General features: G+C 30.2%; 40 protein-coding genes and 1 pseudogene (2 of these 41 running past the window's edge). 34 read left to right on the top strand and 7 right to left on the bottom strand.

The window, feature by feature from the left end; translation table 11 throughout:
• The 4 genes in view from F3K33_RS23810 to F3K33_RS23795 are tightly spaced (at most 57 nt apart) and all read left to right on the top strand, a layout consistent with a single transcriptional unit that may run on beyond the window.
• A protein-coding gene (locus tag F3K33_RS23810) for a cache domain-containing sensor histidine kinase (protein WP_023975925.1) crosses the window boundary here: on the top strand, positions 1-1674 show its 3' portion. The gene continues 96 nt to the left of window position 1, outside the view; 1674 of the gene's 1770 nt are visible here — the last part of the coding sequence; its start codon lies beyond the left edge, outside the window; the stop codon is at positions 1672-1674.
• The gene (locus F3K33_RS23805) at positions 1674-3269 is read left to right on the top strand and encodes a response regulator transcription factor (protein WP_023975924.1); all 1596 of its coding nucleotides are present in this window, start codon (positions 1674-1676) and stop codon (positions 3267-3269) included. Before F3K33_RS23810 ends, F3K33_RS23805 begins: the two co-directional genes overlap by 1 nt.
• Complete coding sequence (locus F3K33_RS23800) at positions 3232-4557, top strand: glycoside hydrolase family 30 protein (protein ID WP_023975923.1); 1326 nt, start codon at positions 3232-3234, stop codon at positions 4555-4557. Before F3K33_RS23805 ends, F3K33_RS23800 begins: the two co-directional genes overlap by 38 nt.
• Positions 4558-4614: 57 nt before the next feature.
• Positions 4615-6744, top strand: a complete 2130-nt coding sequence (locus tag F3K33_RS23795; RefSeq protein ID WP_039770767.1) for a glycoside hydrolase family 3 C-terminal domain-containing protein — start codon at positions 4615-4617, stop codon at positions 6742-6744.
• Between the two features lie 73 nt (positions 6745-6817).
• Here the strand turns inward: F3K33_RS23795 and F3K33_RS23790 are convergent, their stop codons facing one another.
• Genes F3K33_RS23790 through F3K33_RS23780 form a run of 3 tightly spaced genes read right to left on the bottom strand, consistent with a single transcriptional unit; the run spans position 6818 to position 9551 of the window.
• Complete coding sequence (locus F3K33_RS23790; RefSeq protein ID WP_039770765.1) at positions 6818-7603, bottom strand: SGNH/GDSL hydrolase family protein; 786 nt, start codon at positions 7601-7603, stop codon at positions 6818-6820.
• 15 nt (positions 7604-7618) lie between these two features.
• Entirely contained in the window at positions 7619-8623 is a 1005-nt protein-coding gene (locus tag F3K33_RS23785) for an ABC transporter permease (protein WP_039770763.1), read from the bottom strand.
• Between the two features lie 13 nt (positions 8624-8636).
• The gene (locus F3K33_RS23780) at positions 8637-9551 is read right to left on the bottom strand and encodes an ABC transporter ATP-binding protein (RefSeq protein ID WP_023975919.1); all 915 of its coding nucleotides are present in this window, start codon (positions 9549-9551) and stop codon (positions 8637-8639) included.
• 476 nt (positions 9552-10027) lie between these two features.
• On the opposite strand from F3K33_RS23780, the gene F3K33_RS23775 reads away from it, so the two are divergent.
• The 9 genes and pseudogenes from F3K33_RS23775 (at position 10028) to F3K33_RS23740 (ending at position 22595) form a co-directional block, all read left to right on the top strand.
• Positions 10028-11389, top strand: a complete 1362-nt coding sequence (locus F3K33_RS23775) for a 6-phospho-beta-glucosidase (RefSeq protein WP_023975918.1) — start codon at positions 10028-10030, stop codon at positions 11387-11389.
• A 90-nt stretch (positions 11390-11479) separates the two neighbouring features.
• Positions 11480-12940 (top strand): glycoside hydrolase family 1 protein, encoded by a 1461-nt coding sequence (locus tag F3K33_RS23770; RefSeq protein ID WP_039770761.1) that lies wholly within the window; start codon positions 11480-11482, stop codon positions 12938-12940.
• Between the two features lie 893 nt (positions 12941-13833).
• Positions 13834-14739, top strand: a complete 906-nt coding sequence (locus F3K33_RS23765; RefSeq protein ID WP_023975915.1) for a metal ABC transporter solute-binding protein, Zn/Mn family — start codon at positions 13834-13836, stop codon at positions 14737-14739.
• 322 nt (positions 14740-15061) lie between these two features.
• Positions 15062-16108, top strand: a complete 1047-nt coding sequence (locus tag F3K33_RS23760) for a GTP-binding protein (RefSeq protein WP_039770758.1) — start codon at positions 15062-15064, stop codon at positions 16106-16108.
• A gap of 488 nt (positions 16109-16596) precedes the next feature.
• Positions 16597-18423 (top strand): LTA synthase family protein, encoded by a 1827-nt coding sequence (locus tag F3K33_RS23755; RefSeq protein WP_023975913.1) that lies wholly within the window; start codon positions 16597-16599, stop codon positions 18421-18423.
• A gap of 140 nt (positions 18424-18563) precedes the next feature.
• Positions 18564-19349, top strand: a pseudogene (locus F3K33_RS27175) (transglycosylase SLT domain-containing protein); the annotation flags it as partial.
• Positions 19341-19886, top strand: a complete 546-nt coding sequence (locus tag F3K33_RS27170) for a lytic transglycosylase domain-containing protein (protein WP_420808880.1) — start codon at positions 19341-19343, stop codon at positions 19884-19886. The pseudogene F3K33_RS27175 and the gene F3K33_RS27170, both read left to right, overlap by 9 nt.
• A gap of 66 nt (positions 19887-19952) precedes the next feature.
• Entirely contained in the window at positions 19953-21479 is a 1527-nt protein-coding gene (locus F3K33_RS23745; protein ID WP_023975911.1) for a GH25 family lysozyme, read from the top strand.
• Between the two features lie 174 nt (positions 21480-21653).
• Positions 21654-22595 carry a polysaccharide deacetylase family protein gene (locus F3K33_RS23740; RefSeq protein ID WP_023975910.1) on the top strand — a complete coding sequence of 314 codons (942 nt, stop codon included), beginning with the start codon at positions 21654-21656 and terminating at the stop codon, positions 22593-22595.
• Between the two features lie 201 nt (positions 22596-22796).
• Here F3K33_RS23740 and F3K33_RS23735 read toward each other — a convergent pair whose 3' ends face one another.
• The 3 genes from F3K33_RS23735 to F3K33_RS23725 all read right to left on the bottom strand — a co-directional run bounded on the left by F3K33_RS23735 (position 22797) and on the right by F3K33_RS23725 (position 26510).
• Positions 22797-23585 carry a TIGR03943 family putative permease subunit gene (locus F3K33_RS23735; protein ID WP_023975909.1) on the bottom strand — a complete coding sequence of 263 codons (789 nt, stop codon included), beginning with the start codon at positions 23583-23585 and terminating at the stop codon, positions 22797-22799.
• Between the two features lie 77 nt (positions 23586-23662).
• Positions 23663-25267 (bottom strand): permease, encoded by a 1605-nt coding sequence (locus tag F3K33_RS23730; RefSeq protein ID WP_039770752.1) that lies wholly within the window; start codon positions 25265-25267, stop codon positions 23663-23665.
• Positions 25268-25634: 367 nt separating this feature from the next.
• Positions 25635-26510 (bottom strand): AraC family transcriptional regulator, encoded by an 876-nt coding sequence (locus F3K33_RS23725; RefSeq protein ID WP_039770749.1) that lies wholly within the window; start codon positions 26508-26510, stop codon positions 25635-25637.
• Between the two features lie 338 nt (positions 26511-26848).
• Here F3K33_RS23725 and F3K33_RS23720 point away from each other — a divergent pair, with 338 nt between their 5' ends.
• From F3K33_RS23720 to F3K33_RS23630, 19 genes are all read left to right on the top strand, one after another.
• Positions 26849-27523, top strand: coding sequence for a GntR family transcriptional regulator (locus tag F3K33_RS23720; protein WP_023975906.1), 675 nt, complete (start codon positions 26849-26851; stop codon positions 27521-27523).
• A 177-nt stretch (positions 27524-27700) separates the two neighbouring features.
• On the top strand, positions 27701-28762 hold the full coding sequence (gene uxuA, locus F3K33_RS23715) for a mannonate dehydratase (RefSeq protein WP_023975905.1): 1062 nt from the start codon (positions 27701-27703) through the stop codon (positions 28760-28762).
• A gap of 122 nt (positions 28763-28884) precedes the next feature.
• Entirely contained in the window at positions 28885-30498 is a 1614-nt protein-coding gene (locus F3K33_RS23710) for a mannitol dehydrogenase family protein (protein WP_039770747.1), read from the top strand.
• Positions 30499-30867: 369 nt separating this feature from the next.
• A complete protein-coding gene (gene uxaC / locus F3K33_RS23705) occupies positions 30868-32271 on the top strand; it encodes a glucuronate isomerase (protein ID WP_039770745.1) in 1404 nt (467 codons plus the stop codon).
• Positions 32272-32320: 49 nt separating this feature from the next.
• The gene (locus F3K33_RS23700; protein WP_012060810.1) at positions 32321-33850 is read left to right on the top strand and encodes an MFS transporter; all 1530 of its coding nucleotides are present in this window, start codon (positions 32321-32323) and stop codon (positions 33848-33850) included.
• 182 nt (positions 33851-34032) lie between these two features.
• Positions 34033-36543 (top strand): glycoside hydrolase family 31 protein, encoded by a 2511-nt coding sequence (locus tag F3K33_RS23695; protein WP_023975902.1) that lies wholly within the window; start codon positions 34033-34035, stop codon positions 36541-36543.
• A gap of 329 nt (positions 36544-36872) precedes the next feature.
• Positions 36873-37814, top strand: coding sequence for an alpha/beta fold hydrolase (locus F3K33_RS23690; protein ID WP_023975901.1), 942 nt, complete (start codon positions 36873-36875; stop codon positions 37812-37814).
• Positions 37815-37911: 97 nt separating this feature from the next.
• Positions 37912-40401 (top strand): glycoside hydrolase family 31 protein, encoded by a 2490-nt coding sequence (locus F3K33_RS23685; protein ID WP_039770743.1) that lies wholly within the window; start codon positions 37912-37914, stop codon positions 40399-40401.
• A gap of 324 nt (positions 40402-40725) precedes the next feature.
• Positions 40726-41601, top strand: coding sequence for a Cof-type HAD-IIB family hydrolase (locus tag F3K33_RS23680; protein WP_023975899.1), 876 nt, complete (start codon positions 40726-40728; stop codon positions 41599-41601).
• Positions 41602-42027: 426 nt separating this feature from the next.
• Positions 42028-43314, top strand: a complete 1287-nt coding sequence (locus tag F3K33_RS23675; RefSeq protein WP_039772928.1) for an MFS transporter — start codon at positions 42028-42030, stop codon at positions 43312-43314.
• Positions 43315-43695: 381 nt separating this feature from the next.
• Complete coding sequence (locus tag F3K33_RS23670; protein ID WP_023975897.1) at positions 43696-44745, top strand: LacI family DNA-binding transcriptional regulator; 1050 nt, start codon at positions 43696-43698, stop codon at positions 44743-44745.
• Positions 44746-44757: 12 nt separating this feature from the next.
• Positions 44758-45498, top strand: coding sequence for a sugar phosphate isomerase/epimerase family protein (locus F3K33_RS23665; protein ID WP_023975896.1), 741 nt, complete (start codon positions 44758-44760; stop codon positions 45496-45498).
• 25 nt (positions 45499-45523) lie between these two features.
• Entirely contained in the window at positions 45524-46489 is a 966-nt protein-coding gene (locus tag F3K33_RS23660; protein WP_023975895.1) for a sugar kinase, read from the top strand.
• Between the two features lie 18 nt (positions 46490-46507).
• Positions 46508-47131, top strand: a complete 624-nt coding sequence (locus tag F3K33_RS23655) for an orotidine 5'-phosphate decarboxylase / HUMPS family protein (protein WP_039772930.1) — start codon at positions 46508-46510, stop codon at positions 47129-47131.
• Complete coding sequence (gene hxlB / locus F3K33_RS23650) at positions 47128-47670, top strand: 6-phospho-3-hexuloisomerase (RefSeq protein WP_023975893.1); 543 nt, start codon at positions 47128-47130, stop codon at positions 47668-47670. The genes F3K33_RS23655 and hxlB overlap by 4 nt, the downstream gene beginning before the upstream one ends.
• A gap of 39 nt (positions 47671-47709) precedes the next feature.
• Positions 47710-48357, top strand: a complete 648-nt coding sequence (gene fsa / locus F3K33_RS23645) for a fructose-6-phosphate aldolase (RefSeq protein WP_023975892.1) — start codon at positions 47710-47712, stop codon at positions 48355-48357.
• Between the two features lie 444 nt (positions 48358-48801).
• Complete coding sequence (gene tkt, locus F3K33_RS23640) at positions 48802-50793, top strand: transketolase (protein WP_154862471.1); 1992 nt, start codon at positions 48802-48804, stop codon at positions 50791-50793.
• Positions 50794-51127: 334 nt separating this feature from the next.
• On the top strand, positions 51128-52540 hold the full coding sequence (locus tag F3K33_RS23635; RefSeq protein WP_039769865.1) for a glycoside hydrolase family 1 protein: 1413 nt from the start codon (positions 51128-51130) through the stop codon (positions 52538-52540).
• Between the two features lie 337 nt (positions 52541-52877).
• Positions 52878-53627, top strand: a complete 750-nt coding sequence (locus tag F3K33_RS23630; RefSeq protein WP_039769867.1) for a MurR/RpiR family transcriptional regulator — start codon at positions 52878-52880, stop codon at positions 53625-53627.
• A 56-nt stretch (positions 53628-53683) separates the two neighbouring features.
• Here the strand turns inward: F3K33_RS23630 and F3K33_RS23625 are convergent, their stop codons facing one another.
• A complete protein-coding gene (locus F3K33_RS23625; RefSeq protein ID WP_039769869.1) occupies positions 53684-56371 on the bottom strand; it encodes a sigma-54-dependent transcriptional regulator in 2688 nt (895 codons plus the stop codon).
• 565 nt (positions 56372-56936) lie between these two features.
• Here F3K33_RS23625 and F3K33_RS23620 point away from each other — a divergent pair.
• Both F3K33_RS23620 and F3K33_RS23615 read left to right on the top strand, forming a co-directional pair.
• Positions 56937-57257: a PTS lactose/cellobiose transporter subunit IIA gene (locus F3K33_RS23620; RefSeq protein WP_039769871.1), complete on the top strand. Its 321-nt coding sequence runs from the start codon at positions 56937-56939 to the stop codon at positions 57255-57257.
• A gap of 152 nt (positions 57258-57409) precedes the next feature.
• On the top strand, positions 57410-57671 hold the 5' portion of the coding sequence (locus F3K33_RS23615) for a PTS sugar transporter subunit IIB (protein WP_012060794.1). The gene runs 50 nt beyond the window's last position; the window shows 262 of its 312 coding nt (coding positions 1-262); the start codon lies at positions 57410-57412; the stop codon falls past the right edge of the window.

Genomic DNA, 57671 nt, shown 5'->3' with positions numbered 1-57671 from the left:
AATAGTTTTGTAATTTTTGCTGTTTATCAATTAGCAGGAAAGCAAATTACTGAAAAATCCAGTGGATTAGTGCAAGGACAGTTTGAAACAATAACGGATATTTTAAATATAACATTAAAGAATATTATTGAGACATCAAATATGATCACAGGGGACAGTAGAGTTAAAGAATTCTTAATGAATAATAGGCTGACTTCAAAGAATTATAACAAAGATACAAGTGATGCATATTCGTCAGTAAGATATCTCTTAAATACAAACAGTTATATAGATTATATTGGATTGGTGAAATTTGATGGCCCAGAGTTAATATATGTTGGAGAGTCTTGGACAAGTAGCGATTTCAGGACTCAAACTTTAAAGGACTATCAAGATGCTGTAGGCACAAAGTTTGGTAACTGTAAGATAAGCATGAAGAAAAAAGTATTTTATCCAGATCAGTATGTACTAAATATATATCAACCGATCAATGATAAATACAATTTTAATAAATATACTGGATTTTTAGTAATAGGAATTGGAGAAAAAAGTATAAAAGAATTTTACTCTAATTTAGATAAAGGGCTAAAAGTACAAACATATTTAACAGATAAAGATGGAGTTATTATATCTAATGAGGATAAATCTCTGATTGGAACAGAAAGTCCTTATAAAAGCGTATTACAAGGAAAAAGTGGCCAACAAAAAGTTGAAGATAAGATGGTTATTTATGAGAAGCTTGATAATTGGGATTGGTATATGGTGGGGGAGATACCAACAAGATCAATGTTAAGAGATACCAATGCAGTAATAATTTTAATAATAGCTTTAGTAATAGGTGCTGGAGTATTAATTAGTATAGCTTGCTATAAACTAAGCAATAACTTATATAAGCCGATGGATGACATTGTAAGAAAGATGAGAGAGGTTTCGATGGGAAATCTGGAAGTTAGAATGGAACAAGATTATGATGGCAAAGATTTTAGGCAACTAGCAAGTGGCTTTAATATCATGATTGAAGAAATTAATATACTTATGTATAGGATAAAAAAAGAGCAATCTGAGATTAAGCAAATCGAATTAAACAGACTGCAATCTCAAATTAAACCACATTTTTTATATAACACACTAGAGTGTATACATTGGCAGGCTTTATCTGATGGAAATAAAGATGTATCAAAAATGGTAAAAGCGTTAGCTAATTATTATAGATTATGTCTAAGTAGAGGGAAAGATGTTATTCCTATTTCGCAAGAACTAGAAAATGTAGAAAATTATTTGATCATACAAAATATGAGATATAGTGGAATTGCTGAGTGTGAAATAAATGTAGATGAGAATTTCAAAAATGTACTAATACCCAAGCTTACACTTCAACCTTTAATAGAAAATTCCATTTATCATGGAATAAGGGTCAAAGATGGGTATAAAGGTAAGATATTAGTTACCGCAAGAGAAATAAATAACAAGATAGTTATATCAGTTGCTGATAATGGAGTTGGAATGAGACAAGAACAAATTGATGAAATAAATAGCTCTATATCAGTATTTGATGAAAAAACTGGATATGGTTTAAGGAATGTTCATAAGCGAATTGAAATATTATTTGGTAGTGGGTATGGATTATACTACAAGAAAAATGAACATGGTGGAACTACGGTAGATATTATATTACCTAAAGGAGAGAATAATTAATGTATAAAGCTATAGTTGTAGATGATGAGGAAATGATTAGAAAAGGAATATGTAGTGTGATTCCTTGGGAGAAACTCAAGATAGATACTGTTAAAATGGCATCCTCAGGAATTGAAGCTTTAAAAATCATGGAAGAAGAAGCATTTGATATCATGATTACAGATATATGTATGACTGAGATGAATGGATTATCTTTAGTAGAAAAGATGAATTATCTAAATCCTAGGTTAAAAATTATTGTTTTAACAGGATATGATAATTTTGAATATGCTCAAAAATGCTGCAAGATGCAGGTGGAGGATTATCTCCTAAAACCAGTAGATGAGATAGAACTTGAGAATGCTATCGGAAGATTAATAGAGGATTTAGAGCATGAGAAAACTTTAAGCCATGAGCAAAAGATAAATAGCAGGATACAAGGTGTAACAGAACAATTAAAGCTTGAACAGATTATGCAAAATTTACTTTATGAACGAGTGAAGACAAGTGAATTTAAAAAAGTATTGAAGGAGTATTCTTACGATAAGGAAGAGATGCTTCAAATTGCTTTGGTATGTCCAATTATAGATGATAATTTAGCTTGGAAACAACATTTTGAATTATTAAATTTATCTATTAAAAATATTTGCATTGAATTATTTGATTCTAAGAAACAAGGGATTACATTTGAGGACAAAAATAGAAATATAGTAATCGCCATATTTATAAGAGAAGAGTTAGAAGAAGTAACATTAAGAGTACAACATTTAATTGAGTATTTGAAAAATGAGTATGATATTAATCCTAAAGTAATTCTTGGAAGCGTTGTAGGCGGATTTAATAAAATCAATATTTCATATAACGACGCATGTGTTTTATTAAATAATAAGAGCACCTATGGGAAAATCATAACGAAAGAACCTAGAGAAATACGTTTGACTTTATTTAACGAGAGAGTTCAGGAATTTAAGAAGAATATGATAGATAATATAGATGACCTTGAGAAAGTAATGAGTATTTATGAGGCTTATTCAGAGGCCATAGAGTTTTATAATTTATCGACATCATTAGTTAAGAAAACATGTTTTGATATTGGAGGAGGAATATATTTTTCCTACGCAATGGAAAAAGGAGATATATCAGATAATAAGTTAAATTCTTTATTAATTTCATTAAAAAATTGTAGTAGAAGTGATGCCTTGAGAATTACACGAGATTTCATAATACAAATACTTCAGACTGATATTGGAGAAAGCCATGAAATTATAAGAAAAGCAAAACAATATATTAATGATCATTTAAATGAAGACATTTCAGTATATAGTATAGCGGAAATGCTTTATTTAACTCCAACCTATTTTTCAAAGCTATTCAAACATAGTACAGGAGAAGGCTGTAATAACTACATTATACGTAAACGAATACAGAAGGCTAAGTCCCTATTAGAAACAACCAGTATGAAAACGGGTAAAATAGCAACTTTAGTGGGATATAAGGATACAAATTATTTTTCTTTAGCTTTTAAAAAACAGACAGGAATGTCACCAACTGAATTTAGAGAAAAAGGAGGAAGTTATAATGAGGAAAGCAACTTTGATTTCAACAACAAGGACTGATAGCTTAGTAAGTAGTACTATAGATATTAGTAAAGATAAATCATACCATACATTAGAGTTAAATGGGGAGTCCTATCAAACTATTGATGGATTTGGTGGATGTTTTAATGAGTTAGGATATATAGCATTAAAAAAGATTCCAAATGATAAGAAAGAAGAGGTATTTAGAAATCTATTTGATCCAGAGGAGTGTAATTTTACTTATTGTAGATTGCCAATTGGAGCAAATGATTATGCAGAAAGCTGGTACAGTCTAAATGAAACTAAGGGCGATTATGAAATGAAGAATTTTAGCATTGAAAGAGATAAAGAATGCTTGATTCCGTACATTAAAGAAGCAGAAAAATATAGTGGAGAGCTTAATTTATTTGCTTCTCCATGGAGCCCCCCAACTTGGATGAAGTTCCCGGAAGTATACAATTTCGGAACATTAATATGGGAGGAGAAAAATCTAAAAGCATATGCTCTTTACTTTAAGAAATTCATTGAAGAATACCAAAAAGAGGGTATTAAAATTAATCAGGTACACATACAAAATGAACCTATAGCAGATCAGAAGTTTCCATCATGTGTTTGGTCAGGAAAACAATTACGTGATTTTATAAAAGAATACATCGGGCCATTATTTGAAGAGAATAAACTTGATGCTGAGATATGGCTTGGAACATTAAATTCTCCTTATGATGATTATGGAGATGAAAATTGGCAATTTGGTCAGTATAATAATTTTGCTAACACTGTACTAAGTGATAAAGATGCAAAAAGATATATAAATGGCGTTGGGTATCAGTGGGGAGGAAAGCATGCTTTGCTACAGACAAGAATTGCTTATCCAGAAATGAAATTGATACAGACAGAAAATGAATGTGGAGAAGGAAAAAATAGCTGGGAATATGCTGAATATGTATTTAATTTAATGTGGACATACTTTATAAATGGAGTAAGCGCCTATACCTATTGGAATATGGTACTTGAAGAAGAGGGAATAAGCACTTGGGGATGGAAACAAAATTCACTTATTACGGTTACAAAAGATAATGATGTTAAATATAATCCGGAGTATTATCTAATGAGACATTTTTCAAAATATATAAAACAAGGAGCGACAATGAAAGGTCTAAAAGGGGACTTTGCAGGAAATGCTTTGGCTTTTGAGAATCCAGATGGAAGTGTTGTATTAGAAGTATTAAATCCATTTGATGAATTACAAGAAGTCACATTTAGTGTTAATGGTGAAGATTATAGCTTTAATATTCAGCCTCATTCTTTTAATACATTGGTTGTTTAGTCTTATAATTAAAAAAAGTTAGAATAAATATTATGATTATTTTAGGAGATGTGTAATATGGTCGAAGAAAAAAGAATTACTCATGAATATGCGTTAGAAAAAGCAAAAGAATTAGTAGGAAAAATGACGCTAGAAGAAAAAGCAGAACAATTAACTTATAAATCATCAGCTGTAAAAAGATTAAATATACCTAGATATAATTGGTGGAATGAGGGATTGCATGGAGTAGCCAGAGCAGGTATAGCAACAGTATTTCCACAAGCTATAGGATTAGCTGCTATGTTTGATGATGAGTTATTGAATGACATTGCAAAGGTTATCTCAACAGAAGGCAGAGCAAAGTATAATGAAAGCAGTAAAAAAGATGATAGAGACATCTATAAGGGAATAACTTTTTGGTCACCAAATGTTAATATTTTTAGAGATCCTAGATGGGGCCGTGGTCATGAAACCTATGGTGAAGATCCATATTTAACATCTAGATTAGGAGTGGCCTTTGTAAAAGGACTTCAAGGAGAAGGCAAATATTTAAAGGCGGCAGCATGTGCAAAACATTTCGCTGTTCATAGTGGACCAGAAGGATTAAGGCATGAATTTGATGCAGTTGTAAGTAAAAAGGATTTATATGAGACTTACCTCCCTGCTTTTGAAGCTTGTGTCAAAGAAGGTGATGTAGAGGCAGTAATGGGGGCGTATAATCGTACAAATGGTGAGCCTTGTTGTGGAAGTAAAACTTTATTAAGAGACATATTAAGAGGAAAATGGAACTTTAAAGGTCATGTAGTATCCGATTGTTGGGCAATTGCTGATTTTCATTTGCATCATAGAGTGACAAGCACTGCAACAGAATCAGCGGCATTAGCTATGAAAAATGGATGTGATCTAAATTGTGGCAATGTGTATCTTCAATTATTGCTTGCCTATAAAGAGGGATTAGTAACAGAAGAAGATATAACAACAGCAGCAGAAAGATTAATGGCAACAAGAATAAGATTGGGAATGTTTGATGAAGAGTGTGAATATAACAAAATACCATATGAGTTAAATGATTGCAAAGAACATAATGAATTATCATTAAAAGCAGCTAGAAATTCAATGGTTTTATTAAAGAATAATGGAATATTACCATTAAATAAAGATAACTTAAAATCAATTGCTGTTATTGGCCCTAATGCTGATAGTCAGATCATGCTTAAAGGTAATTATTCAGGAACTGCATCTAGATATATAACTGTGTTGGAGGGAATACATGAAGCCGTAGGAGAAGATGTAAGAGTATATTATTCCGAAGGTTGTCATTTATTTAGAGACAGAGTTGAAGAACTAGCAGAACCTAATGACAGATTAAAAGAAGCAATATCAATAGCAGAAAGATCAGATGTCGCAATTCTATGCCTTGGACTAGATTCTACAATTGAAGGTGAGCAAGGAGACGCAGGTAATAGTGAAGGAGCTGGTGATAAAGCAAGCTTAAATTTACCAGGAAGGCAGCAAGAATTATTAGAGAAAATAATAGAAACAGGTACACCTGTTATATTAGTTATTGGTGCAGGAAGTGCATTGACATTTAATAATGCAGAGGATAAGTGTTCAGCTATATTAGATGCTTGGTATCCTGGAAGCAGAGGTGGCAGAGCGGTGGCTGACTTAATATTTGGAAAGTGTTCACCAAGTGGAAAATTACCTATTACATTTTATAGAAATACTAAGGATTTACCAGAATTTATAGATTATTCAATGAAAGATAGGACATATCGCTATATGTCTTGTGAAAGCTTATATCCATTTGGTTATGGATTAACTTATTCTACTGTAAAATTATCAGAATTGCATGTACCAGATGTAGAAAGTGATTTCGATGAGGTAGAGGTAAGCGTAAAGATAACTAACACAGGAAATTTTGATATAGAAGAAGTTGTACAATGTTATATAAAAGATCTTGAATCTAAATATGCTGTTAGGAATCATAGTCTAGCAGGATTTAAACGTGTTGGATTGAAAATAGGAGAAAGCAAAATTGTAAAAATGAAAATCAAGAAATCATCATTTGAAGTGGTAAATGATGATGGAGAAAGGATATTAGATAGCAAAAGGTTCAAATTATTTGTTGGTATATCACAACCAGATAGTAGAAGCATTCAGCTTGTTGGAATATCTCCTTTAGAAGTTGATATCAAGCTAGCATAAATTTTTATAGTATATTATGAAGCTGCTCTAGTCGGAAAATATTTATCAGACTGGGCAGCTTTATTATAGTATATTATTTATAATTTTTTAAAGATTCAATTATTCTGCCAGAAATAGCTTGATAACCGGTGCTATTTGGATGAAAATTATCAGCAGCTAGATAATCTTGTAAGTTGTATTTAAAAAGATCATATGTTGGAATAAAAATCGCATTTGAATCTAATGATAAAAGCTGCTGACTTTGATAATTCCATTCATTTAATATGTTTACCTTATCAGATGTAAGATCTTTTCCGAATGGGTTATACAAGCCAATGAAAACTACCATAGATGATTGATTATTGGCTCTTATTATATTAAAAATAGATTTTAGATTAGCTAAATAGGTATCTTGAATATCTTTTATCTTAGTAGTGGATGAGCTTATATCTGTATTTTTAAGTTTACTTATTTCATTGCCACCTATAGATATAAATATCATGTTTGATCCTTTAATGTCAGCTAAGGTCTGTGACTCTTGAACTACATTTAAAAGCCCATTAGATACATCTCCGTTTATGGCAAGATTATTTATTTTAATCTCCTTTGAAACTTTAGTTTTCCAGTATTCTGAAAAATAGCCTGAAAAGCCAAGTCCTTTTTCATCTCCAGTTCCTTTAGCAAGGGAGTCACCAAGAACTAGTATGTTGTAATAATTTTGATCTAATTCTTCACTTTTAGATTGTTCAGACTCCTTATCTGATATCTCTTTAGGAGGGCGAGAACTTATTGATAATGCTGATATAAATCCCATAACTAAGGTTATGGTAGAAACTATGGATAGCAATAAAATAAATTTCCATTTTATATTTTTAAACATTTTAAATCCCTCCTTTTAAACTAATACATCTTGTTTTAAAAATACAACAAGACTAACAATAAAGGCACCTATGGCCCAAGCTAGAAGTACTAAAGTGCTAAAACTTAACGACATTCCACTTATTGGAGTATATGATCCTGTAAGATACTGAGGTAAGTTTAGATTGATGGCAAAAAAGTACTTTATTGAAGGCCAATCATTTAGAAATAACCTAAGAAAGCCTCCTCCAACCAATGTAGCCATCATTATACCTATGGAAGTAGCTGTATTTCTTACTAAAACTGAAATCATAAATGAAATTGTACCGATAACAATTGATACAAACCATCCAAGAGAGTATACGAGGATTAAATATTGCAATTCGGTTACTTTGATTACATTTGAAACATCTAATGTTCCGGAAGCAGAGCTAAAACCTGTAGCGACAGGCTCATTAAACCCCCAATTATTAAAAAATAAACCTGAAATTAAAATTGAAAATAGAGCCATCTCTAGAATTACTATAGAAAACATGATTAGAAGTGCTATATATTTACTAAGTAATATCTTCCATCGAGGAACAGCTCTTGTTAGCAGTACTTTTATAGTTTTAGCAGAAAATTCTCCACATACGCTATCTCCAGCCAATAGAATTATTAGTAAAGGTAGTAATACAGATATAGACTGTTCCATTAGCTTAACTGAAAATTTTGCAGCACTTGGAGTAATTGGATTTATGTTGTTATCTAAATAATACTGGTTTTGATGAATTTGAATATTAATTGAGGGCTTACTTTCGTCAGGGGTATCAGGTCTATTAAGCCTATTTTTTAGGTCCTGGATTTGTTGCTTTTGTAATGACTGCCAAGGGATATCGCCACTTTGAGTAGTTGTCTTTAAATACTTATTCAAAGTGTTTTGATATTGATAATTTTGGCCATATGCAAAAAGTGAAACTAAAATTAGTATTATAGCACTAATAAGTAGAAGTTTACGCTTATATAATATTTTATTAACTTCATTTTTAACTAATACTAGCAATATATACACCTCCTTAACTAACAATAGAGTTACTTTCTGTAAGTGATAAAAACAGATCCTCCAAAGTTTTCTGATTTATACTTACGAACTTTATGGCTATTCCTTCTTCGATAAACGAAGAATTAATTTTTTCAATTTTTGATACATCAACTTTTGCTATTATATTATTGTTTATTAGTGAACTATCAGTATTCCACTTATCTTTTAATATTTTAATTCCCTTTGAATTATCACTTAGAACAAAGGAAACTTCTTTATCACTTATAAGTTCAGAGACTGAAGCGTATTTTAGTAAAGTACCACTTTTTATTATTGCAACAGTATCACACATTAATTCAACCTCAGATATCAAATGGCTAGAAACGAGAACAGCAATATTTTCTTTTTTAGCAAGATCTTTAATAATATGTCTAAACTCATTTATTCCTGAAGGATCAAGTCCATTTGTAGGCTCATCTAATATAAGAAGCTTTGGCTTATGAATAAGAGCTTGCGCAAGTCCTAACCTTTGCTTCATTCCCAAAGAATAAGTAGACACTTTCTCATTTATTCTATTCTGCATTCCTACAAGTTCAATTACTCTCGTTATATCTTCATTAGTAACGTTTTTATTCATAGAAGCAAGCATCTTCAAATTTTCTAAGCCACTTAAATAATTATACATATCGGGACCCTCTATAATACATCCAACTTTAGACATAGCCTTAACATAATCTTTAGTAATTGAATAGCCATCGATTAAAATTTTTCCACTAGTAGGGGAAGAAAGGCCGACAATCATTCTTAAAGTGGTCGACTTTCCAGCACCATTTGGCCCAAGAAAACCCAAAACTTCACCTTCATTAATTGAAAAGGTAATGCCTTTAACAATTTCTTTATTTTTTATAGATTTATGAACATTATCTAATAACAATATTTGCTTTGACATAGTACACCTTCTTTTTATAATTATTTTAAGATTGATTAAAGTATGGAGGATATAGTAATCTATTAAAAATTTGATTCAAATGAGTTTCTTTTGGAAAAGAATTCATGGTGAGAATAAATTCATTATAACTCTTATTATCTATTAATTTTATGTTTTATACTAAGTATTACTGAAATTTGTTTAGGTATAATATTCCCATTATTTTGCTTATTGATTCCTAGTAAGTAGTTAGACTAGCTATATTATGAAACAAACTGTTTTATAAAAAAACAAATAACTAAATAGTAGCATGTGTCACTAAATCCGAAAAAATAAGGTATTTTATTTTGGGGTGTGATATCTTTTAGGTAAAGGATTACTTATATGTATTTTATAAAAAAGTAGCTCTTGTATTTTATATCCAAGTAATTTTCAGATTAGGAAAATATCTTAAATTAAAAATTTGCCTGAGGCGAGATTAAGGGAGGAAATAAGTAATGAAAAAAGAAAAAATCAAAATAGTTACTATTGGTGGAGGATCAAGTTACACTCCTGAATTAATTGAAGGTTTTATAAAAAGGAAAGATGAATTGCCTATTAAAGAAATATGGCTTGTAGATATTGAAGATGGAAAAGAGAAGTTAGAAATAGTTGGAGCAATGGCTCAAAGAATGGTTAAGGCAGCAGGGCTGGATTGGAAAGTTAATTTAACTTTAGATAGGAGAGAGGCCCTTAAGGATGCGGATTTTGTGTCAACTCAATTTAGAGTAGGACTTTTAGATGCAAGAATAAAGGATGAAAGAATTCCTTTAAGCCATGGAATAATTGGACAAGAGACTAACGGTGCTGGTGGTATGTTTAAAGCATTTAGAACAATTCCAGTAATATTAGACATAATAGATGACATGAGAGAGTTATGCCCTAATGCATGGCTTGTTAACTTCACAAATCCATCAGGAATGGTGACTGAAGCAGCTATAAAATATGGCGGATGGGACAGAACTGTTGGACTATGTAATGTTCCAATCAACTGTATAGAAGATGATGCAAAGATGCTTGGAGTTCCTTCAAGTGAATTATTCTTTAAGTTTGCTGGATTAAATCATTTCCATTGGCATAGAGTATGGGATAAGGAAGGTAATGAAAAAACTGCAGAAGTAATTGAAAAATTGTACAATCCATTATTAGCAGAAGAAAAGAAAGATGCAGGAGTTGCCAACATTAAAGATATCAAGTTTAACTATGAGCAGATTAAAGACTTGGGAATATTACCTTGTCCGTATCATAGATATTACTATATTACAGATGATATGTTGATGGAAGAACTTGAAAGTTACTCAAAAGGTGAAACTAGAGCAGAGGTTGTAAAAAGGACAGAGGCAGAATTGTTTGAATTATATAAAGATCCAAAGCTTGACTATAAACCAGAACAATTGACTAAGAGAGGTGGAACTCACTACAGCGATGCTGCCTGTGAATTAATTGCTTCAATCTACAATGACAAGAGAACAACTATGGTAGTTAGCACAAAGAATAATGGCGCATTAGAGGATCTTCCATATGACTCTATAGTAGAAGTTTCAAGTACAATCACGTCTCATGGACCAGAACCGATTAATTTTGGAAAGTTTGACCCAGCGCCAAGAGGTATGGTTCAAATAATGAAGGGAATGGAAGAAACAACAATTTCAGCAGCAGTTACAGGGAACTACAACAAAGCTCTTCATGCATTTACAATAAATCCATTAGTTCCAAGTGGACAAATTGCTAAAAATTTATTAGATGAAATGTTACTTGCACATAAAAAACACTTACCACAATTTGCTGAAAGAATAGAAAAACTAGAGAAAAATAAGTAGTAAACTTTGCAAAATCAGAAGAACAAAGAATGTTTAATAATAAATTTCAAGGATTGCTAAATGATTTCTTTGAAGAAAGTGGGGATAAAAATGTTAAATAATAAATTTCAAGGATTACCAAAGGATTTTTTATGGGGGGGAGCAACCGCTGCAAACCAATTTGAAGGTGGATATAGAGAAGGTGGAAAAGGTCTTAGCACATCAGACGTTATGACAGGTGGTACGCATACTATGCCAAGAAGAATAACTCCAGAATTAGAAGAAGGAACGTATTATCCAAGTCATGAAGCTATAGATTTTTATCATCACTATAAAGAAGACATTAAATTGTTTGCTGAGATGGGGTTTAAGACCTTTAGAATGTCAATAAATTGGACTAGAATTTTTCCAAATGGTGATGAGTTAGAACCAAATGAAGAAGGACTAAAATTCTATGATGATGTTTTTGCAGAATTAACAAAACACAACATTGAGCCATTAGTTACAATATCTCACTATGAAACACCTTTTGGTTTAACTAAAAAGTATAACGGGTGGGCAAGTAGAGAAGTTATTGATTGTTATGTTAGATATTGCAACACAATATTTAACAGATATAAGGACGTTGTAAAATATTGGCTCACATTCAACGAAATAAATTGTTTAACAATGCCATTTGGTACATTTATGGGTGGCGGAATTTTATTGGATAAAGGTGGTGAACTTGAATTTAATAAAGAGATTGATGATAGTAGACAAATAAGATTTCAAGCTCTTCATCACCAATTCATTGCAAGCGCAAAAGCTGTTAAACTGGCGCACCAAATTAATAAAGATTTCAAGGTAGGATGTATGATTGCATATATGACAACATATCCTTATACATGTAATCCGGAAGATGTACTTTTAGCTCAGGAAAGAGATAATTTGAATAATTTTTTATGTTCTGATGTTCAAGTAAGAGGAGCTTATCCTGGTTTTGCAAAGAGATTTTTTAGAGAGAATAATATAGAAATAAAGATGGAAGAAAATGATGAGCAAATTCTAAAGGAAGGTTGTGTAGATTTCTATACATTTAGTTATTATATGTCAAACTGTTCAAGCACAGATCCAGAATTAGAAAGAACATCTGGAAATATACTTGGAGGTGTAAAGAATCCATATCTTAAAGCAAGTGATTGGGGATGGCAAATTGACCCTAAAGGATTAAGATGGACATTAAATAATATTTATAATAGATATCAAATTCCTTTAATGGTTGTGGAAAATGGTTTAGGTGCTGTGGATAAAGTTGAAGAAGATGGATCAATTAATGATGGATATAGAATTGACTATTTAAAGGCACATATTGAAGAGATGAAGGAAGCTGTTAATGATGGAGTTGAATTAATAGGATATACTCCTTGGGGATGTATTGATTTAGTTAGTGCATCAACTGGAGAAATGAAAAAAAGATATGGATTTATTTATGTTAATAAAGATAATGATGGAAATGGAGACTTAAGTAGATCAAGAAAAAAGAGTTTTTATTGGTATAAGAAAGTAATAGAAAGCAATGGAGAAGAACTTTAATATAAACTATATTTAAATATAGAACTTACTGAAATGAGTATAATACTTTTATTATGTTTTCTAATGAAACATTTAATAAGAGTATTATGCTCAATTTTTTATATAAAGGATATTACGGTAATTAGAAAGAAAAGTATGAAATTTATCTAATGTTGATTTGAAAGTCATACATTTTTTTATGCAAGGCAAAAGATATTTCGAAGAGATATATTAAGAAACATTTATATCGGGCTGTAAATTTGAATTATTATCTAAATTGATTGGTTAATCAAATATATAATCAATAAATTCTTATATTAACAACTAAAATTTATATAGGGTAAGAATTATATAAATTTTAGTTATATATTTTTAATAAAAATATGTTTATAGATTAGATTATGATTTTTTATATGCTTATTTTTTGACATATTCCATATACTTCTAGTTATTTTATAACTATGCTTTACATTAGTGAGAGATCCACTTTCATATCGTTTCTTGATTTTAAAGTGTTCTTCCATAATATGATTGTTTAGGTTCAGGGATTCAGATAGTATAGATATTTTATTTTTCATATGAAGGCTCCTTGTTGCAATAGATTTGCATTTATAAAAATTATATTCCTCAATGTAGAAAATTTCAAGAATTGTGAATAGTAAGATGCAAATTATTATATATAGAATTTAGTTTTAATTTACTACATAGTATCCTTAAAACTAAGATGTAATGAGATTATATGTATGAATAGCTTTGTGCTAGAAAATGTAGTGTATGGTATTAAGTTTTTAATATATAAACATTTATGAATAATAATAATTTATATTAGGTTTTAGATATTATTGACATATTTAAATGTTAAGAGTAATATTATTAAATGCAAATGCAAATCGTATGCATGTGGAGGTGCAGATATGAAAAAGAAAATTATTTCAGGAATTTTAGCTTTACTAACTGGTGTTATGCTAATAGGTTGCGGAGCTAATACAAAAACTACGACTGAAAATACGAAAGGCACAAAAGATGATAAATTAAAAATTACAGTTTCAATTTATCCATTAAAAGAGTTTACAGAAGAAATAGCTGGAGATAAGGCAGATGTTACTTGCTTAGTTCCAAATAACGTGGAACCCCATGAATATGATCCGAAGGCTCAAGACCTTGAAGGATTAACTAAAAGTGATGCGTTTATCTATAATGGACTTGGAATGGAAAGTTGGATAGATAAGGTTAATGATGTAATTAAAGATAAAAATATACCTGTTGTAGATTCGAGCACAGGTGTAGAATCTAGAAAAGAAGAGGATGCTATTGATCCTCATAGCTGGTTAAGCTTAAAAAATGCAGAAATACAATCTGAAAATATAAAAAATACTCTTGTGAAATTAGATGAGAAGAATAAGGATTATTACGAGGGAAACTACAGCAAATTCAAAGGTGAATTAGAAAGTCTATATGGTGAATACAAACCTAAATTTGAAGCATTAAATAAAAAGAACTTTATAACAGGACATGCTGCTTTTGGATACTTATGTAGAGATTTTGGGTTGACACAAAAATCAGTAGAAAATCTATTTGCTGAAGGTGAACCAACACCAAAACAATTGGAAGATTTGGTTAGCTTTTGTAAAGAAAGTAATATAAAAACTGTTTTTTCAGAATCACTTGCAAGCCCTAAGATTTCAGAAACTTTAGCAAAAGAAGTAGGTGCAAAAGTAGTACCAATATTAACATTAGAATCTAAAGAAGATGATAAGAGCTATTTGGAATCCATGAGATACAATTTAGATGAGATTTATGGATGCTTAAAAGATGAATAGAAGAATTATTTGTTAAGATTATTGAAAAATTAGCTTTTTCAATTAATTAAAATATTATCATAAAAATAGACTTAGCATTGAAATTATTAATGTTTAAAGTCTATTTTTATAACGTGGATAGTTTATTAAGACTTATGAAATTAAATTTATTTCAAGAGAGAGGTTTTCACATTAATGCAGAACTGGTACAACCTATATTGCTATGAAGACTTATAGAAGTATGTAAAGAAGTCGCTGATAAAAATAAACAAGAACAAATGAAGAAAAGTTTAGGTGACTTTGTTTATAGTAAAGAAAATAATTATATGGAGATGAGTTTTATATGACAAAAGTGGATATAATTTCAGGTTTCCTTGGAGCAGGAAAAACAACACTTATCAAGAAGCTTATAAAAGAAGAATTAAAAAAGGAGAAAGTTCTATTAATTGAAAATGAGTTTGGAGAAATAGGAATAGACGGTGGTTTTCTTAAAAATGCAGGGATTGAAATTAAGGAAATGAATTCAGGATGCATATGTTGCTCTTTAGTTGGAGATTTTAAAAGTGTGTTGAAAGATGCTTTAGAAAAATATAAACCAGATCGTATCATAATTGAACCATCTGGGGTAGGCAAGTTATCTGATGTAATAGAAGCAGTTGCAAATATAAAGGAATATGACAATATCTCATTAAATAGTTTTGCAACAGTAGTGGATTCGATTAAGTATAAAACTTATATGGATAATTTTGGAGAATTTTTCAAGAATCAAATTGAAAATGCAAGTGCCATTATTTTGAGCCGTTCACAAAAATTATCAGATGAAAAATTAGATATATGTGTTAAAGAGATAAAAAAGTATAATAATAAAGCTAGTATTATCACTACTCCGTGGGATGAATTAAGTGGAAAACAAATATTAAGCGCAATTGAAGGCAGCAATTCTCTTGAAAAAGAGGTAATGAATAATGAAAATGTAGAGAAACATAGTTGCAATTGTAATCATATGGAGAAGCAAGAGCACAGTGATAAAGTTCATAAATGCCATTGTCATAATCATGAAAAAGATAATAATGAGACTCATGGATGTCATTGTCATCATCATGAACATCATCATGCAGATGAGGTATTTGCAACCTGGGGAATAGAGACTCCTAAAAAATATAAGTACAGTGAATTAGATAATAAATTAAGAAAATTGATACAATCAAAAGAGTATGGGGAGATTTTACGTGCTAAAGGCATTGTTCAAGATGTTGATGGAAAATGGATTGATTTTGACTTGGTTCCAGAGGAATATGAAATTCGTTATGGAAATGTTGATTACACAGGTAGAATATGTGTTATAGGAGTCAACTTAAATAATAATAAATTAGAAAGACTATTTTGCTAAAGATATTTTAATAATTGGGTATTAAGTATTTAAGAAAAGAATGAAGACGTTAGATATACTAATATAGTTTATTTAAATTATAAGTTTTATTTTGGATAAAAGTATGCAATTTTGATGTAGATCAGGAATTTGCACAAGTAGCTTTTATCCTTTTTTTATCTTAACATGTAAATGATTCCGGGTTGATATTATATAGGTTCTAGTGTAATTTATTAATTATAAAGCTATTTAATCGCATTACTTGATATCTTAAGATAAACTTTGATTAATTAAGCTCTTAAGCGTCGATAAATTAAGGAAATTATAAAATATTTGATAATAATAAGTAATTTTAAACTTATGATAATTAGTAGTAATGATTTATAATTTAAGTAAGATTCATATTGACATTAAAATATTGTAATTATCTTTTAATAAAATTATATTGGTAAAAGATAAAGTTTGAGTTATAATGTAGGAAGAAAAATGGATATTAATGGAGAATGAAAATGGAAACAAAAGAAAGAATGAAAAATTTAGTTCGAAGAAATTGGTTATTTATATTTATGGTAGCAATGTTACAAGCTAAATCAACATTGCTATTATCTATGCTAAGGACACAAGATTCATCAAGCATAAGTTTAGGAAGTGCTTATTTTGATAGTCCAGTACTTTGGGTGCATATAGCAATAATAGTATTAGTATGCAGTCCAATATTTCTTTTTAAAGAAAGGGGGAGGCTTGGTGCTGCCTTAATAATAGATATTTTAGTGACAATTCTTTTTGTTGCAGATATCTGGTATTATCGTTCAAATGAAACCTTTTTATCTATAAGACATTTAATGCATACTGAGATATTTAATCCGGAAGGCAAAAGTTTATTTAATTTTAGAATAGTGGATTTAGTATTTATCATTGACTTTGTAATGCTCTTCTTAATACATAAGTTTATTAAAGTTAAAGAAGCGAATGAAAGTCAAGCATATTTTAGGATAGCAAAGACCTTGTATGTATTTATCGCAAGTGCACTTGTTATATGGCTTGGTTATTATACAGTAGATGTCAAGCAAATGGATCAAGGGAAAAATGTATTTAGATTGTCTTGGGCGCCATTTCAGACTTTTGGAGATATGAGCCCACTTGGATATCATGGTTTTGATATTGAGTTCTATAAAAATAAAAATAAAACTTTAACAGATGAAGAGAAAAAAGAAATAGAAAGTTGGTTTAACGATAATAAAGAAGATTTACCTGACAATAGTTACAAGGGAATGTTTAAAGGAAAAAATGTAATTGCACTACAAGTAGAGTCTTTGGAGAACTTTGTCATTAATCAAAAAGTGTATGGACAAGAAATAACACCAAATTTAAATAAGTTATTGTCAAATAGCTTGTATTTTAATAATATACGTGAACAAAATAATTCTGGAACAAGTTCAGATTGTGATTTGATGGTTAATGCATCAGTACTTCCTATAAGAGAAGGTACTACAGTATATTCTTATCCTTGGAGTCAATATAATACACTTCAAAATATTTTAGAAGGTAAAGGATATTCTACAGTTTCTACTCATGCAGAACCACCTGGAAATTGGAATTGGACAGAAATGCATAAAAGCTATGGGGCTGATAAAATATTAGATGTAGGAAAGTTTAATCAGGATGAAATTATAGGTTTGGGACTTTCAGATGAATCATATTTAAAGCAAGTAGCTCAAAAGTTAAAAGATGAAAAACAACCTTATTATGCATTTATGACTACGTTGACAAGTCACGGTCCTTTTGAGATGCCAGAAAATAAAAAATATTTAAACCTACCTAAAGAACTTGATGATAATATGCTAGGAAAGTATTTTCAATCTGTAAGATATACCGATGAAGCTATCGGAAAGTTTATAGCAGAATTAGATAAGGAAGGTTTATTGGATAATACGGTAGTTATGATTTACGGTGATCATTGTGGTGTTCATAAATTTTACGAACAAGATATAGAAAATGCGCCTTTAGAAGGAGATTGGTGGAAGGATAATCAAAGAAAGATTCCTTATATGATTTATTCAAAGAACTTAAAATCAGAAGTTATATCAACAGCTGGTGGTCAAACAGATTTTAAACCGACAATATTATACTTGCTTGGCGAGGATAGAAGTGAATTTGAGAATAATTCAATAGGAAGAGTATTAGTGAATACGAATAGAGATGCTACAATCTTAAATGAAGGTCAAATTGTAGGAAACCCAAAAGATGAAAAAGAAGTAAAGCATCTAAAAGATGAATTCAAAGTTTCGGAAGCCATCATTGAAAAAAATTATTTTAAAAATAATAAGGAACATTAATAAATTATAAAATACATAATTAATACTGATTTTTAATGATAAATTTTAATATGAGATTTAACTTTTTAAAATCAGTATTAGTTATTTAGTCTAATAACATTTTTTATTAAGAATCAGTTAAAAGGAAGTGATGGATTACTTTGAATATTAAAAAGATACTTACAGTTTTGTCAGCATTAATTGCACTAAGCTTCATTCCAACATTAAATGTACAAGCAGATGTTACTGATACAAATATAACATCAAGCATTGGTTGGAAAAACGAAAATGGATCTTGGTATTATTATAAGTCTGACAACACAAAAGCAATTGGATGGATTAAACCGGATAATAATTGGTATCATTTAGATGAAGATAGTGGTAAAATGACAACTGGATGGTTAGAGGATAAAGGAAACTGGTACTATATGGATGATAATGGGGTTATGGTAAAAGGATGGAAACAGTTAGATGGTGACTGGTATCTTTTAACTGATTCGGGTGCTAGAGCAACTGGAATTCAGCAGGATAATTCTAATTTATATTATTTCAAAGATTCAGGGGTTATGGCTACAAATACTGGATGGACTAAGATAAATGATAAATGGTACTATTTTGATAAAGATGGAAAGATACATACTGGATGGGTTGAGAATAATGATAAGTGGTATTACTCAAACGATGATGGAAGTATGGTAACTGGTACTGATAAAATAGGAAATACAACATATGTGTTTAGTGATACTGGTGAGATGGAAACTGGATGGGTTAATGTGAACAATAACTGGTATTATTTCAATACTGATAGAAGTGTTGCGACAGGGTGGATAAATCTTGATGGAGTATGGTATTACCTAAATGATAATGGATCAATGGCAACAGGATGGGTTACATCAAATGGAAGCGACTATTACTATTTAGATCCTACTTCAGGAAAAATGCTAACGGATACTACCATAGATGGATATAAGATTGGATCGGATGGAAAAAGATATAAGCCACTTAATACAATTCCTTTAAGCACTAGCTCGAAGGGGTCAGGTGATACTATGAAAAAAATATATAACTCAGTAAATGATTCGGCAAATAAATATGAACTAGATTCAAAATTGATACTAGCTATAATTAAAGCAGAGTCAGATTTTGATCCAAAAGCAACGTCAAGCTCAGGCGCCACTGGATTGATGCAGATTATGCCTCAGAATTATACATATCTTGGAATGACAGACGGATATGATATAGAGCAAAATATCGATGGAGGGTCAAAATTACTAAAAGAATATCTAAACCAATTTAATGGTGATGTAAAAATAGCAATAGCAGCTTATAATGCTGGACCACAAAATGTAAAAAAAGATGGGGTCTTATCAGATGATGATTTATGTAAGATGTCACAAGGGGTTCAGGATTATGTTAAGAGAGTAATGCAATATTACAAGGATGGAAGCATTGCTATAGATGGAAAGAATCTTATAGAAGCATAAAATTAACTTCGTATTCAATTTAATTATATTTTAGCTAAAAAATAAAAAAGGGAGTGACAGGTTGTTTTGAATATTAAAAAGAGACTCACAGTATTATCTGTATTAATGGTACTAATTTTAATTCCAGGATTAAATGTACAAGCTGCAACTAGTGATACTAATATGACATCAAATATTGGTTGGAAGAATGAGAGTGGAGTTTGGTATTATTATAAGTCAGATAATACAAAAGCGATTGGATGGATTAGACCAGATAATAATTGGTACTATTTAAATGAAGATGACGGTAAAATGAAAACCGGATGGGTAAAAGACAAAGGTAACTGGTATTACATGGATGAAAGTGGAGCTATGGTAAAAGGATGGAAACAGTTAGATGGTGATTGGTATTTCTTAACTGATTCAGGAGCTATGGCAACTGGAATTCAGAATGATGGTTCAAATTTGTACTATTTCAAAGATTCAGGAGTAATGGCAACCAATAGTGGATGGAATAAAATAAATGATAAATGGTATTACTTCGATAAAGGTGGAAAAATCCATATTGGATGGATCAAGAATAATAATAAATGGTACTATTTAAAGACTGATGGAAGTATGGTAACTGGTATTAATAAGATAGACGGTACAACATACAAATTTACTGATAGCGGAGATATGGAAACTGGATGGATTACTATAAACAATAATTGGTATTACTTTAATAATGATGGAAGTATGGCAACAGGATGGGCTTATCTTAATGGAGCGTGGTATTACTTAGATAAAGATACAGGAAAAATGCTTACTAACACTACTAAAGATGGATATAAGATTGGATCTGATGGTAAGAGGTATGAAGATTCAAGTCAGAATACTTCTGGACCAAGTGGCAGCGGAAGTGCGTCAAATCAAAGTTCTACTGGATCAAGTAGTAGTAGTGGAAGCACTTCAGGTCAGAGTCCTTCTGGATCAAGTAGTAGCGGAAGCACTCCAGGTCAAAGTTCTTCTGGTTCAAGTAGTAGTGGGAACACTTTAAGCAAATATTATGGTATAGATATTAGTAATTATGATGGGTACATAGATTTTAATTCAGTAAAATCAAGTGGAGTTCAATTAGTGTATATAAAAGCAACTGAAGGAACAACTTTTATAGATCCGTATTTACAGGCTAATTATAATGGGGCTTCATCAGCTGGATTAAAGGTTGGCTTCTATCACTTCTTAGTTGGGACAAGTGCTCCAGAAACTCAAGCCGATAATTTTTATAATAGCATAAAGGATAAAAGAAACGATTTGAAGCCAATGTTAGATATAGAAGCTACAGGATTTGATATTATGGATTATGCTTTAAGATTTATAGCCGAATTCAAGAAAGTAAGTAATATGGATATAGGTATATACACATATAGTAGCTTTATTAGCAATCTAGACGGCAGATTATCTAACTATCCTTTATGGGAAGCAAATTATAATAATACTCCATTTCAAAACCTGCCAACAAATAAAATATGGTTTTCAAGAGTTGGACATCAATACAGTGAGACAGGATTTGTTAATGGAATAAACCATGATGTTGATTTAGATGAATTTACACAAGGAGTTTTTAAATAATTAGCTATAAATACTCAGTATATATGTTGCAATAGTATACTTAACCTTAAAAGTTCTAATAAGACGAATATTTAATTAAGGTAAATTATAGAATTCAATAGCAACATATACTATGCTGCTATCTAATAAAAAACTATTAAGACACACATAGATAAGACATAAGAGGGATGAAAAATGAAGTATAACAATAGGAATAACCCAAATAAAAACATTAAAGTAGCAAAGATCACAATTCTATTTATTATTATTTCCATATTGGTTATAACAGTAGGTAACATAGTAATGCAAAGATTTTCAAATAATACAAAAACTGTACAAGCACTTGATGGTAACCAGAATGCAAAATCTGAATCAAGTGATAATCAGAGTAAAAGTGAAACGGATAGTGACGAACTTAAATCAGAAAGTAATTCAGAAGTAGAAAACTCAGCATTTGTAGAAAAATATTTAAATCAGCAAATGAAAGGACAAAGGCCTGATGGAGCTGATGGTAAGAAAGTTGTTTATTTGACTTTTGATGATGGGCCATCAGAAACAGTTACCCCTCAGATATTAGATATTCTTAAGAAAGAAGATGTACATGCAACTTTCTTCCTTATAGGAAAATATATAGATAAAGATCAGGCAAGCAAAGATTTAGTAAAAAGGGAGTTTGATGAAGGTAATGCAATAGGTAATCATACTTATTCGCATGATTATAACTACTTATATCCAAATGGAAAAATAAATTTGGAGAATTGTATGTCCGATTTTGAGAAAACAAATCAATCTTTGAAAAATATTTTAGGACAAGATTTTTCAACAAGAGCTGTTAGATTTCCAGGAGGGCAAATGACTTGGGACAAGAAAGATCCGTCAGGAGCAGAAGCTATGGACAAAGCGTTGCATGACAAGGACTATCATCAAATTGATTGGAATTCGTTATCTGGAGATGCAGAAGGTGCTCCTAAAAAAGCAGAACAGTTAAAACAAGAAGTTATAAAAACTGTGGCAAACAGGGAAAAAGCAATAATATTAATGCATGATACGTACGGAAAAGAAGAAACAGCAAAAGCATTGCCAGAAGTTATAGAATATTTAAAGGGACAAGGATATGAATTTAAAATTATAAAATAATTATTAGGCAACTGGACTTGTTGTTTTGGGGATTATGCCTTATATGACTATGCTAATTTTCATTTAATGTTTATATAGCTCTTTATGCTAATAAAACACTAAATGAAAGTGGCATAGTTTATTTTTTTATATAAAGATAATTTTTTAATAGTTATATTTGGCACAGTTTATGACATATTCAATCTAGATAGTTAAGGATTTTTAAAATGGATATAAGTATTCAGTTTTGGGATTAGGATCTTTTTCTATATGTTCGACTACTATAACTGGGTTCACTGCATACTTGACTGTTTCAGTTTTAAGTTTGCCCCTTATTTTTACCCATGTATCCTTACTGTAGATTTCTTGATTATTACTATCACATTTAATTCCTACAACTTGTAAATCAGCTGCACAACACGCCATTACAAATCTACCTATTATGAATTCATTATCGTTAAGGGTTGTGTCTTTATAAACAAATCCTGTTATTTCTATTTCTTGTCCATCATAGTTATTTGCATTCTCTGTAAGTTCATCAAAGGAGTGCAGAAAATTGTTGACATCTACTTCTATAACATTATCTTTAATATATAAATCATCATCATATTTACCCTGCTCAACATTGTTGATCTTTTGGTCTGAGGGATTAGGCTTAGAATTGTCATAAGTTAAATTGGAGCTTAATGATCCGCTAAAATTTGCGCCTATATCATCAGTTTTTATTGAAGAATTTGCACTGGTACTTTGCATGAAAAATACCATAACTAAGGGAATGATGAAGACTACATAATTCCTTAACTTGGTATTCTTCTTTTTGGTTCGACGACTGTCTGTAATTAGAAATAACGCAATTGCAAACATTGCTAGCATTCCTAAAATAGCAAATGGAATAATTCTTGGATGGACATACATTATTATTTCATTATTCTTAATTATCTTAAAGTAAAATATCCCGAAACATAGCAATATCAGTATTTTAATAACTATATCTGAACTAATTCTTTTCATATGCTACCCCTTTCAATTAATTTATCTATAATAGCCATGGAATATATGATAATATATTGAGCTATTTTTCAATATTATCAAGTTAATTTGCAGTTAATCAAAATGCTAAATGATACTAAAATAATAGTAAATATTAATTTTAATACAAATTTCTTTTTAAAGCTTCCAAAAAGCATCATTGTATTTTTTACATCTAACATGGGTCCAACTACTAAAAATCCAAGTATAGAGCTTATTGGAAAGGCTCTTAAAAAACCTTTGGCAACAAATGCATCTGAAGTTGAACAAACTGAAAGTAAGAAAGATAATAAAATCATTACAAGAAGAGAAACTCTACTATCATTAGAAATGTAAGTATTGCTACTTATAAATGTCATACTTTGAAAAATACTAGATAGAAAAGTTCCAATAATCATATATTTACCTATATTAAAAAATTCATCTCCTGCATGAACGAATATTGCCTTGACTTTTTGTAGCTTACTTTCTGAATAATCCTGTTTACCATCACAAAAACCGCAATCACATGTATCTATATCAGAATTATTTTTTAAAATTTCTTCATCCTTCTTAGTAGTAAACTGCATAATTAAACCTACTAAAACAGAGATTAATATTCCAGTAGCTAACCTGTAAATTAAGACAGATACCATACCTGGAAAAGCATAGAGAGTTGCAATAATTGCTATTGGATTTACAATTGGCGCTGCAAGCATAAATGTAATTCCTGCTGCTATAGGAACATTCTTTTTCATAAGCCCTTTAACCACAGGGATTGTCCCACAATCACATATTGGAAATAATAAGCCTGCAAAAGCTGCAATTACACAAGATAAAAAACTATTTTTTGAAAATAGTTTAATAAATGTATCTCTTGATATACAAATTTGAATTATTGAAGATACAAAGCTACCGATAAGAATGAAGGGAAAACCTTGAATTAATATGCTTATAAATACATCATAAAATTTTTTGAATCTATCTAAATACGCACTGGATATCTTAATATTTAATGTTGACATCGTAATCAAAAAAATGAATAAAAATAGTACAAAACCTGAATATAAAAAAGTATTAAAGAATGAAAAACCGTGCCTTGTAGTTTTTACATATTCTTTTTTAGTTGATATTTTATTATCTGTTATGTATAAATGCATTAGTATATCAGCAGTCTCATTAATATTTTCAATTTCTTTTTGTATGTTTAAAAGTTCTTTTTTATCTAACTCGACTACATTGTTCAAAATTATAGTCTCACTATTAAAAATATGAGTGTTAATAATACTTTTCATATTTCTGAAATACATATTAAAGCTTGTTGTATCAATAGTATTTATTATGTTATCAATTCTACATATACTCTTTATCTTTTTTGTATTAAATATATTAATTACTTTAGTAGAATCTTTCATACCATTTATTTCGATAAAAATCCTATTAGGAGCATGTTTACTTACGATTTCGGTTATATAACTTTCATCAATTTCTTTATTCTTATCAACATTAATTACTACTATTGGATTTTTATTATTAAAGTCATCCTGTATTTGACAGTCTCCAAATTCATCTTGTATAACAACGATAACTTCATCTTGTAATTCTTTTCTTTTTAGCATAGAATTTATAAACCTCGTTTTTCCAGAGCCAAGAAATCCAAGAACTATTTCTACATTTGCTTTCATATTTTCACCTCAAAAAAGCCTATTCAAATTATTTACGAATTTTTTATTTCAACAAGTTTTGGTGTACATTTAAATAAATTATATATATCTACACAAAAAATTACAAGAATAGTACTTACATATGCTATTCTTGTAATAAATTATTAATAATGAGTTTGTATCTTGTTCATTTAAAATTTATTAATTAAAAAATTAAGTAAAATCCTTAAAGTATTCCGTTGATGTACATATGTTGCAATTAGTTCTCTACATTATATGCCTTGTCCAGTTATTCTCTAATCATATAGATTTTAGCACGGTTTTGTTATTGAAAAAGATATTGAAATATTTATTATAAAACTATATATCATAAAATTTCTAATGTTTATTATTTCTTCAAATTAGATTCAACCATAAGTTCATAGAATTGTTTAGGGGAAATGCTGTATTCATTCTTAAAGGCTCTAAAAAAATTTGAGTAATCACCAAATCCAGATTGTTTGTAAACGCTATTTATCGGATAATTTTTAAGAATTAATTCTTTAGATTGTATTAATTTTTTTTGTACGATATACCTATGGATTGTAGTACCAGTATACTTTTTGAATTCTCTAGATAAATGGAATTTACTAAGATAAAATTCTTTAGAAAGCTCATCAATTGTAAGTTCTTCATTAATATGATTATTAATATATTCAACTATTCCATCAATTAAGCTGCTCTTCGTCACATCAATGTCAAAATCAGATTTATGACTTAAAACAAGATTATTTAACTGTATTATAAGTTCTATAATATAGGCTTTATATAGCAAATCTTTACCTAAGCCTTTGTAGTTTTCAAGTTCAAGTAGCTTGCTAAGTTGTGCTCTTACATTCTGCTGAATTTGAAAATCAGCTCTTATAACATTTGCTTTCTCTACGTTTTCAAAGCACTGGGTAAGATCCGTTTCTGGCGTTGACAATTCATTTAGAAAAGATTTGTTGATCCAGAGTACAATACGCTCATAAGGCATTTTCATGCTATTAATAACAGCGCGGTGTAGTTCTCTTGTATTAATTAATACTATGTCACCTGATTTTAGATTATATGACTTACCTTCTATCAAATATGTAACATCTCCAGAAAGGTATAGATAAAACTCATAAAAGTCATGATTGTGTAGGTATTGAAATGGTACATCAGTATTTAAGAAGTGAAAGATTTCGTAGTCACTGGAAAGCATATGTTTTCGTGTAAAAAACTCATGTATTTTTCTCTTCATTGATATCACCTCTTCGACGAATTGTATAAATTGCGATAAAATTACTGAATTATTAAACAATTAAACGTTTTAAATTGTGAAAGAGATTATTTGTATAAGTGATTTTTAATAAAACTGAGATACATTATATTTTACTATAGCAATTTTTGCAAGTTTTGAAGCAATTAAAACATATTTTTTATATAGTTGTATAGCTATAATTTAATCATAGCAATTAGGGAAAAGCAAGTGAAAAGATTTACTATACAAGTCTTTGTAAACGATTCTTAGACAGCAAGACTATACTCATAGTTACCATACAAGTATGGTAAAACACGCCAATGGGGGAGAATATAAGTATGACTTTTAAAATAAGTAAGAATTCTACGAGTAAGGTTATATATCATAATCTCAGAGAAGAAATTATTAATCTATATCTTGAGCCTGGTACAAGCATTTCTGAAAAAGAACTTTCTGAAAAATATAATGTAAGCAGAACTCCAGTTAGAGAGGCTCTTGTTCGATTAGCTCAAGAAGGCTTAGTACAAATTTATCCTCAGAAAGGCACAGTTGTTTCATTAATTGACTTATCTGCTGTTGAAGAAGAAAGATTTTTACGTGAGCATTTAGAAAGAGCTGTAGTAAAAGAAGCCTGCATGGAATTTCCAAAGGAAAATATATTGGCTTTGGAAATGAATTTAAAGTTTCAAAAAATGTATATAGAAAATAAAGATTATAAAAAATTATTTAATACAGATGAAGAATTTCACAAGATAATTTTTGAAGGATGCAGCAAGAAGAGGATATGGAATAGTATTAATGATGGAAGTACCGAATTTCAAAGAATTCGTGTATTAAGATTAACAGTTAATTCTAGTTGGGATAATATCTATCTGCAGCACAAAGAAATATTTAATGCTATAAAAAATAAAAATCCAGAGATGGCAGAAGAATTCATGAAGAAGCATTTAAATATGGTCATCTTTGATAAAACACAAGTAAGAGAAAGTTATCCTAATTATTTCAAAGATTAGGGGTATATAACATATTTAAATATTAGATGCCATGATATTTAAATCATCTGATATTAAAAAAATTTTCAATTTAGGGAGGTGAGGCCTATATAGAGCATTCAATTTAAACTCTTTATATGCTGGCAAAAAACTATACGGTAAAACCAAATTAGATAAAATGACAGGAGGTATATTATTATGAAAATGGGTTTCAGATGGTATGGTGAAGGTAACGATACCGTAACACTTGAGCAAATTAAACAGATTCCCGGTGTAGAAACGATTGTTTGGGCTCTTCATGATATGGCAGCTGGTGATGAATGGCCTATGGAAAAAATTCTTGAAGTAAAGAAATCAGCTGATAAATATGGATTTAATTTAGATGTTGTTGAAAGTGTTAATGTTCATGAGGACATTAAATTAGGACTTCCAACTAGAGATAAATATATTGAAAATTACAAAAAGACAATAGAGAAACTAGCCAAGGTTGGCGTAAAAGTAATTTGCTATAACTTTATGCCGGTATTCGATTGGTTGAGAACTGACTTGTACAAAAAAACAGAAGATGGTTCAACAGCTCTTTTCTATGAAAAAGCAAGGATTACAGATATAGATCCAATGGAGTTGGTTAACAAGATAGCATCAAATCCAGATCTCACAATGCCAGGTTGGGAGCCAGAAAGATTAAAGAATCTGACACAACTTTTTGAAGCATATAAAAATGTTACAGAAGAAGATTTATGGAATAACTTGAAATATTTCTTGGAGCAAATTATTCCTGTAGCTGAAATCAATGATATTAAGATGGCAGTTCATCCGGATGATCCACCTTGGTCAATATTTGGTTTACCAAGGATAGTTAAAAGTAGAAACGACTTAGCAAGATTATTAAAGCTTGTTGATAGTCCATATAACTGCCTTACTCTTTGTAGCGGTGCTATAGGCTCAAATCCTAATAACGATGTGCCAGCAATGATAAGAGAATTTGGAAACAGAATTGCCTTTGCTCATATTAGAAATGTAAAGATTTATGAAAATGGTGATTTTATTGAAACATCTCATAGAACTTGTGATGGCTCATTAGATATATGTGACATAGTAAAAGCTTACCATGAATTTGGATTTACTGGATATGCGAGACCAGATCATGGAAGACATATATGGAATGAGCAGTGTAGACCAGGTTATGGACTTTATGATAGAGCTCTTGGAATTATGTATATCTGGGGGATATGGGATACACTACAAAGAACTAAATAAGGCTTAAGAATAAATAAAATTAGAGATTGCAATAAAATCTTGGATTTATTAATCCTAAGATATAAAAGATAATTAAAATTGGTAATGCTATTAATAGTAGTTTTAAAGAGGTGAAAATAGGAATGAGTAATGCCAAATTAATACTAAGCAAAGAAAGTATTAAAAACAGCGAGTTATGGGAAAATGCTGGAATAGAACTTCCAAAGTTTGATCATGATAAGATGTCAACTTTAACTAAGGAAAATCCTACTTGGGTGCACTTTGGAGCAGGAAATATATTTAGAGGCTTTATAGCGATGTTGCAACAAGAACTTTTAAACAATAAAAGAGTAACTGGAGGTATTGTTGCTGTAGAAGGATATGACTATGAAATAATAGATAAAATTTATGCGCCTCATGATGATTTAAGTTTGTTAGTAATTATGAAACCAGATGGAAGCTTGGAGAAAAAAGTTGTAGGAAGCATAGGAGAAAGCCTAGCTTGTGACTATTCAAGGGGACAAGATTGGAATAGATTGAAAGATATATTTTCAAATCCAGCATTACAAATAGCAAGTTTTACGATAACTGAAAAAGGTTATAGTGTAAAAAATCTATTTAAAGAAGATATAACAGATGGATTAGAACATCCTGTAAGTATTATTGCTAAAGTTACTTCTTTAGTATATGTGAGATATAAGAATGGACAACTTCCAATAGCTTTTGTGAGTATGGACAATTGTTCGAAAAATGGTGAAAAGCTTCATGATGCAATGGAAACAATAGCAAAGAAATGGACTGAAAATGGATTAGTTGATAAAGGATTTCTACAATATATCAATGATGATAAAAAGGTATCGTTCCCTTGGAGTATGATAGATAAAATTACGCCTAGACCATCTCAAAGTGTTAAAGATACTCTAGGAGAAAACGGTTTTTACAGTACTGAGATTATATGTACTAGCAAGAATACTTATATTGCACCTTTTGTAAATGCAGAAGGACCTCAGTATCTTGTTATAGAAGATGATTTCCCAAATGGACGAATGGCATTAGAAGAGGCTGGAGTATTTTTAACAAACAGAGAAACAGTCGAGAGAGTTGAAAAAATGAAGGTTTGTACTTGTTTAAATCCGCTACACACTTCTTTAGCAGTCTTTGGATGTTTACTTGGATATAATTTAATTGCAGACGAAATGAAAGACCAAACTCTAAAGAAACTAGTAGAAAAGATTGGGTACGACGAAGGAATGCCAGTTGTTGTTGATCCTGGAATATTAAAACCTGAAGATTTTATTAAAGAAGTACTTGAAGTTAGACTTCCGAACCCATATATACCAGATACTCCTCAAAGGATTGCATCAGATACATCTCAAAAGGTTGGTATAAGATTTGGGGAGACAATCAAGGCTTACAGAGATAGAGTAGATTTAGATACTAAAAACCTTAAATACATTCCGCTTGTTATTGCAGGTTGGTGCAGATATTTAATGGGAATAGCTGATGATGGTAATGCAATGGAATTAAGTCCAGATCCATTATTAGATGAACTAAAGAAATATGTAGCTAATATAAAATTAGGAACTATAGAACAATTAGGAGATACTCTAAAACCGATACTAATGAATGAAGAAATTTTTGGCGTAGATCTTTATGTTATAGGATTAGGAGAAAAAATTGAAGGTTATTTCACCGAAATGATTTCTGGAACTGGTGCTGTTAGGTCTACTTTAGAAAAGTACTTAGAATGCAGATAGTTTATGGTGAAATTAAGATCTGTAAAAAATAACATTTTTATCATTCCAGTTTATTATATTCTGGCAAATAATATAAACAAAGAATGATAAAAATGCTAAGAAAATTATTAAGAAATACATTATAACACAAATTGTACTAACTAACAATCTTGCTTAGATTATGAAGATTTAAAGAAATATTAGAGTTGGGAACATAATCTAAGTAATGAAAATTTACAAAGATTAGTGTAAAAGAAAACGTTATAGTAGGGTGTTGGATATATAAAGATTACGATAATGTACTCTAATTAGCAGAGTGTGTACCGTTAAATAAAATCCATTCAATACTTTACAAATATTAAACTTTTATTTGAAAGTAGGATGATGAATTTGAAGAAATTTATGGATGAAAATTTCTTATTATCTAATAAAACAGCTATAGAGTTATATCATAATTATGCAAAGAATATGCCTATTATCGATTATCATTGTCATATTGATCCTAAGGAGATATATGAAAATAAAAAATTTAATAACATAACTGAAGCATGGTTGTACGGGGATCACTACAAATGGAGAGTAATGAGATGTAATGGTATAGATGAAAAATATATTACAGGTGATGGCAGTGATTATGATAAATTTTTAGCTTGGGCAAAAACCATACCTATGTCTATAGGAAATCCTCTTTATCATTGGACTCACTTAGAGCTTCAAAGGTTCTTTAAAATATATGAACCGCTTGATGAAGACACTGCTCCAGCAATTTGGAAAAAAGCAAACGAATTATTGAGTGGAGAAGGATTTAGAGCAAGAGATTTAATTACAAAATCAAAGGTTGAAACTATATGTACAACTGATGATCCTACTGATACTTTAGAATATCACATTAAGCTTAAAGAAGACGAGAGTTTTAATGTAAATGTTTTACCAACTTTCAGGCCAGATAAAGGAATAGAAATAAACTTAGATGGTTTTGTTTTATGGGTAAAAAAATTAGAAGGAATATCGGAGATCACTATAAGTAATTATGATGAATTTCTAAATGCATTTGACTCAAGAGTAAGGTATTTCCATTCGGTTGGATGTAGGATAGCAGACCATGGTATAGATGGGACAGTAGTTTATGCAGATGCATCAAAAGAAGATGCAGCAGCTATATTTGCTAAAGCCTTAAATGGAGAAGTAGTAAGCATTGATGAAGAAAAGAAGTATAAAACTTATACATTAACACATGTATTTAAACTTTATCATGAACTTGGATGGGCTATGCAGCTTCATATAGCTGCGCTAAGGAATAATAATAACAGAATGTTCGAAAAAATAGGCCCTAATACAGGATTTGATTCAATTAATGATGAGAGTATAGCGTACCCATTATCTAGAATTTTAGATTCTGTAGATAAGGAAAATTCACTTCCTAAAACAATTTTATATACGTTGAATCCAAAGGATAATTATGTTCTTGGAGCTATGATAGGAAATTTTCAGGGAGAGGGGATTCCAGGAAAAATGCAATTTGGTGCAGCTTGGTGGTTTAACGATAATAAAGATGGAATGATTGAACAAATGAAAGTGTTAGCAAATCTTGGATTATTAGGTCGTTTTGTTGGAATGTTAACGGATTCTAGAAGCTTCTTATCATATACAAGACATGAGTATTTTAGAAGAATTGCCTGCAATTTAATCGGAGAATGGGTAGAAAATGGTGAAGTACCAGGAAATATTAAATTGCTAAAAACAGTTGTTGAAGGTATATGCTACAACAATGCAAAGGAATACTTCAATATTTAGATATAAGATTGCTAATTAAAAATATTAATTAAAGAAAGAGGTAGATTATATGTCTATAAAAGATAAAAAGATTACTTTACCTAGATGTATTGGATATGGATTAGTTGATATAATGGGCGGCGGAGCCTTTACAATAATTGGAGCTTTCTTATTGTTTTTCTATACAACTTATTGTGGACTTACACCTATACAAGGGGCATCTATTGTTGCAGTTGCTCGTTTTGTAGATGCAATTGCCAGTCTTTTTATAGGGAGTATATCTGATAATTTTTATAAAACTAAGCTTGGAAAGATATTTGGAAGACGTCGTTTCTTTTTATTAATTGGAGCGCCATTAATGGCAATCTATGTATTAATATGGACAATAGGAATGAATTACTGGTTTTATTTAAGTTGCTATTTATTATTTGAAATAGTTGCAGCCATGGTATTAATTCCATGGGAAACACTACCGACTGAAATGACAACTAACTACTCTGATAGAACTAAAATTTCTACTTGCAGATTAGTTATTTCTTCTTTAGGTCAGTTCTTAGGGACTTTTGTTCCTGCACAATTGATTGGACATTTTGGCCAAAAGAATCCTTATGCATATTTCTATAATGGATTATTTTTTGCAATATTGTATGCGATTTGTATATTTATAACATATAAAGCGACTTGGGAAAGAGAAATTACACCAGCGATGGAGCAAGAATTATTGGCTGCATCTCAATCTAAAGGGAATAGGAATTTTAGTGATTACTTAAAAGTGCTTGGGGAATATGCATCTACATTTAAGCTAAAAAGTTTCAGGAAACATTTGGGACTGTATTTATTATCGTTTACTGCTGGGGATATATTTAATGCTGTATTTTTATTTTTCTGTGTTTATAATTTAAAGGTTTCATCATCTTTTGGTGCATATTTGCTTTCATTTAGCATTATTGGTATACCAGGAACAATTATAGGTGGAATTTTATTTTTAAAACTTGGACCTACTAAATTATATAAGATTACGTATACATTTATGATATTAAGTGTACTAGCATATTATGGAGTTTATTTAGCTGATCCTGAAGCTAAGACTGCTATTTTACTTGGAATATCTATAGTTTACTTTGCATTTAGATCCTTGGCGGTTCTAACTCCTTGGACAGTGTTCCCATTTATTCCTGATGTTGATGAAATTGTTTCGATGAAAAGAAGAGAGGGACTTTTTGCAGCAGTTATGACTTTTACTAGAAAGAGCACTGTAGCCATTGCTACATTTTTAATCGGCGTTGTGTTGCAAGAAGGAGGATTTGTTAAAGGTCAAGAGGTTCAATCTCCTCAAACAGTACAGATTATTGGATATGTTTTACTTATTGGATGTGTTGGCTTGTTTGCATTATCATTAATACTTGCATTTACTTTTAAGCTTAATAAAGAAACTCATCAGATATTAATAGATGAAGTTGAACGTTTGAAAAATGGTGGTTTAAAAGATGATGTTGACTCAAACACAAAAGAAGTTGTTGAAAGTCTTACTGGATATAAATATGAGGATGTTTGGAAACAGAATTTTACACAAGATAATTTAATGAATAGTATCAGTTAAGTTATTTTGCTACTCTTATAATGTTATATAGATATAGGTTGTTAAATAATTGAGTTTTGACAGTTGTTGAAAAAAATCATAATTGAACAACCTATATAACAAGTTTATAAACTGACAATCTACGCCTTAATAGGTTGTTGATAGATTAATAAGTATAAATTAGTAGTTTAGGAGGAAGTTACATGTTATTAAAGGAATTTATGTCTATAAATAGAATACAGAATGGTTATTTAGTGAAGGGGGATACCGCAGATATAAAAATAATTTTTATGTCAGATGATATTATACGTGTTAGAGCTTCTTTTGATAGAAAGTTTGAGGAAGCATCTTATACATTGGTTACGACTGCATGGGAGGATCGTTTTGATTCTTTACTTGCAGAAGAACGTGAAAGAATAGAAGCATTAGATATTCCTTTTGAAGAAAATGAAAAAGAAATTATATTTTATACAAAAACATTAAAATTAGTACTAGCTAAATCACCATTACATTTTTCTATATATAAATTAAATGGAGAAAAGTTATACAGTGATCTTGTAGATAGAGCTTTTGAATGTGATCAACTAGGAAGAATTTCTCATTATAATGAGGTTGATTTACAAAATGATCATTTCTACGGATTTGGTGAAAAGACTGGAAAGTTAGATAAAATGGGTAGAAGAATGCGTATGTCGCCTAAAGATGCAATTGGGCATGATCCTGAATTTGGAGATCCTTTATATAAACATATCCCATTTTATATTAAGTTAAATAACAATAATCATCATGCCATTGGACTTTTCTATCATAATTCCTATGATTCAGTATTTGATATGGGTAATGAAATTAGTGGATATTGGCCTCGTTATAGTTATTATCAAGCTGATGGAGGAGACATTGATCTATTCTTTATCAATGGACCAAAAGTTGAACAAGTCTTAGATAATTACACAAAACTTACAGGAAAGCAGGCAATGCCTCCTAAACAAAGCTTAGGTTATACAGCTTCTACAATGTATTATGCTGAACTTGAAAAAGATTGCGATAAGGAAATATATGAAGTAATTAAAAAGCATTTTGATGAAAAAATGTATATAGACAACTTTAAATTAGCATCTGGGTATTCTTCTGGAGAAGAAGATAATTTAAGATATATTTTCAATTGGAACAAAAATAGATTTCCGAATTCAGATGAATTTATGGAAAAAATGAATGAAATGGGTCTTAATGTTATACCAAATTTAAAACCAGGGATTTTAGCTAAGCATCCTTATAAAAAAGAATTTGAAGAAAATGATGTATTTATTAAAAATCCAGATGGAAAAGGAGATTATAATGGCCGTTGGTGGGGTGGTGTTGGAAGATTTGTAGATTTTACTAAGCCATCAGGTAGAGAAACGTGGAAGAAGCTACTTAAAGAAAATATTTTAAGCAAAGGAACTATAACCGTTTGGAATGACAACTGTGAATATGATGGAATAGAGGATCGTAATGCTGTATGTGATTTTGATGGAAAACCAGGCACTATGGCGGAACTTAAAATAATGCATTCTAATTTAATGGCTTATGTTGGAAAGCAAGCTGTAGCTGAACTTTATCCAAACCGCCGTCCATATATTATAAACCGTGCTGGATTTGCAGGTATTCAAAGGTATGCACAAACATGGGCAGGGGATAATTTAACAGACTGGCGTACATTAAAATTTAATATAGCAACTATTGTTGGAATGGGGTTATCAGGAGTAGCAAATACAGGTTGTGATATCGGGGGCTTTGCAGGAGGTGCTCCAGAAGGAGAACTATTACTAAGATGGATTCAAAATGGTATATTCCAGCCAAGATTCTGCATTAATTCAGCCAATAATGATAATACTGTTACTCAGCCATGGATGTATGAAGAAAATAATGAATTTGTACGTAATGCATATAGTCAGCGTTATAGAATGTTACCATATCTATATTCTTTAATGTATGAAGCTCATACTACTGGTAAATCAATAATGCGTCCATTACTCATGGAATTCCAAGATGATGTTAATTGTTATGATGATCAATATATGACATTTATGTTTGGACCATCTGTTTTAGTTGCAAATGTATTGGAAAAGGGAGCGAAGTCAAGAAAACTTTACTTGCCAGAAGGCTGTACTTGGTATGATATGAATAATAATATGGCTGAATATAAAGGCGGACAAGTAATAGAAATTCCAGTTACCCTTAACAGTATTCCTATGTTTCTAAGAGGCGACGGAATTTTCATAACAAACGAAGAAGTAAAGCATATTACTACGGATAAAATGAAGACATTAGACATTTTAATCGGTGGAGAAGCAGAAAGAAGCTTCAATTTCTACAATGATGATGGTGTAACTAATGATTTTGAAAAAGGTATATATGAAAATACAGAAATCAATGTAAGCGGAGGAGCACGTAAGAAAATTTCTTTTAAGACAATAGGAAGTTATGAAGCTGGAATATCTGATCTTACGATTAAATTAGTAAGTAAAGAGAAAGGTGCATATTGGGTTTCTGTAGACAATGAACAAATACCTCGTTTCTTAAACAAATCATCTTGGGAAAAAGCAGAACAAGGATGGTACTATGAATTATCAGATAGAACAGTGTTAGTAAAATGCAAGAAACCAGCAAAGAAAGAATTTGAAATTATAATTTCTTGTGAAAGATTTGATTTAATTGGTATGGGAGACGAATAGTACTGAATGCTTAAACCTAGACTTATACCATGACTCACCGAAAGGACAGGTACTCTGTTGTTTCGGTTACTGAGAATAAGTTTAGGATTTCTACCATCAGAAGTTGCACCATTTCTGCATGTTCCCCAGACAAGCTGGTGACAAGCAAATATGGAACAACTTCTGATGAAGAAATGCCTGAAACTTATTCTCTAATGTAACACTGCACAAAAGAGTACCTGCCCTTTCTGGTAAAGCATATTCTTAAAGGCATAAGTCCAAGTTATAAGGTATTTATCTAATAATAGAAAAAATAGTATTAAAATTTATCTAAGCAAAGGAGAATTGTTATGGCTTTTCAAGAAAAAAGTTTTGAATCATTTAATAAAAGGGACATGGTACAAGCTTGGATTTATACTCCTTTTCGTAAACCAAGGGGAATCATTCAGCTTGTGCATGGGTATCATGAACATTCACGTAGATATATGCACATGATATTAAAATTGAATGACGCAGGGTTTATAGTTGCTGCGGATGATCATGTAGGACATGGAAAAACCGCTTATGTTTCGGACAATTGGAGTGATTGGGGAGATAAAGGTTATATGACAATGGTAGAAGATGAACATTCACTTCGTAAAATTGTTCAAGAAGAATATCCAGATTTACCTTATTTTATGTTTGGGCATAGCATGGGATCGATGGTTGCAAGATGTTATGCTACCATTTATGGAAAAGGAATTGATGGTTTGATTTTATGTGGAACTTCAGGAGTAATTCCAACAGCAAGTTCAGTAATACCTGTTTTTAAAAACTTAATAGATGAAGGTAGAGGAGAAGAAGTTGATCCTTCTTGCTTAGAGATGCTCATGGGATGGATGTGGAAAACAGAACGTTATGAAGAAAATCCTGTTACTTCAAATACATGGGCATGTGGTGATCCTGATGTAAATGCAGACCATGCAAGAGATATATATAGTGATCTTCTAATGCAGCCTAATATACGTTCACTATATTATTTTGCAAATTTAATGAATGATATTGTTGGTGTTAAGTGGGCAGAGAAAGTGCCGACATCAATTAAAGTTTACAATATTGCAGGAGATAAAGATCCAGTTGGTCTGTACGGAGAAGGTGTTTATGCTGTGTCGAATTGGCTTGCAGAAACAGGGCACATGGTAAAGACAAAAGTTTATTCAGGATATCGTCATGAAATACAATATTATTTAGATATTAGGGATCAAGTTGAAGATGGAGTCATAGATTTTGTGAACTGTATTATTGAGAAGTAGATAAGCATTTCTCAATTCGCTAAAATAGTTGATAAGACGAGGCTTATATTGTAAATAGGGTAAAAATTATAAAATAAATATACTAGGAGATAGCATTATGAAGATAAGTAATAAAATTATAAGTCTAAAAAATATTGATAATTATTTAGAAATCACTACTAATGCAGCTAAATATAGAATTATACTTTTAAATGATAATATAGTAAGAGTTCGCTGTACTTTTGATGAGGAGTTTCAAGAAGAAGCATCATATGCTTTAGTTATGACAGCTTGGAAAGATAAAATGGACGAGTTATTAAAAGATGAAAGAAAACAAGTAGAAGCAATTAGCAGTAGTTATGAAGACTTAGGTAATTATATTATATTAGCTACAAAAAGTTTAAATATAAATATTTATAAAGAACCTTTTGGAGTAGAGATTACAGATAAGCAAGGTAATATACTACATTCAGATTTAAAAGAAAAATCATATGTAAAAGATAGCTTAGGAAGACTTTATCATTATTCATGTATGGATGATGAAGATTATTTTTATGGATTTGGGGAAAAAGCTGGGTATTTAAATAAGAAAAAGAGAAGAATGAGAATGCATAATGTAGATACTATAGGTTATGATTCAGAAAATACAGATCCATTATATAAGCATATACCTTTTTATATAAAATTTAATAATAAAAATAACATAGCTAGCGGAATATTCTATAACAATTCTTATGATTCTACTTTTGATATGGGATGTGAAAGAAGTGGATATTGGAATAAATACAGTTATTTCTGTGCTGATGGTGGAGAATTAGATGCATTTTTCATTTATGGACCTAAAATCAAAGATGTGGTAAGAAATTATACTGATTTAACAGGAAAAACTGCAATGTCTACAAAGTATTCCTTAGGATATATGGGATCAACTATGTATTACACAGAATTAGATAAAGATTCAGATAAAGCTATCTTACGATTTTTAGATAGATGTAAAGAAGAAGGAATCCCTTGTGATGGTTTCTTTATGTCATCAGGATATACTACAGGGGAAGATGGAAAAAGATATGTATTCAATTGGAATTACGATAGATTCAAAAACCCTGAAGATTTTGTAAGCCAAGTGAAGGAAAAAGGGGCTTGCGTGGCACCTAACATAAAACCAGGTATGTTAATTTCTAATCCGCTATACAAAGAATTTGATGAAGCTGGCGCTTATATAAAGGATGATGAAGGAGAAAAATCTCAAACAGATAGATATTGGGGAGGACAAGCTTCTTTCGTAGATTTTACAAATCCTAAGGGAAGAGAATTGTGGAAAAAGCATTTAAAAGAATCTTTAGTTTCGCTAGGAATTACATCTATATGGAATGATAATAATGAGTATGAAATAAATAATACAGAAGCAATTTGTCATTTCGAGGGCATGAAGAAAGAAATAAGTGGTTTAAGACCAATAATGCCAAATTTAATGGCATTTATGGCAAAGGAAACAGTCGCAGAAGTTTATCCAAATATAAGACCATATATAGTGAATAGGGCTGGATTTGCAGGGATTCAACGTTATGCTCAAACATGGGCTGGAGATAATAATACAAGCTGGAAGAGTTTAAAATTCAATATTCCAGTAATGCTTGGAATGGGCCTTTCAGGAGTTGCAAATCAAGGATGTGACATAGGAGGATTTTTTGGACCAGCACCTGAACCAGAACTATTTGTAAGATGGGTTCAAAATGGAATATTCCAGCCAAGATTCTCAATTCATTCTTGCAATACTGATAATACTGTTACAGAACCATGGATGTATCCATCTTATACAAAATATATAAAAGAAGCTATAAAACTTAGATATAAATTAGTACCATACTTATATTCATTGTTATTTGAAGCATCTAAAGAAGGATCACCAATTATGAGGCCTTTAATATATGAATTCCAAGATGATAAAAAGTTACTTGAGGAAAGCTTTGATTTTATGCTTGGAAGTTCTATTTTGATTGCAAACGTCCTAGAAAAAGGTGCAAAAACAAGAAAAGTATATTTACCTGAAGGAGCTGTTTGGTTTGATTGGGATACAAAACAGACATATGAAGGTGGACAGACGATTGAAGTTGAAGTTTCATTAAACTCAATTCCTATGTTCTTTAGAAGTGGAGCAATAATTCCAATTGCTGAAGGCTTAGCTAATATTCATAATGATTCAATAGAAACACTTAAGCTTCTAATAGAGCCATCAGAGGAATCAAGCTTTGTATTATATGAAGACGATGGTGTAACTAATAACTACAAAAATGGTGAATACTTAAAGACGTTAATATCAGTGAAGAGAGAAAATAGTGTTAAAATTGCATTTGAAAAAGAAGGCGGATATGACAAGCAGCCTAAAGAAATTAATATAGATTTAATATGTAAGGATATAGCTCCAGTTCAAGTTAACTTAAGAGATAAAAAGCTTGCCATGTTCCTAGATATAAAAGAATGGGAATTAAGCGAAGAAGGTTGGTATTTTGATATAGAACAAAAAACAACTAAAATAAAATATAAGAACATAAATGAAAATTATGATCTTAATGTTAATTTTAGCGTTAAAGATTTAATTTCTATATAAATTGCAATATGCATAGTTATATGTAAATATACATGAGAAAAAAGTATGATATAGATGCATTCATCTTACTTAAGATAGTTTATGGTTGTAAGAAATTATGGCACTAGTTATAATAAAATAAATGAAAAAATAATATAAATAAATAGAAGAGAATAAAATTAATAATTAATTCTATTTAGAATTTGAGGCTAGAGAAGAAGTATCTTTAGCCTTATTTTTTTTGTATTATAGTATATAATAGAAATTATAGGTAAATATTTTACAAGAAAATTTTGAGTAAATACATGTTGTAGAATATATAAACGAGTATGGAGGGATTAAGGGATGATAAAACTTATTGCAGCTGATATGGATGGAACACTGCTTAATAGCAATCATAAGATATCAAAGGAAAATATAGAAGCTATAAAAGTGGCTGAGAAAATGGGAGTGAAATTTGCAATTTCTACTGGAAGAATGTATGAAGATGTTAAACCCCTACTTGATGAATCTAATTTAAAATGTCAATGTGTCGTTCTAAATGGCGGAGAATACATAGATGAGAATGGAAAGGTATTAGAAGGAATTTACATTGATAGTAAGCAAGCAAGAGAAATTATAGATATGATATTAAAGGAAAAAATTATAGCTGAAATTTATACTAATGATGGATTATATAGTGTGAATACAATAGAGGAAGCATTAACTGAAGTTGCATACAGAATTATGGTATTCGACCCAGAAACAACTTTTGAAGATGCTATGGAAATGGCTAAAAATCATCCTCATTTTATTAATTTAAAATATGTTAAAGATATAAACGATTTTTTGAATAGTAATGTTAAGATAGGAAAATTTGTTGCATTTTATAACGATGAAGAGACAACTAAAAAGGTAAAGAACAAATTGGAATCAATAGGGGAACTTGCTATAGCATCAACTTTTACTAAAAATATAGAAATAAATAATAAAAATGCACAAAAGGGATTAATATTAGCAAGAGTTGCGGAAAAAATGGGGATAAAAAGAGATGAAGTAATGGTGATTGGGGATAGTTTTAATGATTACTCAATGTTTACTGAATTTACTCAATCTGTTGCTATGGAAAATGCAGTACCAGAAATAAAAGAAATAGCCAAGTATATAACTGATACCAATGACAATGCTGGAGTTGCTAAAGCTATTTATAAGGCTTTGAATTTAGAGAACAAAAAATATTAAAAGTAAATTTATATAATTTGTATGGAGAATATTAAACCGCTATGTTCTGGAATAAAGCCTTCTAGAACTATAGTGGCTTTTTTATTATACAGATAATTGATTTTAACTTTTTATAAATACTACTTGACATCTTTTGGTGAAAGCGTTAACATTATATTAAGTTTAGAAACCGGTTAACTAAAACGATAAACTAAAGCTAAAGTATAAAAAATATTGAAATTTAAACTCAAGTTTAAAAAATCAAAAATATTTGAAGTAGCGTGATAAGCATAGGGGGAATGTAAGAAGATAATCGATATTATTATGAACTCGCTGAAGGAATAATAAATTTTATAAATTGAACAAATGATTGCACAATAAAGCTAAAATTGTTTTTAATTATTAAATTATATGGAAATTAAAATGATTATTATGGGAGGATATGAAATGGATAAATCAAGTATTCAATTAACTTCTAAAAGGTGGAAAAGATTAATACCAGTAGCATTTATTACTTATAGCCTAGCTTACTTGGATCGTGCAAATTATAGTTTTGGTGTTGCAGGAGGTATGGGTGAATCTTTGCATATTACAGCATCGATAGCATCTCTTCTATCCGCCTTATTTTTCTTAGGATATTTCTTTTTTCAAGTACCAGCAGCATGGTTTGCAGAAAAGAAAAGTGCTAAAAAATTAGTTTTTTGGAGTTTAATATTCTGGGGGATATTAGCTGCTTCAAATGGCTTGATAACGAATGTAAAAGTTTTAATGGTTACTAGATTCATACTTGGAATAATTGAAAGTGCTGTTATGCCAGCTATGTTGATTTTTTTAAGTAATTGGTTTACAAAAAAAGAACGTTCAAGAGCAAATACATTTCTAATTTTAGGTAATCCAGCTACTGTTTTATGGATGTCTATTGTATCAGGATATTTAGTAAATTCTGTAGGATGGAGATGGATGTTTATACTTGAAGGAATACCACCAATTTTATGGGCGTTCTTCTGGTTGAAACTTTCAGATAATAAACCAAAGGAAGCAAAATGGTTAACTGAACAGGAAAAGAAAGATATTGATATGGTGATGGAAGAAGAACAAAAAGGCATAAAACCAGTAAAAAATTATAGAGAAGCATTTAAATCACCTAAGGTAATAATTTTATCATTTCAATATTTTTTCTGGAGTATAGGTGTTTACGGTTTTGTAATGTGGTTACCATCTATTCTAAAGGCAAGTCCTCAAATTAGCATTGTTTCAGCCGGTTGGCTATCATCATTGCCATATGCTTTAGCAGTAGTATTGATGTTAGTATCGTCTTATTATTCAGATCGTACCGGAAATAGAAAGACATTTGTTTGGGCATACTTATTAATAGGTACATTTGCATTTTTTGGTTCATATTTAATTGGGGCTTCAAACTTTTGGCTATCATATATTTTACTTGTAATTGCAGGAGGGGTTATGTATGCACCTTATGGTCCGTTTTTTGCAATAATTACAGAAATATTACCTAAGAATGTATCTGGAGGAGCAAGTGCCTTAATCAATAGTATGGGTGCACTAGGATCATTTGCAGGCTCATATGTCGTAGGATATTTGAATGGTATAACAGGCTCAGTAGATGCATCATATATATTTATGTCAGGGTCACTTTTATTATCAGTATTTCTAATGATTGCGGTTAAAACTTCTAAGGCATCGAATAAAATAGAAAATGCAGTAGAGGCTTCATAAATTAGTAATTCATTAGGTTATTGAATTTATACTATAAAAAGAATCTTATACAAACTAGACCTAATATTTAAGAGATAGAGGTAAGTCTTTTATTTAAAGTTTTTGTAAAGGATATCTAGAATAATAAACTTAATCAGATTAATATATAAATGATCGTGTAATGGCTTGACATTTTTTGGTGAAAGTCTTAACATTATATTATCACTTTAGAAACCGGTAAACTAAAACGATAAACTAATAGTGAATACGATTGTTAAAGCGATTTAATCTGATTGAGTTGATTAATAAATATGTTAAAGAAAAATAGAGAATAGTAGCATAAATTATTGAATCTTTGACAGTTAAGATTGATAATAAAAGTATTGAATGGAGGAATAAGTTATGCTGAAAAATTCTACAGATAAACAAAAGAACGTAACAATTGCAGATGTTGCTGCTTATGTAGGAGTCTCTAAGACAACAATATCTAGATATCTAAACAAAAATTTTGAATTTATGTCACAGGAAACTCAAGAAAAAATAGATGAAGCAATTAAAGTATTAAAATATAGGCCAAATCGTATAGCTCAAACACTAAAAGCTAAAAATTCCAATATAATTGGGGTAACAATTGCAGATATAGGAAACCCATTTTCTTCATTACTAATTAAAGGAATAAATGACGTATGTAGAGCAAATAATTATCAGCTACTTGTAACAAATGCTGACAATCTAGCAGAGAGAGAAAGAGAGAACATAGAATCCCTGTTAGATAGCCAAGTTGATGGTTTACTAGTTAATACTACGGGTAATAACTATAAATATTTACAAGAGTTTAAGGATAGTGATAATTTTAAACCAATAGTATTATTGGATAGATTTATAAATCCATTAATTTATGATTCGGTGACAATGAATAATGCAGAGGTAACAAGAAACATATTAGATGAGTTACTAAAGAATGATTATGATCATTATGTATATTTTTCAGAAGACATAAATGGGATAAGTTCAAGAATAGAGAGAAAGAAAGCAATGGAAGAATTTCTATCTAGAAATGCAAATACGTCAGGAGAAACTAATATTATCAAAAAAAATGATATAAATGATATAAAAGAAATAATAGAAAATATTCTAAATAAAAATAAAGATAAAAATATATGTTTCTTTGCAAATAATGATGAAATTTTAAAGGTTCTTATAGAATGCTTATATGATTTAAATATAAGAATTGGAGCAGATATTGGTATATTTGGTTTTGCTGAGGAGAAATGGGCCCGATTAATTGGCCCAGGAATTACATCAATAGATGAGAACCCATATGAAATGGGAGAAAGAGCAGCTAAGCTACTATTTGAAAGAATAGATGGAAGTAGAAAAGATGATTTTATCTTAGAAGAAATACCGGTTAAAATACATCTAAATTACTCAACAAGAAATATAAAAAAATAAGTGGGGATAGTTATGAATCAACTAGGTATAAATTTATTAGTATTTAAAAATGAATTAGATAAAGGGATAAAACAAGAACAAATATTAGAGCAAATAGAGGCATTAGGTGTTCATATAGCTGAAATAAGAAGAGAATGTCTAAAGAACTTAGCGGAAGAAATTCCGATTATAAATAAATTAGCTAAAGAATTTGGAATAGAATTATATTATTCAGTTCCGGAGAAAGTAGCTTGCGAAAAGAAATTAAATCCAGATATTAATGTTTATTTTGAGGAAGCAAAACTGATGGGGGCAAGTCACATAAAATTCAATATAGGTGACTTAGTAGAGTTAAGCTTAGATGAAATAAAAAAATTAAGAGATATTATTTATAAATTTGAGATTAAAGTAACAATAGAAAATGATCAAACTCCTGAAAATGGAAATTTAAAATGTGTAATAGATGCTATTGATATTATAAACAAAAATTCATTACCAATCGGATATACTTTCGACTTAGGCAATTGGTATTGGCAGAATGAAGATCCTGAAAATGCATTTGATATTTTACGTTCAGCTATTACAGTATTTCATTTAAAAAATGTAGAGTTTCTAAATAATAAGCCTACTACAACTTTACTGTCAGAAGGACAAATTAATTGGAAGGCAATGTTAAAGAAGTTATCTAATAATGTGCCAGTAATGATCGAATATCCAATTAGAAATGAAGATATACGAGGAGAATTAGAGGAAGTAAGAAAAATTTTGCTATAGATTGGCAACGGAAAGGGTGAAAAAAATGAGTGAGATTATTACAATTGGTGAACCAATGGTAATGTTTTTAGCAGATACTAAAGAACATCTTAGCAACGTAGAACATTTTACAAGGTTAATTGCTGGAGCAGAACTTAATGTAGCTATGGGACTAAGAAGACTTGGACATACAGTTACATATATAAGCCAAGTTGGAGAAGATCCATTTGGGCAATATGTAAAGAAATATCTAGAGAATGAAAATATAGATGCAACTTTTGTAAAGACATATAAAGAAGCACCAACAGGATTTCAATTTAAAAATAGAACTGATGAGGGGGATCCAGAGGTACTATATTTTAGAAAAGGAGCGGCAGCATCAAGAATAACTAAAGATATTTTAAATGAAATAAGTTTTTCAGATGGAAAGGTGCTTCATATTACAGGAATTTTTCCAGCATTAAGCGAAACAACTTTAGAAACAACATTTAAAGCTATAGAAAAAGCTCACGAAAATGGTATGCTTGTTACTTTTGACCCTAATCCAAGGCCCGTATTATGGGAGAGCAAAGAAAAGATGATTCAAGTGACTAATGAGTTAGCATTTAAATCAGATATTGTATTACCTGGTTTCAGCGAAGGAAAATTATTTACAGGAAAAGATTACAAGGAAGAGATTGCTGATTTTTATTTAGACAAAGGTGTAAAAAAGGTAGTTATAAAAATGGGAACTACCGGTTCGTATTCTAGGGAGAAATTAGAGAATGGACAAATAAAAGAAGCTGAGTATCCAAGCTTTGAAGTTCCAGTTTTAGATACAGTAGGAGCAGGAGATGGATTTGCAGCAGGAGTTATTAGCGGAATTTTAGAAAATCTTGAAGATAATAAAATTTTAGAAAGAGGAAACGCTATTGGTGGAATTCAAGTAATGCATCTAAGTGATAATGAGGGATTACCAACAGTAGATGAATTAGATAATTTTTTGAAAAATCATAAAAGAAAAGTTTCATAAGAATTTAAGGAGGATAAAATGAAGTTACAAGTTGCAATAGATAGGGTGTCTTTAGAGAAAGCAGAAAACTTAGTTAAAACTTTTGATGGATTAGCAGATATTATTGAGATTGGAACATCTTTAATAAAAGACTATGGACTTATTAAATTAAAAGATATAACAAGCCAAAAAAGTAAATCTCAAATGTTAGGAGATATAAAAACAAGTGATGAAGGTGCTTATGAATTTAAACAAGGTTTCAAACAAGGATTTGATATTCTAACTGTGATGGGGAGTGCATCACTTGGAACTATAGAAAAATGTCACGAAGTTTCTGAGCAATATAATGGGACAATGATGATAGATTTATTAGAATGTTCAGATGAGAAAATTAAGGAAATATCACACTTCAGCAGTGCTATTTATTGCATACATTCCTCTATTGATAAAGAAAAACTAGCTAATCCAGGTGAAACAGTGAAGCGATTTAAAGAACAGTTTCCTTTAATTAAAAGAATTGCAGTTGCAGGAGGAATAACATTAGATTCCATACCAGAATTGAATAAATATAATATAGAGCTAGTTATAGTAGGATCAGCAATAACTAGTGCTGATGATAAGGTGGAAAAAGTAAAAGAGTTTAAGGGAGTAATAGATAAATGAGAGTAATAGATCAAATATTAGAAGAAATTAAAGATGTAATAAGCAAAGTTGATGAAGAAGAGATTAAAAAAATAATGGATGTACTCCAAAAGGAAAAAAAGATTTTTGTAGATGGCGAAGGTCGTAGTGGATTTCAAGCAAAGGGATTTGCAATGCGCTTGATGCATATTGGTTATAATTCTTATGTTATGGGAGAGACAATTACACCAGCTCTCAAAAAGGGAGATATATATGTTGCAATATCAGGTTCTGGAAAAACAAAAAATACATTAAGCAATGCAAAAGCAGCAAAGGATTTAGGCTTAACTATAGTTGGAGTTACAAGTAAAAAGGACTCTCCACTTGCAGAAGTATCAGATCTTGTACTTGAGGTTCCAGGAAAAACAAAGAATGATACCGGTGTTTCGTCAATTCAACTACTAAGTTCATTATTTGATCAATCTGTCCATATAGTATTAGATGATTTATGCTTATTAATGAGTAGAAGAGATAATTTATCAGATAGTGAAGCAGCAAAAAATCATATCAATGTAGAATAATAGTTTTAAGAATTATAATTAATAAAGGGGTAGATTAAAATGAGATTTTTTTTAGACACAGCAAATGTAGAACACATTAAAGAAGCAAATGAAATGGGAGTAATATGTGGTGTAACAACAAATCCATCATTAATAGCAAAAGAAGGAAGAGACTTCAATGAAGTAATAAAAGAAATTACAGAAATAGTTGATGGACCAATAAGTGGAGAAGTTGTAAGTGAAGATGCTGAAGGAATGATAAAAGAAGGAAGAGAAATTGCAGCAATTCATAAGAATATGATAGTAAAGATTCCAATGACAGCTGAAGGATTAAAGGCAACTAAAGTATTAGCAAGTGAAGGAATTAAAACAAATGTAACATTAATATTCTCAGCAACTCAGAGCTTACTTGCAGCAAATGCAGGAGCAACATATGTAAGCCCATTCCTTGGAAGAGTAGATGACATCTCAATGATAGGTATGGATTTAGTTAGAGATATAGCAGAAATATTTGCAGTTCATGGAATAGAAACAGAAATAATAGCAGCAAGCGTAAGAAATCCAATTCATGTAATAGAAGCAGCAAAAGCAGGTGCAGATATATCAACAGTACCTTATAGTTTAGTAATGCAAATGCTAAAACACCCATTAACAGATCAAGGATTAGAAAGATTCAAAGCAGACTGGGCAGCAGCATTTGGAAAATAGATTGCCAAAATATGTTTCTTATTTCTAGTGCAGACATATTTCGAAAATGGAAGAGTAATTTAGAGATATAATGGCTAGATTCTGAAATTAGGAAAGTGTAAATGTTTATGGATAAATATTTTGATATAATGTTTCCACAAAAGCATGACCATCATTTATGATTTATTCATGTTCCAAATGACAGAGATAAAAATATATATTCTTAAGAATATAAGAATATAAGAATATAAGAATGAAAGAATTTAAGAATATAGGAATTTAAGAATTTATAAATGAAAACATAAAACAACTTCAAAAGGTGTGGTAAAATAGGAACCTTTTGAAAAGATAATGAAGGATAGCTAAGATTATTTCAGGTTTGAAATGAATTCGAAGCGCAGCAAGGGACTTAATTAGCACAACTAAGAACTTATAAAAAAATATGTCTATGAAATGAGGATAAAGATGAGTAGAGAATTAGATAAATTATCTATTAACGCAATAAGAGTATTATCAGCAGATGCTATTGAAAAATCAAAATCAGGACATCCAGGTTTACCACTTGGATCAGCTACAATGGCTTATACATTATGGACAAAGATGAATCATAATGGAAAGAACCCTGAATGGGATAACAGAGATAGATTTGTATTATCAGCAGGACATGGTTCAATGCTTGAATATTCATTGCTACATTTATTTGGATATGGACTTACAGTTGAAGATATTAAAAACTTTAGACAATTCGGAAGTTTAACACCAGGACATCCAGAGTTTGGTCATACAAAAGGTGTTGAAATAACAACAGGACCACTTGGACAAGGTATTTGTAATGCAGTAGGTTTTGCTATAGCAGAAGCACATCTTGCAGAAAAATTCAATAAACCAGATTATAGCGTAGTTGATCACTATACATATGCTATAGTTGGAGACGGATGCCTTATGGAAGGTATCTCAGGAGAAGCATCATCTCTTGCTGGAACTTTAGGTCTTGGAAAATTAGTTGTATTATATGATTCAAATAATATTTCAATTGAAGGAAATACAGACATAGCATTTAGAGAAGATGTAGCTAAGAGATACGAAGCTTATGGATGGCAAGTACTAAATGTAGCAGATGGAAATGATATAGATACAATAGAAAAAGCAATAGAAGCAGCTAAAGCAGAAACAACAAAACCTTCTATTATAATAGTTAAAAATCAAATTGGTTTTGGATGTCCAGCAAAACAAGGAAAAGCTTCAGCACATGGTGAACCTTTAGGGGCTGAAAATGTAAAAGCTATGAAGGAAAACTTAGGATGGAAGACAGAGCCTGCATTCTACGTGCCAAACGAAGTGTATACAAATATGAATGAACACATAGCAAAAGGCGAAAAGACTGAAGAAGCTTGGAATGAGTTGTTTAAATCATATGCAAAAGCTTATCCAGAACTTGCAGCAGAATATACTAAATGGATGAGTGGGGAACTTGATAAAGAAGCTTTATTAAACAACGAAGAACTTTGGAGCTTTGATAAAGAAATGGCTACAAGAGAATCTTCAGGAATAATGATAAATAGATTAGCTAAACTAATTCCAAACTTTATTGGAGGATCAGCAGATTTAGCTCCATCTAACAAAACTCATATGAACGATAGAGGAGATTTCTCAGCAGAAGATAGAAGCGGATCAAACCTTCACTTTGGGGTTAGAGAACATGCTATGGCAGCTATCGCTAACGGAATGTATGCTCATGGAGGACTTAAAGTATTCTGTGCAACATTCTTTGTATTCAGTGATTACATGAAGGGTGCTATGAGATTATCAGCTCTTATGAATATTCCAGTAGCTTATGTATTAACACATGATAGCATTGGAGTAGGGGAAGACGGGCCAACTCATGAACCAATAGAACAATTAGCAGCTCTTAGAAGTATGCCAAATATGACAGTATTTAGACCAGCAGATTCGAAAGAAACTGCAGCAGCATGGTATTATGCTGTAACTAATGGAACTACTCCAACATCATTGGTATTAACACGACAAAAGTTACCACTATATGATGGATGTCCTAAGAGAGCATTAAAGGGTGGATATATCTTAAAAGATTCTAAGAAAGAAACTCCAGATGTACTTTTAATGGCATCAGGATCAGAAGTAGAATTAATCTATAAAGCAGCAGCTGAATTAGAAGCTAAAGGTATAGATGCAAGAGTTATAAGTATGCCATCATTTGAATTATTTGATGTTCAAGATGAAGCTTATAAAGAATCAGTTATGCCAAATAAAGTTCGTGCAAGAGTTGCAGTAGAAGCATTAACAAGCTTTGGATGGCACAAATATGTAGGTATTGATGGAGATGTTATTTCATTAGATACTTTTGGAGCATCAGGTAAAGCAGAAATCCTATTCGAGAAATTTGGATTCACTGTAGAAAATGTTGTTGAAAAGGCTATTAATGTAGCAAAGAAATAGATGCTACAGTAATTAAATCTACGATATAGCGTAAGCTAAGCGTTTAAATAAGACTATAATGTAAAAAATAATTATGAGAAGTATATAAGAAAATTTAAGGATATTATTAATGAAGCTGCTACAGGTAAAAAAGAATTTTTGCCTGTAGCAGTTTTTTTAAAACAACTTGTTTTTTAAAAAAACAAATACCTAAAAAGTAGCATGTGTTCCTAAATAATAAAAAATATATAAAGTGGTTACAGTATATGATATATTGAATTCATAGGAATCAACTTACTATGATTAAAAAAATTATGTTAATAATAAAAAGATAATGTGCAATGGAGGGTTTTATATGTTTCATAAGAAATTAAAAGATTTCCCAAAGAATTTTTTATGGGGAGCTTCAACATCAGCTTATCAAGTAGAAGGTGCTTATAATGAAGATGGAAAGGGATTATCGGTTCAAGATACAAAGGAACCATTTCCAGGAACACCAGATTTTAAGGTGTCTAGTGACCACTATCATCATTACAAAGAAGATGTAGCATTATTTGCAGAAATGGGATTTAAGACTTATCGTTTTTCAATTGCATGGACTAGAATAATACCAAATGGAATAGGGGATGTAAATCCAAAAGGAATTGAATTTTATAACAATTTAATCAATGAACTATTATCACACGGAATAGAACCGCTAGTTACTATGTATCATTTTGATTTACCTGATGCTCTTCAAAGAGAAGGTGGTTGGTCAAATAGAAAGACTGCTGATGCATTTGTAAATTATGCAAAAGTATTGTTTGAAAACTTCGGTGATAGGGTTAAATATTGGCTTACAATAAATGAGCAGAATATGATGATACTTCATGGAGGGGCAATTGGAACTGTAAATGATGGAGTAGAAAATGTTGAAAAAGAATTATATAAACAAAATCATCATATGATGCTTGCACAAGCGCAAACAATGAAGTTATGCCATAATATGTGCCCAAAAGCGAAAATAGGGCCTGCACCTAATATAAGTTCAATATATCCAGCAAGTTCAAGACCAGAAGATATATTAGCGGCTAGTAACCAATCATCTATAAGGAATTGGTTATACTTAGATATGGCTGTACATGGTAGGTACAATCCAATAGCGTGGAGCTATATGGTTGAAAAAGGAATCGAGCCAACTATTGAAGATGGAGATATGGAAATATTAAAAGGTGGAAATCCAGATTTCATAGCATTTAATTATTATTGTACAGGAACAGCAGAGGAAAGTAAGATTGATGATAAAGAAGTTTCTACTCAAGGTGGAGATCAACAAATTGCTGTAGGAGATCTAGGGGTTTACAAAGGAGCTTCTAATCCGAACTTGGAGAAAACTCAATTTGGATGGGAGATTGATCCTATAGGATTTAGAAATACTTTAAGGGAAGTTTATGAAAGATATAATTTACCTATAATAATTACTGAAAATGGATTAGGTGCTTATGATAATGTTGAAGAAAATGATACTATAAATGATGATTATAGAATTGATTATTTAAGAAAACATATTGAACAGGCTAGACTTGCTATAACTGATGGAGTAGATTTGATTGGATATTGTCCATGGTCAGCTATAGATCTTATAAGTACTCACCAAGGTTTCAAGAAAAGATATGGCTTTATATATGTAAATAGAGATGAATTTGATCTTAAGGATTTAAGAAGAATAAGAAAGAAGAGTTTCTTCTGGTATAAAAAAGTCATCGAAACTAATGGAGAAGAAATTTAGTCAAAGATAATTAATATAATATTAGAATAATAGTATTAAAAAATAGATACTAATATAAATGAAATATACCAAAGTGTAAGAAATTTCACTTTGGTATATTTTGCTTTTATAATATAGCTGTAAGGAATTTTTATAAACATAGCCTTAAAAGTTTTTTTCAAATACTGTATACTTAAATTAAAAGAACTTTGATTGATAATATAATGAAGATAAATTATAGTATCCACAAAGTCATAAAATGCTAACTAGTATAGTGTTTTAAATTTTAAGACAACAATATATTTAAGTATGTGTGAATGTAAAAAAGCTAGTTATAAAGGAAGAGGTTGATTAAATTATGTTTAATTATGAAATTATCCAGAGTTTAAACGATTTAGAGTTGTCTCTATACAGATATATAATGAAGAATATTGAAAAAGTTGCCTATATGAGAATTAGAGAATTAGCTGATGAAGCACACGTCTCAACAACTACTATATTAAGGTTTTGTAAAAAGTTGAACTGTGAAGGATATTCGGAATTTAAAGTGAAATTAAAATTGTATCTTGAAGAAAATGAAAGTACTAAAGTAAATAATGATACATCTATAATAGTTGATTTTTTCAAAAAATTAGATAATAGCGAGCTTGATAAAAAATTGAATGTACTTTGCGATTTAATAAAGAAAGCAAGCAATGTAGTATTTATAGGAACGGGAACATCCGGAATATTGTGTAAATATGCAGCTAGATATTTTTCATCAATTGGTAAGTTTTCTATGTACATCGATGATCCGTATTTTCCAAGAAATTATAAGTTATATGAAGATTCAATAATAATAGCAATGTCAGTTTCAGGTGAAACACGTACGGTTATTGATTATATAAGTAATATAAAAAGAGAGAATACTACACTTGTAAGCATAACAAATAGTGAAAACTGCACAATATCGAAAATATCAGATCTTAATATATCGTATTATGTCCAACAAGAAAGACTAGGAATTAGCGATATAACAACACAAATACCTGTATTATATATTATTGAAAGTATGGGAAAAAGGCTACATAATAAGTTTATAGTAGATTCTTCTGATTATTCTAAGTAAAACTTTAATATCCCTATAAAAGAATGTGTTTATTCTTTTATAGGGATATATTGGTATTAAAGTTTACTTTGCAATTCAGGAGCTGAATTTGATAAAAGATTCATCAAATAGCATATTTCATCATCTGATATTTCTACTTTATATTTGCTAGTTATAAAGTTCAAATTTTCTTTTATTATATTATATAGATTTATATTTTCTTCTAGATAGTTCTCTTTTTGAGGATAAACAGCTGGATTATCTTCATTTCTTAATCGTCCTATTACAAATGATAAATGGAGAATAACGCCAACCATATTTTCATCAGATAATTTAATTAAGAGTTTCTCTTGTAATATATTCAAAAATAGAGTCACATCTTTATAAAGTTCAACACCATCTATATTATATATATTTTCCTTTATAATTTTAGGTAGATTAATCATAGTTAATTTTGAATCAATTATACTTTGTAATTCTTTTAATACATTCATGTTAAATACTTCGTACATTGTATATTGTTTTATAGGTGAATCTACAGGAAAAGATGAAACTATAAAAAGTACCTCATTTTTTTCTTGAAGATTAATTATTTTTTGCTTGAAGTATTTTTTATCTAAGCAGTTTAGACAAACGACTTCAAAATAATCTTTATCTAATCTAAGATTACTTAGTAAGAAGTTTTTAATTGCAATAGCAGCTCCCTCACCAGTTAAGCATGCAGTTACTATTAAAACTTTATCAGAATCGCTAGAAGGATTACTTATATTTTTATGTATTTCTACATAAGAATTTACCATAAGAACATCATTATATATTTCGTCTAGTGATGATCCAATTAGTGCTTTTCGTGCTGCTTCTAAAACGTGTAAAGTTGAAACAAGAGATATCACTTTAATGTCTACTTGAAATTCCTTTTTTATAACATCTGCAAAAGTTGTTAAAGACCCCATATCTACCAATAAGAGATAACCAGCAGAAGTTGGATTGTCCTGAATACCAATCTTAAGGCTTTCTAATACTTTTGATGGAGCAACATCTATTGGAGCGTTTATTGGAATTATATAGTTTTCTCCAAGTAGCCTGTTAGAAACATCAGCCATTGAAGTTGCAGTTGATTCACCATGGGCAATTAGAATAACTTTCACTTTATCTTGAGATTTATCGTTAAAAGTATTATCTGGTATCAAGAATAATGTTAAGTATCCAGCTTCATCTATTGGAATTGATTTATTAATAGTGTTTTCTATGATTTCCTTAATCTCTAGTGCAACAGCAAATTCAGAAGGATAAAGATCTTTTATTCTATTTAAATTAGTGTTTATTATTATTTTGTCACTATTTATTCTATTAATTAATGTGTTGATATGCAGAGCAAAAGCCGTATATAAATTACTATCAAAAATTACAGGAAGCTTTCGAGTTATATGACTTACTATACTATCAATACATTTTAATGTATCTTCATCAATAATGGTTAATAAGTTTTGTTTGCTTGTTTCTTCGGAAACTTCAGAGTTATTTTTATTGAAATGTTTGGCTATATCTTTCTCAAGAATGTTCTCAATATCAATATCTGAAATTTCTAGAGACTTAAGCTTTTCAAGTTTACTTTCTATAAAATCGTAAATAGTATTATCTCCATTATTAAATATAGTGTTTGTATCTTCATTGGAACCATTAAATCTAAAATATTCAATTTCTTCACTCATAAGTTTATTCCATAAAACTCTATGCTCTTTCTCTTTATAAAGACCTTCTTTAATATAAGGAGGCAGTATTTTACTATGGATTCTTACGTCACGTCGTATATTAGTTAGGTATTCAGAGTATGCTTTTGCACAAAGTAGCTGAACGTCGCTTTTCAACTGACCTATATTATTAGGACAATCGTAAGAAAGTAATGCTCTAAGAGAGTTTAAAGATACATAAATCTCTTTATTTAAACGGATACTTTCATATTTGAAGAAACTTTTAATTAAAAATAATCTTTCATCTAAAGTTCTTTCTTTAAGAGAGGGAATATTAATAACAAGAGGAATTCTTCTTGTAAATGTGTTTAATAAAGCAGAATTTGGGTCCTCTGTTGTAGCTGAAATTATTAATACATCTGATTTTCTGGTTTCTGAATCCCCAATACGTCTAAAAGTACCTGTATCTAAAAATATGAATAGAGCTTCCTGCCCTTCAGGTGGCAATCTGTGAATCTCATCTAAAAATAAAATACCACCATCAGCCTGTTCTATTAATCCGACTTTGTCAGATTCAGCTCCAGTATATGCACCTTTTTTCACACCAAAAAGTTGAGAAGTTAATAGCTGTGGGTTATTAGTATAATCTGCACAGTTAAACACTATAAAAGGAGAATCTTCTGTTTTCACCTTCATTTCTAATGCATAATTGTGCATAAGAGATGCGAACATAGACTTTCCTACACCAGTAGCACCTAATATTAAACAATTCATACCTTTAGGTGGATATAGTATAGCTGCTTTAGCCTGTTCCACAGAATCTTTAAGAGAAATATTATTTTTAGCTAACAAATCTAACTGAGATTCATTGCTTTGAATCTTATTTTCAGCAAGAAAAAATAATACTGGTCTACCAGAGGATTTATACAATTTACCTTCTTTACAAAGTTCATTTAGTTCATGGCTCAAGTTAGCTCTAGTCATATTAACTAGAGGGGCTAGTGTTTTTGTGTCTATCCCATCTGGAGAATTAAGCTGGAGAAGTTTTTGGTAAATTAAATCTTTTTTAGCCATTATATGTCCTCCTATATAAATAAAAATATTATAGCTACTATAAATAGATTAAGTATTTTCATACGCTATGCTGAAAATCCTACGGTAAAGGGACTATTATAGTAAAACTATTTATTATCAAACATTGTTTATTTAGTGTTTATATACAGTTTTGAAATTAATTAAACACTATATATAATTATAAAACACTAAGTGTATTAAGTAAACACATATCATAAAATAAATAAAATATATAACTTTTATTATAAAAATGATATAACTTTTAAATGAAATTATATTATCTATTTTGCTTATAAGTGTTGATATATAGGAGTGATCCGATAGTATGTAAAATTTAAACAGCAAAAAAAATAGAAAAAAATTAAAATATTTAATAGTGTTTGGCACAGGTATTGCTATATATATTGGCATGAAGCAATAAAGCATCAAGTAAAACTTTATTCAGTTGGAGTTTAATATATCTTCTGAATTTTAGTTTGACTTATCCAGGAGCATGTAGCCGTTAACTATATTATGGAAAGTATTACGGATGCCAGCTACCGGATAAATTGGAGGAGGAGTACAAATGGATCAATTAGAAATGGCAATAATGAATATTATAATCAATGCAGGAGATTGTAAAAATCATGCTTATATGGCTCTTAGTTTTGTAAACGAAGGTAAGTATGAAGAAGCTGAAAATGAAATGCAACTAGCAAATGATGCGTTAGGAAAAGCGCATGATGCACAAACAGAAATGCTTCAAAAAGAAGCTTCTGGAGAAAAAGTAGAGTTATCAGTTTTATTTGTTCATGCACAAGATCATTTAATGACATCTATATCAGAAAAGAATCTTATTGAACAAATTATAGAGTTAAGAAAAATTGTAAACACTTTAGTAAAATAACAAATTGAAACTTGGAAAAGCAAATAAGACAAGCTTTATTTTGTAAATACTATAAAAATAAAATTCGCAAGTAACTTTAAAATTAACACAAAACTATATAAAGATATAGAACATATTAAAATTTATAAAAGTTAAATCAAGGAGGAATAAATATGGTTACAATCAAATTATTCTGTGCATCAGGAATGTCAACAAGTGTTTTAGTTAATAAGATGAAGGAGGCAGCTAAGGCTAAGGGTGTTGATGCAGAAATTATAGCATTTCCAGAATCTCAAATGGATAGACATTTAGATAGTATGGATGTTGCATTACTTGGACCACAAGTAGGATATACTTTAGGAAAAGCAAAGAAACTTTGCGAACCACATGGTATTCCAGTAGAAGTAATACCAATGGTTGATTATGGAATGATGA

This window comes from Clostridium beijerinckii (genome assembly GCF_008705175.1).
Taxonomy (GTDB): domain Bacteria; phylum Bacillota; class Clostridia; order Clostridiales; family Clostridiaceae; genus Clostridium; species Clostridium beijerinckii.
The sequence above is the reverse complement of the archived record's forward strand: the minus strand, read 5'-3'. Positions and strand labels throughout refer to the sequence as shown.

Bases quoted from the DNA above. Each gene is read 5' to 3' on its own strand.
- F3K33_RS23735 (WP_023975909.1), bottom strand. From the start codon at position 23,585: ATGAAAAGAATTAGTTCAGATATAGTTATTAAAATACTGATATTGCTA.
- F3K33_RS23770 (WP_039770761.1), top strand. From the start codon at position 11,480: ATGTTAAATAATAAATTTCAAGGATTACCAAAGGATTTTTTATGGGGG.
- F3K33_RS23625 (WP_039769869.1), bottom strand. From the start codon at position 56,371: ATGGCTAAAAAAGATTTAATTTACCAAAAACTTCTCCAGCTTAATTCT.
- F3K33_RS23720 (WP_023975906.1), top strand. From the start codon at position 26,849: ATGACTTTTAAAATAAGTAAGAATTCTACGAGTAAGGTTATATATCAT.
- F3K33_RS23690 (WP_023975901.1), top strand. From the start codon at position 36,873: ATGGCTTTTCAAGAAAAAAGTTTTGAATCATTTAATAAAAGGGACATG.
- F3K33_RS23790 (WP_039770765.1), bottom strand. From the start codon at position 7,603: ATGTTTAAAAATATAAAATGGAAATTTATTTTATTGCTATCCATAGTT.
- F3K33_RS23620 (WP_039769871.1), top strand. From the start codon at position 56,937: ATGGATCAATTAGAAATGGCAATAATGAATATTATAATCAATGCAGGA.
- F3K33_RS23740 (WP_023975910.1), top strand. From the start codon at position 21,654: ATGAAGTATAACAATAGGAATAACCCAAATAAAAACATTAAAGTAGCA.
- F3K33_RS23760 (WP_039770758.1), top strand. From the start codon at position 15,062: ATGACAAAAGTGGATATAATTTCAGGTTTCCTTGGAGCAGGAAAAACA.
- uxuA (WP_023975905.1), top strand. From the start codon at position 27,701: ATGAAAATGGGTTTCAGATGGTATGGTGAAGGTAACGATACCGTAACA.
- F3K33_RS23755 (WP_023975913.1), top strand. From the start codon at position 16,597: ATGGAAACAAAAGAAAGAATGAAAAATTTAGTTCGAAGAAATTGGTTA.
- F3K33_RS23655 (WP_039772930.1), top strand. From the start codon at position 46,508: ATGAAGTTACAAGTTGCAATAGATAGGGTGTCTTTAGAGAAAGCAGAA.
- F3K33_RS23700 (WP_012060810.1), top strand. From the start codon at position 32,321: ATGTCTATAAAAGATAAAAAGATTACTTTACCTAGATGTATTGGATAT.
- F3K33_RS23675 (WP_039772928.1), top strand. From the start codon at position 42,028: ATGGATAAATCAAGTATTCAATTAACTTCTAAAAGGTGGAAAAGATTA.
- F3K33_RS23805 (WP_023975924.1), top strand. From the start codon at position 1,674: ATGTATAAAGCTATAGTTGTAGATGATGAGGAAATGATTAGAAAAGGA.
- F3K33_RS23795 (WP_039770767.1), top strand. From the start codon at position 4,615: ATGGTCGAAGAAAAAAGAATTACTCATGAATATGCGTTAGAAAAAGCA.
- F3K33_RS23695 (WP_023975902.1), top strand. From the start codon at position 34,033: ATGTTATTAAAGGAATTTATGTCTATAAATAGAATACAGAATGGTTAT.
- F3K33_RS23635 (WP_039769865.1), top strand. From the start codon at position 51,128: ATGTTTCATAAGAAATTAAAAGATTTCCCAAAGAATTTTTTATGGGGA.
- F3K33_RS23780 (WP_023975919.1), bottom strand. From the start codon at position 9,551: ATGTCAAAGCAAATATTGTTATTAGATAATGTTCATAAATCTATAAAA.
- F3K33_RS23775 (WP_023975918.1), top strand. From the start codon at position 10,028: ATGAAAAAAGAAAAAATCAAAATAGTTACTATTGGTGGAGGATCAAGT.
- F3K33_RS23800 (WP_023975923.1), top strand. From the start codon at position 3,232: ATGAGGAAAGCAACTTTGATTTCAACAACAAGGACTGATAGCTTAGTA.
- F3K33_RS23630 (WP_039769867.1), top strand. From the start codon at position 52,878: ATGTTTAATTATGAAATTATCCAGAGTTTAAACGATTTAGAGTTGTCT.
- tkt (WP_154862471.1), top strand. From the start codon at position 48,802: ATGAGTAGAGAATTAGATAAATTATCTATTAACGCAATAAGAGTATTA.
- F3K33_RS23660 (WP_023975895.1), top strand. From the start codon at position 45,524: ATGAGTGAGATTATTACAATTGGTGAACCAATGGTAATGTTTTTAGCA.
- fsa (WP_023975892.1), top strand. From the start codon at position 47,710: ATGAGATTTTTTTTAGACACAGCAAATGTAGAACACATTAAAGAAGCA.
- F3K33_RS23680 (WP_023975899.1), top strand. From the start codon at position 40,726: ATGATAAAACTTATTGCAGCTGATATGGATGGAACACTGCTTAATAGC.
- F3K33_RS23725 (WP_039770749.1), bottom strand. From the start codon at position 26,510: ATGAAGAGAAAAATACATGAGTTTTTTACACGAAAACATATGCTTTCC.
- F3K33_RS23730 (WP_039770752.1), bottom strand. From the start codon at position 25,267: ATGAAAGCAAATGTAGAAATAGTTCTTGGATTTCTTGGCTCTGGAAAA.
- F3K33_RS23670 (WP_023975897.1), top strand. From the start codon at position 43,696: ATGCTGAAAAATTCTACAGATAAACAAAAGAACGTAACAATTGCAGAT.
- hxlB (WP_023975893.1), top strand. From the start codon at position 47,128: ATGAGAGTAATAGATCAAATATTAGAAGAAATTAAAGATGTAATAAGC.
- F3K33_RS23710 (WP_039770747.1), top strand. From the start codon at position 28,885: ATGAGTAATGCCAAATTAATACTAAGCAAAGAAAGTATTAAAAACAGC.
- F3K33_RS27170 (WP_420808880.1), top strand. From the start codon at position 19,341: ATGCTAACGGATACTACCATAGATGGATATAAGATTGGATCGGATGGA.
- F3K33_RS23765 (WP_023975915.1), top strand. From the start codon at position 13,834: ATGAAAAAGAAAATTATTTCAGGAATTTTAGCTTTACTAACTGGTGTT.
- F3K33_RS23665 (WP_023975896.1), top strand. From the start codon at position 44,758: ATGAATCAACTAGGTATAAATTTATTAGTATTTAAAAATGAATTAGAT.
- F3K33_RS23685 (WP_039770743.1), top strand. From the start codon at position 37,912: ATGAAGATAAGTAATAAAATTATAAGTCTAAAAAATATTGATAATTAT.